31 protein-coding genes and 1 pseudogene are annotated in these 46,529 nt (G+C 67.9%); 16 read left to right on the top strand and 16 right to left on the bottom strand.

Annotation, left to right across the window (positions count from 1 at the left end; all coding sequences use genetic code 11):
* The 4 genes from B1991_RS16055 to B1991_RS16040 form a co-directional block, all read right to left on the bottom strand.
* On the bottom strand, positions 1–443 hold a 443-nt coding region (locus B1991_RS16055), incomplete at its 3' end, for a YebC/PmpR family DNA-binding transcriptional regulator (protein WP_210772157.1).
* Between the two features lie 39 nt (positions 444–482).
* Positions 483–1,145, bottom strand: a complete 663-nt coding sequence (locus B1991_RS16050; protein ID WP_136259684.1) for an alpha/beta hydrolase — start codon at positions 1,143–1,145, stop codon at positions 483–485.
* A 40-nt stretch (positions 1,146–1,185) separates the two neighbouring features.
* Complete coding sequence (gene aspS, locus B1991_RS16045) at positions 1,186–2,955, bottom strand: aspartate--tRNA ligase (protein ID WP_136259683.1); 1,770 nt, start codon at positions 2,953–2,955, stop codon at positions 1,186–1,188.
* A 128-nt stretch (positions 2,956–3,083) separates the two neighbouring features.
* The gene (locus tag B1991_RS16040; protein ID WP_136259682.1) at positions 3,084–3,392 is read right to left on the bottom strand and encodes an FmdB family zinc ribbon protein; all 309 of its coding nucleotides are present in this window, start codon (positions 3,390–3,392) and stop codon (positions 3,084–3,086) included.
* 427 nt (positions 3,393–3,819) lie between these two features.
* Between B1991_RS16040 and B1991_RS16035 the strand changes: the two genes are divergently transcribed.
* Together B1991_RS16035 and B1991_RS16030 are read left to right on the top strand one after the other, a co-directional pair.
* Positions 3,820–4,548 (top strand): CsgG/HfaB family protein, encoded by a 729-nt coding sequence (locus B1991_RS16035; protein WP_136259681.1) that lies wholly within the window; start codon positions 3,820–3,822, stop codon positions 4,546–4,548.
* Positions 4,549–5,115: 567 nt separating this feature from the next.
* Positions 5,116–7,611 carry a TonB-dependent receptor plug domain-containing protein gene (locus tag B1991_RS16030; protein WP_136259680.1) on the top strand — a complete coding sequence of 832 codons (2,496 nt, stop codon included), beginning with the start codon at positions 5,116–5,118 and terminating at the stop codon, positions 7,609–7,611.
* Between the two features lie 119 nt (positions 7,612–7,730).
* Here B1991_RS16030 and clpB read toward each other — a convergent pair whose 3' ends face one another.
* Positions 7,731–10,316 carry an ATP-dependent chaperone ClpB gene (gene clpB, locus B1991_RS16025; RefSeq protein ID WP_136259679.1) on the bottom strand — a complete coding sequence of 862 codons (2,586 nt, stop codon included), beginning with the start codon at positions 10,314–10,316 and terminating at the stop codon, positions 7,731–7,733.
* 146 nt (positions 10,317–10,462) lie between these two features.
* Here clpB and otsB point away from each other — a divergent pair, with 146 nt between their 5' ends.
* Complete coding sequence (gene otsB, locus B1991_RS16020) at positions 10,463–11,302, top strand: trehalose-phosphatase (RefSeq protein ID WP_136259678.1); 840 nt, start codon at positions 10,463–10,465, stop codon at positions 11,300–11,302.
* A gap of 136 nt (positions 11,303–11,438) precedes the next feature.
* On the top strand, positions 11,439–11,585 hold the full coding sequence (locus B1991_RS18895) for a hypothetical protein (RefSeq protein WP_210772156.1): 147 nt from the start codon (positions 11,439–11,441) through the stop codon (positions 11,583–11,585).
* Positions 11,586–11,652: 67 nt separating this feature from the next.
* Here B1991_RS18895 and pgeF read toward each other — a convergent pair whose 3' ends face one another.
* A complete protein-coding gene (gene pgeF / locus B1991_RS16010) occupies positions 11,653–12,402 on the bottom strand; it encodes a peptidoglycan editing factor PgeF (protein WP_136259677.1) in 750 nt (249 codons plus the stop codon).
* Between the two features lie 67 nt (positions 12,403–12,469).
* Positions 12,470–13,444, bottom strand: coding sequence for a 23S rRNA pseudouridine(1911/1915/1917) synthase RluD (gene rluD / locus B1991_RS16005; protein WP_136259676.1), 975 nt, complete (start codon positions 13,442–13,444; stop codon positions 12,470–12,472).
* Positions 13,445–13,514: 70 nt separating this feature from the next.
* On the opposite strand from rluD, the gene B1991_RS16000 reads away from it, so the two are divergent.
* Positions 13,515–14,381, top strand: coding sequence for an outer membrane protein assembly factor BamD (locus tag B1991_RS16000; protein WP_136259675.1), 867 nt, complete (start codon positions 13,515–13,517; stop codon positions 14,379–14,381).
* 57 nt (positions 14,382–14,438) lie between these two features.
* On the opposite strand, the gene B1991_RS15995 is transcribed toward B1991_RS16000, so the two are convergent.
* The 3 genes from B1991_RS15995 to sucC form a co-directional block, all read right to left on the bottom strand.
* Positions 14,439–16,070 (bottom strand): NAD+ synthase, encoded by a 1,632-nt coding sequence (locus B1991_RS15995; protein ID WP_136259674.1) that lies wholly within the window; start codon positions 16,068–16,070, stop codon positions 14,439–14,441.
* Positions 16,071–16,303: 233 nt separating this feature from the next.
* Positions 16,304–17,176 (bottom strand): succinate--CoA ligase subunit alpha, encoded by an 873-nt coding sequence (sucD, locus tag B1991_RS15990; RefSeq protein ID WP_136259673.1) that lies wholly within the window; start codon positions 17,174–17,176, stop codon positions 16,304–16,306.
* A gap of 14 nt (positions 17,177–17,190) precedes the next feature.
* Entirely contained in the window at positions 17,191–18,417 is a 1,227-nt protein-coding gene (gene sucC / locus B1991_RS15985; RefSeq protein WP_281280613.1) for an ADP-forming succinate--CoA ligase subunit beta, read from the bottom strand.
* Positions 18,418–18,690: 273 nt separating this feature from the next.
* Here sucC and B1991_RS15980 point away from each other — a divergent pair, with 273 nt between their 5' ends.
* Entirely contained in the window at positions 18,691–20,307 is a 1,617-nt protein-coding gene (locus B1991_RS15980) for a sensor histidine kinase (protein ID WP_210772158.1), read from the top strand.
* Between the two features lie 18 nt (positions 20,308–20,325).
* Here the strand turns inward: B1991_RS15980 and B1991_RS15975 are convergent, their stop codons facing one another.
* Positions 20,326–21,330: a LacI family DNA-binding transcriptional regulator gene (locus B1991_RS15975; RefSeq protein ID WP_136259670.1), complete on the bottom strand. Its 1,005-nt coding sequence runs from the start codon at positions 21,328–21,330 to the stop codon at positions 20,326–20,328.
* A gap of 258 nt (positions 21,331–21,588) precedes the next feature.
* On the opposite strand from B1991_RS15975, the gene pgmB reads away from it, so the two are divergent.
* The 5 genes from pgmB to B1991_RS15950 all read left to right on the top strand — a co-directional run bounded on the left by pgmB (position 21,589) and on the right by B1991_RS15950 (position 32,439).
* Entirely contained in the window at positions 21,589–24,612 is a 3,024-nt protein-coding gene (gene pgmB / locus B1991_RS15970) for a beta-phosphoglucomutase (RefSeq protein ID WP_246031211.1), read from the top strand.
* A 73-nt stretch (positions 24,613–24,685) separates the two neighbouring features.
* Positions 24,686–27,232, top strand: coding sequence for a TonB-dependent receptor (locus B1991_RS15965; RefSeq protein WP_136259668.1), 2,547 nt, complete (start codon positions 24,686–24,688; stop codon positions 27,230–27,232).
* A 101-nt stretch (positions 27,233–27,333) separates the two neighbouring features.
* A complete protein-coding gene (locus B1991_RS15960) occupies positions 27,334–28,602 on the top strand; it encodes an MFS transporter (RefSeq protein ID WP_246031210.1) in 1,269 nt (422 codons plus the stop codon).
* Positions 28,603–28,621: 19 nt separating this feature from the next.
* On the top strand, positions 28,622–30,874 hold the full coding sequence (locus tag B1991_RS15955; RefSeq protein ID WP_136259667.1) for a glycosyl hydrolase family 95 catalytic domain-containing protein: 2,253 nt from the start codon (positions 28,622–28,624) through the stop codon (positions 30,872–30,874).
* Between the two features lie 164 nt (positions 30,875–31,038).
* Positions 31,039–32,439, top strand: a complete 1,401-nt coding sequence (locus B1991_RS15950; protein WP_136259666.1) for a sigma-54-dependent transcriptional regulator — start codon at positions 31,039–31,041, stop codon at positions 32,437–32,439.
* Positions 32,440–32,564: 125 nt separating this feature from the next.
* Here the strand turns inward: B1991_RS15950 and B1991_RS15945 are convergent, their stop codons facing one another.
* The 4 genes from B1991_RS15945 to B1991_RS15930 all read right to left on the bottom strand — a co-directional run bounded on the left by B1991_RS15945 (position 32,565) and on the right by B1991_RS15930 (position 38,807).
* Positions 32,565–34,127, bottom strand: coding sequence for a response regulator (locus B1991_RS15945; RefSeq protein WP_246031209.1), 1,563 nt, complete (start codon positions 34,125–34,127; stop codon positions 32,565–32,567).
* Between the two features lie 76 nt (positions 34,128–34,203).
* A complete protein-coding gene (locus B1991_RS15940; protein ID WP_136259665.1) occupies positions 34,204–34,650 on the bottom strand; it encodes a response regulator in 447 nt (148 codons plus the stop codon).
* Complete coding sequence (locus B1991_RS15935; protein WP_246031208.1) at positions 34,647–36,443, bottom strand: sensor histidine kinase; 1,797 nt, start codon at positions 36,441–36,443, stop codon at positions 34,647–34,649. Before B1991_RS15935 ends, B1991_RS15940 begins: the two co-directional genes overlap by 4 nt.
* A 66-nt stretch (positions 36,444–36,509) precedes the next feature.
* Positions 36,510–38,807 carry a GH92 family glycosyl hydrolase gene (locus B1991_RS15930; RefSeq protein ID WP_136259664.1) on the bottom strand — a complete coding sequence of 766 codons (2,298 nt, stop codon included), beginning with the start codon at positions 38,805–38,807 and terminating at the stop codon, positions 36,510–36,512.
* A 155-nt stretch (positions 38,808–38,962) separates the two neighbouring features.
* Between B1991_RS15930 and fucP the strand changes: the two genes are divergently transcribed.
* Genes fucP through B1991_RS15910 form a run of 4 tightly spaced genes read left to right on the top strand, consistent with a single transcriptional unit; the run spans position 38,963 to position 44,466 of the window.
* A complete protein-coding gene (fucP, locus tag B1991_RS15925; protein WP_136259663.1) occupies positions 38,963–40,279 on the top strand; it encodes an L-fucose:H+ symporter permease in 1,317 nt (438 codons plus the stop codon).
* A complete protein-coding gene (locus B1991_RS15920; RefSeq protein ID WP_136259662.1) occupies positions 40,269–41,264 on the top strand; it encodes a carbohydrate kinase family protein in 996 nt (331 codons plus the stop codon). Before fucP ends, B1991_RS15920 begins: the two co-directional genes overlap by 11 nt.
* Positions 41,261–42,496, top strand: a complete 1,236-nt coding sequence (locus tag B1991_RS15915) for an AGE family epimerase/isomerase (protein WP_136259661.1) — start codon at positions 41,261–41,263, stop codon at positions 42,494–42,496. Before B1991_RS15920 ends, B1991_RS15915 begins: the two co-directional genes overlap by 4 nt.
* Positions 42,493–44,466, top strand: a complete 1,974-nt coding sequence (locus tag B1991_RS15910; RefSeq protein ID WP_136259660.1) for a M1 family metallopeptidase — start codon at positions 42,493–42,495, stop codon at positions 44,464–44,466. The genes B1991_RS15915 and B1991_RS15910 overlap by 4 nt, the downstream gene beginning before the upstream one ends.
* A 186-nt stretch (positions 44,467–44,652) precedes the next feature.
* Here the strand turns inward: B1991_RS15910 and B1991_RS15905 are convergent, their stop codons facing one another.
* Entirely contained in the window at positions 44,653–45,270 is a 618-nt protein-coding gene (locus B1991_RS15905) for a LysE/ArgO family amino acid transporter (RefSeq protein ID WP_136259659.1), read from the bottom strand.
* A 106-nt stretch (positions 45,271–45,376) separates the two neighbouring features.
* Between B1991_RS15905 and B1991_RS15900 the strand changes: the two are divergent.
* Positions 45,377–46,267 (top strand): annotated as a pseudogene (locus B1991_RS15900) (LysR family transcriptional regulator ArgP).
* Positions 46,268–46,529 lie beyond the last annotated feature (262 nt).

Below are 46,529 nucleotides of genomic sequence, written 5' to 3'. Positions count from 1 at the left end.
TCGGCGCTGGCGTCGTTGTCGGTGGCAAACACCAGTTCGCCGCAACGGGTGAACTGGAACGCGACCGAACCGGAAGTGCCCAGGTTGCCACCGTGCTTGGTCAGCGCATAGCGCACGTCGGCGACGGTGCGGGTGGGGTTGTCGGTGAAGCAGTCGATGATCAGCGCGATGCCGGCCGGGCCGTAGCCCTCGTAGCGCAGCTCCTGCATGTCGGCGCCGCCGTCGGCACCGGAGCCGCGCTTGATCGCGCGCTCGATGGTGTCCTTGGTCATGTTGGCCGACAGCGCCTTGTCCACCGCCGCGCGCAGGCGCGGGTTGCCGCCAGGGTCCGCGACGCCCGCGCGGGTAGCCACGGTGATCTCGCGGATCAGCTTGGTGAACACCTTGGCGCGCTTGGCGTCCTCGGCGTTCTTGCGACCTTCGATGGACGGGCCTCTACCCATGGCGATTCCTGCACGAAACGGTTGGACAAGCGGCCAATTTTACCTGAAATCGGCAGACGTGCCGGCGCCCGGTCCCGCGACAAATCGCCCCTCGCGCAGGAAACACGCTACCCGCCGCGCCACCTCCGGCGAGAACAGCAGGCTGGTGTGGCTGGACTCCACCACGCAGTGATCGGCCAACCCCGGCAGGCGGGTCTCGGCCACCGCCACGGTGCCGTCGTGCTCGCCCTCCAGGTGGCCGAGCACGGCGCCCAGGCCCAACGCCAGCCGGCCTGCGATCACACCCACCTGGCGCGGACCGTCCCAGCGTTCGAAGCCTTGTTCCAGCAATTGGCGGTTGTGTCCCAGCAACAGCTCGCCGCCGCGACCCCAGCGGGCAAAGCCGCGCGCGGCCGCACTGCCGCGCAGTGGCGAGCCCAGGCAGACGATCCGCCCCGGCGGCAGCACCTCGCCGTCGCTGCAGGCCCGCAGCGCGAGCAGCCCACCCAGGCTGTGGCCGACCAGGTGCACCGCGTCGGCCTCGCCGGCCAGCGAGTCGATGCGCTGGTGCAGGCGATCCAGGATGTGCTGCTGGCTGGCGGCCACGCTGAGGTAGTCGAAGCGGTGCACGCGGAAGCCCGCCTCCATCAACCGATGGTGCAGCATGGACAGCGCGAATCCGCGCATCCACAGGCCGTGCAGCAGGATCACGTGCTCGCTCATGGCGTATCGCCGAAAGATCGCACGGGGCTCTGTCGGCGGATCAGCCGACAGCCTCCCCGCCGGCCACGCGCACGTGCAGTTCCTTCAGCTGCGCGTCGCTCACCATCGATGGCGCGTCGGTCATCAGGTCCTGCGCGCTGGTGGTCTTGGGGAAGGCGATCACGTCGCGGATCGACTCGGTGCCGGCCATCAGGGCGGCGATGCGATCGATGCCGAAGGCGATGCCACCGTGCGGCGGCGCGCCGAACTTCAGCGCCTTGAGCAGGAAGCCGAACTTGGCCTCCGCCTCCTCCGCGCCGATGCCCAGCAGGCCGAACACGGCGCTCTGCATCTCCGGGCGATGGATGCGGATCGAGCCGCCGCCGATCTCGTTGCCGTTGAGCACCATGTCGTAGCCGCGGCTGACCGCGGTGGCGGCGTGGCTCTTCAGGTCCGCGATGTCGTCGATCTTCGGCGCGGTGAACGGATGATGCAGGGCCACGTAGCGCTGCTCGTCCTCGTCGTACTCGAACATCGGGAAGTCGGTGACCCACAGCGGCTTCCAGCCCTCCTCGACCAGGCCGCGGTCCTTGCCGACCTTGAGTCGCAGCGCACCCATGAAGTCGGTGACGGTCTTCCACCTGCCCGCGCCGACGAACACGATGTCGCCGGACTGCGCGCCGGTGGCATCGAGCACGGCGGCGAGAGCCGCATCGTCGAGGAACTTGGCCACCGGCGAGCTGACGCCCTCGCGGCCCCTGGCGCGATCCTCGACCTTGATCCAGGCCAGCCCCTTCGCGCCGTAGCGGGCAACGTACTCGGCGAGCCCGTCGATGTCCTTGCGCGACAGCGCCGCGGCACCGGGTACGCGCAGCGCCGCCACGCGACCGGCCGGGTCGTTGGCGGGCTCGGCGAACACCTTGAACTCCACGCCCTTCAGCGCCTCGGCCACGTCGACCAGTTCCAGCGCGATGCGCAGGTCCGGCTTGTCCGAACCGAAGCGGCGCATGGCTTCGGCCCAGGTCATGCGCGGAAAGCTCGCATCGAGCTCCACACCCTGCACCTCGCGGAACACGTGGCGGATCAGCTCCTCCACCATGCCCTGCACGTCCTTTTCCTCGACGAAGGCGAACTCCATGTCGAGCTGGGTGAACTCGGGCTGGCGATCGGCGCGCAGGTCCTCGTCGCGGAAGCAGCGCGCGATCTGGTAGTAGCGGTCGAAGCCGGCCATCATCAGGATCTGCTTGAACAGCTGCGGCGACTGCGGCAGCGCGTAGAACTGGCCCGGATGCACGCGGCTGGGCACCAGGTAGTCGCGCGCGCCCTCGGGCGTGGCCTTGGTCAGGATCGGCGTCTCGATGTCCTGGAAACCGCGCTCGTCAAGGTAGCGACGCAGCGTCTGCACCAGTCGGGTGCGCTTGCGCATCATCGCCTGCATTTCGGGGCGGCGCAGGTCGAGGTAGCGGTAGGTCATCCGCATGTCCTCGTTGGGATTCTCGTGCAGCGCGAACGGCAGATCCTTCGCCGCGTTGAGGATCTCCACGGTGTCGGCAAGCAGTTCGACCGTGCCGGTCTTGAGCTTGTCGTTCGCCGCCAGGCGGCGGCGCAGCGTGCCGGTGACGCGCAAGCAGTATTCGTTGCCGATCTCGCCGGCGATCGCGAACGCCGCGGCGTTGTCGCGCTCGATCACCACCTGCGCCACGCCCTCGTGATCACGCAGGTCGACGAAGGCCACGTGCGCCTGCAGGCGGATCGTGTTGACCCAGCCGCAGAGGGTCACGGTCTGGTCGATCAGGGCCTCGTTGACGAGGCCGCAGTAATGCGTGCGCATGCGCTGGAAACTCCGGGCCGGCTGGCGGCATGAACGGGGGAAAAGACCCGGAATCTTAGCATCGCCCGCACTTTGACGAACGGAAAACCGTCGCGGCCGGAGCCGGCGTGCCCGCCGCGCCCACGGGCTCAATCGGCCGTGGCGGCAGCCTTGGCGGTCGCGGCCGGCGCGGCGGCGGCCACCTCCGGCGACGACGCGGACTTGCTTTCCGAACCTGCCGCGGCGGTGCCGGCGAGGTTGTGTTTCTTCTCGCCGTCCTTCTTGAAATCGGTCTCGTACCAGCCGCTGCCGGCCAGGCGGAACGCCGGCGCACTGACCAGACGATGCAGTTTGGCCGCCGCGCAGGCGGGGCAGACGGTGGGATCGGCATCTGACAGCTTCTGCAGGCGATCGAAACGATGGCCGCAGCCGCTGCATTCAAATTCGTAGATGGGCATGGTGGTTCCTGGACCTCGGACCAGGATGGAGCAGGACTGGTCGCAATATCGGGTGGGCCGACGCCGATTTCAACGCGGGCGGCGCGGCCGGGCCGGAAGGCTGGCACGCACAGGGGCGCCATCGTAGCGATCACGCCGGACGATCGCCAGACGCGGCGGCCTTGCGGTCCCGCCTGGCCGCAAGGCCGGCGACGACCCGGCCGGCGGTAGCGCACGGACGGCCGTTCGAGGCATGCGCCTACATGCCCGCGACCGGTGGCGCTTGAACCGGGGACCGCAATACGGCCACTATGGCTTGTGCGGCGGGTGGCGCGGCCCGACGGGCGATGCCGCCGCGGCACTGGCAAGCCCTGCCGGGGAGGCAGGAAGCCGGCGCAGCCCGGCAATCAGGGGGTTATCAGCGCTCCATCAAGCGGAGGGGACAACCATGAAACGTACACGACGACTGGCCACCGGCGCGATGCTGGCTCTTGCCGTGCTGGCGAGTGGCGCCGCCATGGCCCGAGAGGCACCCACCCTGACCGTCGCGGTGATCGACTTCACCAACAACAGCGACTCCGTCGCCTGGTGGCATGGTGGTGTGGGTTCGCAACTGGCCGACGTGCTCAGCAACGAGCTCAGCGCCACCGGCGACTTCAAGGTGATCGAGCGGCAGAAGATCAACGCCGTGCTGGCCGAACAGGACCTGGCCAGTTCATACCGCATGCGTCCGGGCAGCAGCCCGCACACCGGCAACGTCACCGGCGCGCAGTACCTGATCACCGGCAGCGTCGCCTCGTACACGGAAGACACCTCCAACACCGGCGGCGGCCTCAGCTTCGCCGGCTTCCACGTCGGCGGCGGCCAGGCCAAGGCCTATGTGGCGATCGACCTGCGCGTGATCGACGCGGAAACCTCGGAGGTCGTGTTCTCGCGCACGGTGGAAGGGCGCAGCACGGACAAGGCGATCAACCTGAGCGGCTATACGCGGGGCGTCGGCGGCGACTTCGGCCACAAGCAGAAGACCCCGGCCAGCAAGGCGGTGCGCGCCGCGCTGATCGAAGCCACCGATTACCTCGACTGCGCCATGGTCAAGCGCGATGGCTGCGAGGCCAGCTTCGAGCGGAAGGAACAGAAGCGCCGCCAGGGCGACAAGGACGCACTCGACCTGGACTGACCCGTATCGGCACTTGTCCTCGGCACATGCGCGACGGAAGCGGGCATGTGCCGCGGCGGCGACCGGGTCCACCCACGGCGGTGATTCCGCCGCCCTTGCCCGCCCCACCGTCACGAACTCTTCATCTTTGACAGGCCGTTCCGCGCGGACCAACCTTGCGACCGGGCAAGAACCCGTGGAACCCCATTCCGTCAATGATCCGGCGTGCCAGCCCCGATCGCGGACCCGCGATCTCCGAGCATTCCCGGCCACCGCCCGGGCGCGACACCGCGCGGGCGAGAACGGCGTCCGCGCCACTCATCGACCGTCACCACCGACCCCGCAGCGACGCACAAACCCCCACCCCGACACCACGGTTCCTGATCCGTGGTGCCGAACTCGCCCGGACGCGGACCGCGAAGCACACCGCGGACGGGCGCGAGACGCGGGCGGCGCAGGAATCGCTACCGTCACCAAGAACGGGAAGATATGACTTTTTTGGACGTCTATACGGCTATTGACGTGCAATCGGCACGGTACTAGCCTCGTCTTGTTGCGTCGCAACAAGCCACTCTGCAAAGGACCACCATGAGCAAGCGCCTCCACACCGTTCTTCCGGCCTCCCTGGCAACTGCCATCCTTTTTGCGCTGGGCTGCACGGTCGCCAGCGCGCAGGACAGCACCCCGCCGACGAGTACGCCAGCTCCCGCCAAGGTGCAAAACCTCGGCGCCATCATCGTCACCGGCACGCGCTCGAACAGCCGCACCGAAAGCAGCTCGCTCACGCCCATCGACGTGGTCTCGGCCCAGGTGCTGCAGCAGACCGGCACCACCGACCTGCCCACGGCGCTGGCGCGCATCATCCCCTCGCTGAACTTCCCGCGTCCCGCCGCCGCCGACACTGCGGACACCCAGCGTCCGGCGCAACTGCGTGGTCTCTCGCCGGACCAGGTGCTGGTGCTGGTGAACGGCAAGCGCTGGCACCAGGGCGCGATCCTGCTCAACAACGGCGTGATCGGCCGCGGTTCGCAACCGGTGGATCTCAACACGATCCCGCTGTCGGCCATCGACCACATCGAAGTGCTGCGGGACGGCGCCTCGGCCCAGTACGGTTCCGACGCCATCTCCGGCGTCATCAACATCATCCTGAAAAAGGGAGCCAAGGGTGGCGACGTCGAACTGTCCGGCGGCCAGTACTCCGCGGGCGACGGCCGACAGTGGCAGGGTTCGGCCAACTTCGGCATCCCCCTGACCGACAAGGGCTGGCTGCGCGTCGCCGTGCAGAGCGGCAACCAGGATCACACCAACCGCGCCGGGCCCGACAGCCGCCCGGGCTTCACGCAGCTGGGGGTGAACTTCCGCCAGGGCGACCCGGACGTGCACGACAACAATCTGATGCTCAACGCGGAATACGACTTCACGCCGGACGTGCAATTCTACGCGTTCGGCCACTACGGCCGCCGCCAGAGCACGTCGCCGGCGTTCTTCCGCTACGGCACCAACTCGCCCGCACCGAACAACCCGCTGGTCGGCCAGGTCTATCCCGACGGCTTCCTGCCGCTGGAGCATGCCGATTCCACCGACCAATCGCTGGTGGCTGGCCTGCGCGGCACGATCAGTGGCTGGCGCTGGGATCTGAGCGGCAACTTCGGCCGCAACCGGGTCTCCTACGAAACCATCAACAGCCTCAACTACGCCTACCTGAACGACTTCGGCAGCACGCCGAGCGTGTTCCATGACGGCATCCTCATCGCCAGGCAGGAAAGCGTCGATCTCGACATCGCCAAGGACATCTCCACCGGTTGGTTGCCCAATCCGCTCACGGTGGCGTTCGGCGCACAGTATCTGCGCCAGGGCTACGCCATCGAGGCCGGCTCGTTGCCGTCGTGGTACGTCGGCACGTCGGGGGTCTCTGGCGGTGCGCAGGGCTTTGCCGGCTGGCAGCCCGGCAATGCCGTCGATGCCTCGCGCCAAGACGTGGCCGAGTACATCGACCTGGAAACCAACCTCACCGACAGGTTCGCGCTGGCGGCCGCCGCACGGCACGAGCACTACAGCGACTTCGGCAATACCACCTCGGGTTCGCTGTCCGGCCGATTCGATTTCACCGACACCTTCGCCCTCCGCGGCAGCGTGTCGACAGGCTTCCGCGCCCCTGCGCTGGGTCAGGAGTACTTCTCGCAGACCTCTTCACTGTTCTTCGCCAACGGCAACTCGGCGGGCCTGCCGGCGGGCATCTACAACTCGGGCCTGGTACCGGTGAACAGTCCGATCGCGAGGCTGCTCGGCGCCGAGCCGCTGCGCCCGGAGAAATCGACAAACTTCACCCTGGGCACGGTCTGGAATCCCACCCAGGCGCTGAGCCTGAGCCTGGACGTCTACCAGATCAACATCCGCAACCGCGTCGCGCTGTCCGGGGCGATCGCGACCACCACGCCGCAGTCGGTGGTGGACTACCTGGCCGCCAACGGCATCGGCGACCTCAACTTCCGCAGCATCAACTACTTCACCAACGCAGCGAACACGCGCACGCGCGGCGTCGATTTCGTCGGCACGTATTTCGCCGACTTCGGCAACGGCGGCACCCTCGCCAGCACGCTGAGCGCCAACTACAACCAGAACTCGGTCACCAGCGTCAAACCCAATCCGGCGGTGCTGGACGCCCTGGGCATCAATTTCACGCGCCTGAACCGGCAGGACATCAAGGGCTACCTGGCCAATTCAAGTCCGCGCAGCAAGCTGATCCTCAGCGAGCAATACAACCGGGGGAACTGGGGCGTGACCGGCACGTTCACCCGCTACGGCCGTTACACCAGCTATGTCAGCAGCCTGGCCAGCTACAACCCGAACGCAACGCCTCCGGTGATCGACCAGACCTTCACACCCAAGTGGCTTCTCGACGTGGCGGTGAACTACCACCTCGACAAGTGGATGTTCACGCTGGGCGCCGACAACGTGCTCGATACCTACCCGGACCAGAACATCGCCAACAACACCAACCGCGGCACCCTGAAGTACTCGACCTTCTCGCCGTTCGGCTACAACGGCGCCTACGTGTACGGCAAGGTGCGCTACAGCTGGTAGACCGGGTCAGCTACGACATCCCGCGGCCCTGATCGCGCTCCCGGTCAGGCCTGCCGGGGTGGTCGGTGCGCAGCACCTGACCACCACCGGCATCCGGGCAGGAATCGGCGTGCCCGCCTTCATTCAAAGACCAGCTGGCCACCGGCAGTTTTCACGTGGATGGTGTCGCCGGACTGGAACTGGCCCTGCAGGATCTGCCGCGCCAGCGGATTTTCCAGCTGCTGCTGGATCGCCCGCTTGAGCGGCCGCGCGCCGTAGACCGGATCGAAGCCGACATTGCCGAGCAGGGTCAGCGCGTCGTCGCCGATCTCCAGTTTCAGCTGGCGCTCGGCCAGGCGCTTCTCCAGGTATTCGAGCTGGATCTTCGCGATGGCGCGGATCTGGCTCTTGTCCAGCGGGCGGAACACCACGATCTCGTCGAGCCGGTTGATGAACTCGGGCCGGAAGTGCGCCTGCACCACGCCCATCACCGAGGCCTTCATCTGCGTGTACTGCTCTTCCGCGTCGCCACCGCTTTCCGCCGCGTCCTGGATCATCTGCGAGCCCAGGTTCGAGGTCATCACGATGACGGTGTTGCGGAAGTCCACGGTGCGGCCCTGGCCGTCGGTGAGGCGGCCGTCGTCGAGCACCTGCAGCAGGATGTTGAACACGTCCGGGTGCGCCTTCTCCACCTCGTCGAGCAGGATCACGCTGTACGGCCGGCGGCGCACCGCTTCGGTGAGATAACCGCCTTCCTCGTAGCCGACGTAGCCCGGCGGCGCGCCGACCAGGCGCGAGACCGAGTGCTTCTCCATGAACTCGCTCATGTCGATGCGCACCATGGCGTCGGTGGTGTCGAACATGAATTCGGCCAGCGCCTTGCACAACTCGGTCTTGCCCACGCCGGTAGGACCCAGGAACAGGAACGAGCCGTTCGGCCGGTTCGGATCGGACAGGCCGGCACGTGAGCGGCGGATCGCGTCGGACACCGCGTGCACCGCCTCGTCCTGGCCGACCACGCGCTTGTGCAGCTCGTCCTCCATCTTCAGCAGCTTGTCGCGCTCGCCTTCGAGCATCTTGCTGACCGGGATGCCGGTCCAGCGCGCCACCACCTCGGCGATCTCGTCGGCGGTGACCCTGGTCTGCACCAGCTTGAAGTCCTGCGTCTCGGCAGCCTGCGCCGCGGCGAGCTGCTTTTCCAGTTCGGGCAACTTGCCGTACTGGATCTCGCTCATCCGCGCGTAATCCTGCGCGCGCCGCGCCGCTTCCAGATCCTGGTTGGCCTGTTCGATCTGCTCCTTGACCTTGGTCGTGCCCTGCAGCGCGGCCTTTTCGGATTTCCATACCTCGTTGAGGTCGGAGAACTCGCGTTCGAGCTTCTCGATGTCGGCTTCCAGGTCGGCCAGGCGCTGCTTCGACTCGCTGTCCTTCTCCTTCTTCAGCATCTCGCGCTGGATCTTGAGCTGGATCAGCCGGCGCTCGAGGCGATCGAGTTCCTCCGGCTTGGAGTCGATCTCCATGCGGATGCGGCTGGCGGCCTCGTCCATCAGGTCGATCGCCTTGTCCGGCAGCTGGCGGTCGGCAATGTAGCGGTTGGACAAGGTGGCCGCGGCGACGATCGCCGGATCGGTGATCTCCACGCCGTGATGCACGGCGTAACGCTCCTTCAGGCCGCGCAGGATCGCGATGGTGTCCTCCACCGACGGCTCGCCCACGAACACCTTCTGGAAGCGTCGCTCCAGCGCGGCGTCCTTCTCGATGTACTGGCGGTATTCGTCCAGCGTGGTGGCGCCGATGCAGTGCAGCTCGCCGCGCGCCAGCGCGGGCTTCAGCATGTTGCCGGCGTCCATCGCGCCTTCGGCCTTGCCGGCGCCGACCATGGTGTGCAGCTCGTCGATGAACAGGATGATCTGGCCCTCGTTCTTGGCCAGGTCGTTGAGCACCGCCTTCAGGCGTTCCTCGAACTCGCCGCGGAACTTCGCGCCGGCGATCAGCGCGCCCATGTCCAGCGCCAGCACGCGGCGGTCGCGCAGACCCTCGGGCACCTCGCCCTTGATGATGCGCTGGGCCAGGCCCTCGACGATCGCGGTCTTGCCCACGCCAGGCTCGCCGATCAGCACCGGATTGTTCTTGGTGCGCCGCTGCAGCACCTGGATGGTGCGGCGGATCTCCTCGTCGCGGCCGATCACCGGATCGAGCTTGCCCGACTCGGCGCGCGCGGTGAGGTCGATGCAGTACTTCTCCAGCGCCTGGCGCTGCTCCTCGGCGTTCTCGCTCTGCACCTTTTCGCCGCCGCGCAGTTTCTCGATCGCCGCCTCCAGGTTCGCCTTCGTCGCGCCGGCCGCCTTCAGCGCCGCTCCCAGCTCGCCCTTGTCCTCCAGCGCCGCGAGCACGAACAGCTCGCTGGCGATGAACTGGTCGCCGCGCTGCTGCGCCAGCTTGTCGGTGAGATTGAGCAGGCGGTTGAGGTCGTTGCCCAGGTTGATGTTGCCTTCCTGCCCGCTGACCCGCGGCAGGCGTTCGAGCAACTCGTTCACGCGCTGCGTGAGCATCGGCACGTTGACCTGCGCCTGGGTCAGCAACGGGCCGGTCGAGCCGCCCTGCTGGTTGAGCAGCGCGGCCATCACGTGCGCCGGTTCGAGCATGTTGTTGTCGCGGCCCACGGCCAGCGACTGCGCGTCGGCCAGCGCCTGCTGGAACCGCGAAGTGAGTTTGTCCATTCGCATCTCGGGAATCTCCGCGTCGGTAGGGCGGCAATCGCCACCGCGCAAACGTGTGGCCGGAACGCACCGATTCAAGCTGGCCGGTCCATCGCCGCCCCCGCACGCCACGTGGCCGACTCTTCACATCCGCCCTGTTACGGTGCGGCCCGATGTCCACGCCAGGCCCCTCCAACACCGCGGCAAACGCTTCACTCCCCGCGCCACCGCTGCCCGCTGCCGGCGCCGGCTGGGCGCTGCTGCTGGACGTGGACGGCACCTTGCTCGACTTCGCCGACGATCCGCACGCGGTGCGCGTGGACGCCGCCCTGCCCGCCCTGCTCGACGCGCTGCACGAGGCGACCGGCGGCGCGCTGGCGCTGGTCAGCGGGCGGCGACTGGACGACCTCGACCGCCTGTTCCGGCGCCCGCACCAAGCCGCCATCGGCCTGCACGGATCGGAGCTGCGCACAGCCACCGGCGAGCTGCGCCACCACGCGGTGGCGCCGCTCCATCAGACGCGCATGCAGCATGAAGCGCAGGCGTTGGCCGGGCGTTTTGCCGGCGTGCAGCTGGAAAACAAGCAGCAGGCGGTCGCGCTGCACTGCCGCGGTTCGTCGGGCGAGTGGCAACAGTTGCACGAGGCGGCCATCGCGGTCATCGCCCATCTGCCCGGCTACGAACTGCAGGCCGGTCGCCGCGTGCTGGAGTTCAAGCCCGGGGGCATGGACAAGGGCCGCGCCGTCGCCGAACTGCTGCAACAGGAACCCTTCACCGGCCGGCTGCCGGTCTACGCCGGCGACGACCTCACCGACGAGCATGCCTTCGATGCCGTCAATCGCGCGCACGGGCTCAGCATCCGCGTCGGCAATCGCCACCCCAGCGCCGCCCGCTTCAGCCTGCCCGATCCGCTCGCCACGATCGCCTGGCTGGCCCGCGTCCGGGATGCACTGACGCAAGCAGCCCCCGCCCATGTCCGCCCATCCGAACGGGAAATCCCGCACCAGTCTTGAACCGGGCGTGATCGGCGACGGCCGCGTGGCAGCGCCGTCGACGGTCACGCACGCATCGTCTGATGCTGCCTGCCGCGTTTCCATGCCGACGCCAGTTTCTGCAGCCTGACTCCCGCCCCTCCCCGGTGGCGACCAGATGATCGAGCTGGAGCACTTCGACCACACCGTGCAGTTCCACCTGCGCAACACCGCGGTGCTGGTCACCCGGCTGTTCGACCGTCTCGAGCGTCGGCTGATCCGGTCGGCGATGCACCTGTCCCGTCGCCTGGAGGAATCCATGTGATGGCGCGCAAGGCACTCGGTCGAGTGTGCGCCACAACGACATCACGCGCCGGAAATTCCGCGTGGACTCAGTCCTGGGCGAGCCAGATCAGGCTGGCGAAGCGGCCGCTGGCGGCGCCGTCGCGCCGGTACGAGTAGAAGCGCGCATCGGCGTGGGTGTCGTTGCCGCCACCGTGGACACGCGTCACGCCCGCACGCGCCAGTCGCTGCCGCGCCAAGGCGGCCAGGTCGCAACGCCAGTGGCCGGGGCGCGTGGCCTCGAAGCACATCGCGCCAGCCGCGTCGTGCGCGACGAAGGCGGCGCGCACCTCCTCGCCCACCTCGTACGACGGCGCCCCGATGCACGGACCCAGCCACGCCAGCACGCGCGCGGGCGGGCTGACCATCTGCGCCAGGGTGGCTTCCAGCACGCCCGCGGCGAGGCCGCGCCAACCGGCATGGGCGGCACCGATCTCGCCACCGTCCTCGCTGCACAACAACACCGGCAGGCAGTCGGCAGTCAGGATCGCCAGCACCGTGCCGGGGATGTGCGAGACCGCCGCATCCGCCTGCGGCTCGTGCGTGCTGGGCAGCGGACCCAGTTCGGCCACGCCGCACCCGTGCACCTGGTGCAACCAGCGCGGCGCCGCCGGCAGCCGCAACGCCTGCTGCAACGCGCCGCGGTTCGCCAGCACCGCCTCGGTGGCGTCGCCGCTGCGCAAGCCGAGGTTGAACCGCTCATACGGCGCCGACGACACGCCGGGCCCCAGCCGCGTGGTGATGGCCGCGTGGACCTGCGGCGGAGCGGGCCAGTCGGGAAAGATCCAGCTTTCGGTCATGGGTCCGGGATTCGGGGTGGGGAACCTGCCAAGCATCGCACGGCCGGTGCAGGCGCGTGCCGACGGCTCACCAGGGCTCGGAGCCATGCTCGGCCAGATCCGCGCGCAAGGCCTCGATCAGAGCCTGCTGGTCCGCCGGGCGTTCGGCCGAGAACGACAGCGCCTCGCCGGTCGCCGGATGCACGAACGAGAGCCTCTCCGCGTGCAGCGCCTGCCGGCGGAAACCGCGCAAGGCGGCGATCAGGCCGTCACTGGCACCCTTGGGCAACTTGAGGCCGCCGCCGTACAACGGATCACCGACCAGCGGGTGACCGATGTGCGCCAGGTGCACGCGGATCTGATGGGTGCGGCCGGTTTCCAGCTGGCATTGCAGCAGGCTGTGGGCGCGAAAGCGCTCGCGCACGCGGTAATGCGTTACCGCGCGCTTGCCGTCTTCCTCGTCGCGCACCGCCTGGCGCAGGCGATCGCCCATGCTGCGGCCGATCGGCGCATCCACCGTGCCGCCGGCCACCATCGTGCCCAGCACCACGGCTTCGTACTGGCGCTCCACCTCGTGCCGCGACAGCAGGTCGACCAGGGCGGTGTACGTGGGCAGGTCCCTGGCCACCACCATCAGGCCGGAGGTGTCCTTGTCCAGCCGATGCACGATGCCGGCGCGCGGCAGTTCGGCAAGCTGCGGATCATGGTGCAGCAGTCCGTTGAGCAGGGTCCCGGCCGGATTGCCGGCGCCGGGATGCACCACCAGCCCGGCGGGTTTGTCCAGCACCAGCAGGTGGGCGTCCTCATGCACGATGGCCAGCGCGATCGCCTCGGGTTGGCTGTGCACCTCCGCCTCCAGCTCGACGTCGAGCTCGACCCGTTCGCCGCCGCGCAGCAGCTGCCGCGGCGCGGCGGTGGCGCCGTCGAGGGTCACGGCGCCGGACTTGATCCAGCCGCTGAGCCGCGAGCGCGAATAAGCCGGGAACATCTCGGCCAAAGCCTGGTCGAAGCGACGACCTGCCGCGCTCAGCGGAACCTCTGCCTGCTGCCGTATCGTGGTCATGCCGGCCTCCGCGGGCGGCAGCCGGTTTCAGTTATCATGCCTGTTCGATCCAACATCCGAATTCATTCCTATGCGCCCATCAAGTGGCTCGACCACGCCGTCGTTGTTCCCGTTGCATGCCGCCAGGCTGCTCGCCGTGGTTGTCCTGGTGGCCGTACTCGGCGCCTGCTCGATGTTTGGCCGCAAGGGCAACACCATCGACACGATGCCGCTGGAGCCGCTGTACAACCGCTCCCACAGCTTCCTGGTAGCAGGCAATTACTCCGGCGCCGCCCGGGCATTCCAGCGCCTGATCGCGCGCTTCCCGTCCGGTCCGTACAGCGAGCAGGCCCAGCTTGAACTGGCCTATGCGCAATACAAGGACAACCAGCCCGATGAGGCATTGTCCACGATCAACCGCTTCATCAAGACCTATCCGGCCAACAAGCACGTCGATTATGCCTATTACCTGCGCGGCCTGATCAATTTCGATCGCACCAGCGGCTTCATCGAACGCATCACCAAACGCTCCGGCGGCATGACCCGGCGCGACCAGGGCTACAACCTGCAGGCGTTCGATGACTTCTCGGAGCTGTCGCGGCGCTTCCCTGACAGTGCCTACACCGCCGACGCGCGCCAGCGCATGATCTACCTGCGCAACCTGCTGGCGCAATACGAGATCAACGTGGCCGAGTTCTACCTGCAGAACAAGGCCTTCGTCGCCGCGGCCGACCGCTCGCAGTACGTGATCGAGCACTACCAGCAGGCGCCGCAGGCCGGCGACGCGCTGGCCATCCTCACCCGCAGCTACCTGGCGCTGGACCGCAAGGAGCTGGCCGCGCAGACCCGCGAGGTGCTGGCCCTGAACTATCCGGGCCATCCTTACCTCACCGATCCCAAGTGGCCGCACGGTCCTTCGTTGGTGCGCAAGATGATCCCGTTCTCGGGGCATCATTGAGCCACGCGCTGCGCCGGGATCGGGGAAAGCCGCGTCCCGCCGCGAGGTACCCGCGCCTCACCGCCAGCCGGACGTGATGGGATAGCGTCGTTCGCGGCCGAAGGCGCGAGTGGTCACGCGCGGACCGGGTGCAGACTGCCGGCGCTTGAACTCGTTCAACAGCACCAGGCGCACCACCCGTTGCACCGTCGCGGCGTCGTGGCCGGCTGCCACGAGCTCCGCCTGCGACTGCTCGCCCTCGATGAAACCGGCAAGGATCGCGTCGAGTTCGTCGTACGGTGGCAGCGAGTCCTGGTCGGTCTGGTTCTCGCGCAGCTCGGCCGAGGGCGGGCGGTCGATGACTTCTTCGGGGATGGGCGTCGGGCGCGAAACACCCGCCCCGGCCGCATTGCGCCAGCGCGCCAGCCGGTACACCACCGTCTTGTACACGTCCTTGAGCGGCGCATAGGCGCCGCACATGTCGCCGTACAAGGTGGCGTATCCTACCGCCATCTCACTCTTGTTGCCGGTGGCCAGCAGCAGGCGGCCGTGCTTGTTGGACAGCGCCATCAGCATCACGCCACGCGTGCGTGACTGCAGGTTTTCCTCGGTGGTGTCGGCAGGCTTGCCGGCGAAGGCGGGAGTCAGCGCGTCCACGAACGACTGGTAGGTCGCCTCGATCGGGATCACGTGGTAATCCACGCCCAACCGCTCGGCCTGCATGCGCGCGCCGTCCAGCGAGAGTTCCGAGGTGTAGCGCGTGGGCATCATCACCGCGGTGACCCGCTCGGCACCGAGCGCATCGACCGCCAGTGCCAGCGTCAACGCCGAGTCGATGCCGCCGGAAAGGCCCAGCAGCACGCCCTCGAAGCGGTTCTTGTCGATGTAGTCGCGCACGCCGCGGACCAGGGCCGCGTACAGCGTCGCCTCCATCGAGGAATCGGCCGGTACCGGCCAGTCGATCGGCGTCAGGGCACGCGTGGCCGGATCGAACTCGGCCTGCAACAGCGCATCGACGAAGGCCGGCGCCCGCGCCGCGATCGAACCGTCGCCGTTGACCAGGATCGAGGCGCCGTCGTACACCACCTCGTCCTGGCCGCCGACGAGGTTGAGGTAGGCGATCGCGCAGCCGGTTTCGCGCGCTCGCGCCGTCAGCACCGCCTCGCGCTCGCCCTGCTTGTGGTCGTCCCAGGGCGAAGCGTTGATCACCACGATCAGTTGCGCCCCCGCGGCGGCAGCCCGTGCCGCAGGCTCGGGCTGCCACACGTCTTCGCAGATCAGCAGGCCCACGCTCACGCCAGCGATCGCCGCGACGACCGAGTCATGGCCGGGGCGGAAATAGCGCTTGTCGTCGAACACGCCGTAGTTCGGCAAGGCCTGCTTGTGCGCCGTGCATTCCACCTGCCCCTCGCGCAGCAGGCTGGCGGCGTTGAACACCTCGCCCTCGCTGTGCGGGTGGCCAACCAGGGCCGCGATGCCGTTGGTCGCCGCGGCCAGGGCGGCCAATTCGCTGTCGCAGGCGGCGAGGAAACTCGGCCGCAGCAGCAAATCCTCCGGCGGATAGCCGCTCAGGGTCAGTTCCGGAAACGCCACCAGCTCGGCGCCGCCTTCACGGGCCTGCGCCATGAGCTGCGCGGCCCGGGCGGCATTGGCCGCCACCGCGCCGACGGGAAAATCGTGTTGGGCCAATGCCAGACGCAGCTTTGCCATGGAGGCGGCATTCCTCGGATTGAACCGCGCAATGGTAGTGGAACGATGCTTTCGGGTGGCCCCCACATCGGCGGTGCGTTCAGCTCTGCCGGGCGCGCCGGGAATCGTTGCCGCCCTGGCCGCCGCTGATCCCGTTGCAGCTGCGGGCGTTGCGGGCATGTCGGGTGGTTGCGCGTGCGATCGGCAAAAAAAAAGCCGCGCAATGCGCGGCTTTTTTCACCCTGCAGGAAGGATCACTTCATCAGCTTGGCGAGTGCCTTGCCCAGGTCGGCTGGCGACTTCACCGTGGTGACGCCGGCCTTCTCCAGCGCGGCGAACTTCGCCGCGGCGGTGCCCTTGCCGCCGGAGATGATCGCGCCGGCATGGCCCATGCGCTTGCCGGCCGGGGCCGAGGCGCCGGCGATGAACGAGACCACCGGCTTCTTGACGTATTCGCCGATGAACTCGGCCGCGTCTTCCTCGGCGCTGCCGCCGATCTCGCCGACCATGATGATGCCTTCGGTCTGCGGGTCGTCCTGGAACAGCTTCAGGCAGTCGATGAAGTTGAGACCGTTGATCGGGTCGCCGCCGATGCCGATCACCGTGCTCTGGCCGAGGCCTTCGTTGGTGGTCTGGAACACCGCTTCATAGGTCAGCGTGCCGGAGCGCGAGACCACGCCGACCCTGCCCTTGCTGTGGATGTGACCGGGCATGATGCCGATCTTGCATTCGCCCGGAGTGATGATGCCGGGGCAGTTCGGCCCGATCAGCACGGTTTCCGGATGCTGCTGCAGCACGTTCTTGACGCGCAGCATGTCCAGCACCGGGATGCCTTCGGTGATCGCCACGATGACCTTGATGCCCGCGTCGATCGCTTCGAGGATCGAGTCGGCCGCGAACGGCGGCGGCACGAAGATCACCGATGCGTCGGCGCCGGTTTCCAGCACCGCTTCATCGACCGAGTTGAACACGGGCAGGCCGATGTGCTCGGAACCGCCCTTGCCCGGGGTCACGCCGCCGACGACCTTGGTGCCGTAGTCGATGCACTGCTGCGCGTGGAAGGTGCCCTGCTGGCCGGTGAAGCCCTGCACCAGCACCTTGGTATCTTTGTTTACGAGAACGCTCATGTTTCGATTGCTCCTCAGGCCTTGGCCGCAGCCACGGCTTTCTGCGCCGCGTCGTTGAGATCATCCGCCGGCGTGATCGCCAGGCCGGAGTTGGCCAGCAGTTCGCGGCCCTTCTCCACATTGGTGCCCTGCAGGCGCACCACCACGGGAATCTCCAGCCCCACTTCCTTGACCGCGGCAATGATGCCCTCGGCGATCATGTCGCAGCGGACGATGCCGCCGAAGATGTTGACCAGGATGCAGTTGACCTTGTCCGAGGAGGTGATCAGCTTGAACGCCTCGGTCACGCGCTCCTTGGTGGCGCCACCGCCCACGTCGAGGAAGTTGGCCGGCTCGCCGCCCGCCAGCTTGATCACGTCCATGGTGGCCATCGCCAGGCCGGCGCCGTTGACCATGCAGCCGATGTTGCCGTCCATCGTCACGTAGTTGAGGTTGCTCTGCTGCGCGGCGGCTTCGGCGGCGTCTTCCTGGGTCAGGTCGCGCATCGCGGCCAGATCCGGGTGGCGATACTCGGCGTTGTCGTCGGAGTTGACCTTGCCGTCCAGCGCGGCGAGGTTGCCGTCTTCCAGCACGGCCAGCGGGTTCAGCTCGACCAGCGACAGGTCCTTCTCGTTGAACAGCTTGTACAGGCCCAGCATGATCTTGGTCAGCTGGTTGACCTGCTTGTTGTTGAGGTCCATCGCGAAGCCGAGCTGGCGGCACTGGTACGGCTGCAGGCCTTCGACGAAGTCGACCACGACGGTGTGGATGTCTTCCGGTGTTTCGCGGGCGACCTGCTCGATGTCCACGCCGCCGTGCTTGGAGGCGATGAACGAGACGGCCTTGCTGTCGCGATCGACCAGGATCGACAGGTACAGCTCCTTGGCGATGTCGGTGGCGTCGGTCACCAGCACCAGGTTCACCGGCAGCGCGCGGCCGGCCGACTGGTAGGTTTCCATGTTGGTGCCCAGCATGCCCTTGGCGGCAGCCCGCACGTCGTCGAAGCTCTTGCAGAACTTGACGCCGCCGGACTTGCCGCGGCCGCCGGCGTGGATCTGCGCCTTGACCATCCACTGGGAACCGCCGAGCGCCTTGGCGGCATCGACGGCGGCGTCGGGGGAGTTGGCGACCTTGCCCGGCGGCACGGCGATGCCGTACTGCGCGAACAGTTCTTTGGCCTGGTATTCGTGGAAATTCATTCGATACCTCGAGCGAACGGAAAAACGATGACGGCCGCACGCGGAAAGACGGGCGTGGGTCAGGGATCGGCGGTGGAGTCACACACGGCCTGGTCGCGGCACGGGGCCGGACGCGGGCCGAACCGCAGCAAACGGCCGCCCATTTTCGCGGAAGCGGGCCGCAATGGAAAGGGCGCCGCCGCGCCGGGGCCGCCCGAGGCCCTGTTTTCCGGCGTCCGCGAAGCCTTTGGCGACCTCGCGCGGGGCTGCCCGGGGCGTCATATACTCGACCGCAACCGCACCGGAACCGCAGCCTACGTGTCGACCCTAGCAACGCTCAACGACCCGCGCACAGGGATGGCGACGATCCGCCACGAGCTGTCGTTCCTCAATGCCTTCCGGCTGGTGCAGTCGCTGGTGTACGTCGCGCTGGCGTTCAGCCCTGCCGGCATGGGCTGGCCGCAGCTGGCCGCGCCGGGCTTCGCCCGCACACTGGCCACGGTGTACCTGATCTTCGCGCTGCTGGCGCTGCTGATGAACCGGCGCAGCATGGTCCACGCGAAGGGAGCCGTGGCGAGCACCCTGGTGGTGGACATCGTCGTGGCGGTGCTGGCGATCGTGGCCATGCACGATGCGCGCATCGGCATCGCGATGATGCTGGCGGTGAATCTCTGCGCTGGCGCGCTGATCCTGCCGCTGCGCATGTCCGGCTTCTTCGCCGCGCTGGCCACGCTCGGCATGCTGGGCATTTCGCTGTTCGGCTGGTCGCTCTCGCACCAGGCAGGCGATCGCGACCTGCTGGAGGCGGCGCTGTTCGGCCTGGCCTATTTCGCCACCACCGCGCTGTGCAGTGTGCTGGGCCAGCAATTGCGCGCCACCGAAGCACTGGCCGAGCAGCGCAGCACCGATCTGGCGAACCTGTCGCAGATCAACGAACTGATCATCCGCCGCATGAAGACCGGCGTGCTGCTGGTGGACGACGCCAACCGCATCCACCAGATCAACGAGTCTGCCTGGATGCTGCTGGGCAATCCCGGCGCCGACCAGCGCGACCTGGGCCTGCTGGCACCGGAACTGTCGCGCCGGCTGTACCACTGGATGACCTCGGGCAAGCTGGACGAAACCGCCACCCAGCTCGCCGACGGCGTGCCCGAGGTGGTACCGCGCTTCACCCGCCTGGCGCCGAACGACGACTCGCACGTGCTGATCTTCCTCGACGACACCTCGCTGCTGTCGCGCCGCGCAGAGGAACTCACGCTCAGTTCGCTGGGCCGGCTGTCGGCCTCGATCGCGCACGAGATCCGCAACCCGCTGGCGGCGATCCGCTACTCCGCGCAGTTGCTGGCCGAATCGCGCACGATGGACAGCACCGACCAGCGCATGGTCGAGATCATCAACAACCACTGCGTGCGGCTCAACGAGATCATCGAGAACATCCTGCAGCTGTCGCGCCGCGAGCGCTCGCGCCCGGAGGCACTCGACCTGGGCGACTGGGCGCAGGATTTCGTCGAGGAGTACCGCCAGGGCAACGACCTCGGCGCCGACTCGCTGCGCGCGATCGCCAGCAACGGCGTGCCGGTGGTCGCGCTGGCCGATCCGCAGCAGTTGCAGCAGGTGGTGTGGAACCTGGTGCAGAATGCGCTGCGCTACGGCCGCCTGCCCGGCGAGCCGGCCCGCGTGATGGTGGTCGCACGCCAGGGCGAACATGGCGTGCCGATCCTCGAGGTCATCGACCGCGGCCCCGGCATCGCGCCCAAGGTGGCCGCGCAGATCTTCGAGCCGTTCTACACCACCCACGAATACGGCACCGGCCTGGGCCTGTACCTGGCCAAGCAGATGAGTGAAGCCAACCAGGCCGCGCTGGAATACGTGCGCGTGGCCGGCGGCGGCAGTTGCTTCCGTCTGGTGCTGACGCCACCGGGGCGCAACCCGGCCGAAGCCGCCGAGACGGACGAGGGCAGCGCCGCGCGCTGAGAGGCGCCGCCGGACGAATCAGGTCGCGCGCACGATCAGGCTGACCGGCAGGCTTTCCGACCCGGCCGGCTCGCCATCGATCAACGCCAGCACCTTGCGCGCCAGCAGCATGCCGCCCTCCTGCCAGTCCTGCCGCACCGAACTCAACGGCGGCAGGAAGCTGGCGCTGAGCGGCATGTCGTCGTAACCCACCACCGACACGTCGGCGGGCACCGAGCGCCCCAGATCCAGCGTGGCGCGGATCGCCCCCATCGCCAGCAGGTCGTTGCAGGCGAAGATCGCGTCGAAACCCACCTTGCGCTCATGCAGCGAGTGCACCGCATCCATGCCCGAGTCCACGGTGAACTCGTCGCGCCGCATCAGCAGCGGCTTGATCCCCCGCAGCGCCAGCGCGTCGACGAAGCCATCCAGACGCTCGAAGATCTCCGGGTGGCTGGGGTTGCCGACGAACACCGGCCGGCGCCGACCCAGCGCGATGAACTGCCGCGCCACCAGTGCGCCGCCAAGGCGGTTGTCGCTGCCCACCACCACGTGTGCGTCGCTGATCGACGGCGCGCCCCACACCACCATCGGCAGGCCCAGCTTGTCGAACCGGCGCACCGCATCCTGGTGCGCGCCCTGGCCCAGCAGGATCAGGCCGTCGGCCGCCCGCACCGCCGCCGCGCCGGCGCCTTGGCGGGTGGTCAGCAGCACGCTGTAGCCGGCGGCGGTCAGCTCCTGCGAGATGCCGCCCAGCAACAGCAGAGGATAGGGGTCGAACATGGTGCGATCGACCGACGGCCGCATCTCCACGATCACCGCCACCGTATGACTGCGGCGCAGGCGCAGGTTGCGCGCGCTGATGTTGAGCTTGTAGCCGTGCTCGCGCGCCAGCGTCTGGATCCGTTCGCGGGTCTGCGGGTTGACCAGCGGGCTGTCACCCAGCGCCCGCGAGACGGTGATCTTGGAAACCCCGGCCAGTTGCGCCAGGTCGGCCATGGTCGGGCCACCCGACGCGTGCTTGCGCGTGCCCTTCTTGCTCAACGATCCGATTCCCGGTTGGTCCGGCCATCTAGCTGGCCGATGGGTGCCGCCACATCGCGCGACGCTGTGCAGTGTGTCGACATTGGCCCCGGCGATGCAACCGATGGCGCCAGCCGGCACGGACACCGCCACGCCCGCCACTTTCCGGGGCAGGGAAAAGAAATGTTATCGGTAACTTGATACCGATAACATTTCCTGCCAAGCTCCGCCCGGATCGGGGAAATGACGGGCCTGACACGAGCCGAGGGGAATTTGCCGGTGGATCACCAGAGCGCAGCAGCCGCGACAAGCCACGGCACCAGCACGCCTGCTGGGCCGGTCGGCAGCGATCCCTGGCTGCTGATGCGCCACGGCACCGACCCCGCCGGCTTTGCCCACGACGAGAGCCTGTTCGCCCTGGCCAACGGCACGCTCGGCGTGCGCGGCAACCTGGAGGAGGCCGACAGCGCCAGCCAGGCCACCCTGCTGTCCGGGGTGTGGGAGCGCACGCCGATCGAGTACCACGAGCGATTTCCCGGCTTCGCCAGGCATACCGACACGCGCATCCCGGTCGCCGACGCCACCCGCATCCGCCTGCGCCTGGGTGACACGCCGGTGCGGCTGGGCGAGGGCGAATGGCTGCAGTTCGAACGCGTGCTGGATCTGCGCCACGGCTGCTACCGCCGCCGCCTGCGCTGGCGCTCGCCGCAGGGCGCCACGCTGGAGATCGAGGCCGAGCGCCTGGTCAGCCTGGCCGAACCCGGACTGCTGGCGATCCGCTATCGCGTGCACTCGATCGACTACCGCGGCCCGATCACGCTGGAGTCCTCGATCGCCACCGGGCGCGAGGCGGTCGGCCAGGGCGACGATCCGCGCATCGGCGCACGTCTCGCCGGCGGCCTCACCCGCTGGGCAGCGCAAGCCCACCATGCCTCGGCCTGGGTCGGCCAGCAGACCAGCCACAGCGGCATCCGGCTGATCTGCGCGCAACGTCACCAGCTCACCGGGCTCGACTTTGGCGATGCCGCATGCGGCGCCGACGGCGTGACGCAGGCCTGCACGGGCATGCTCGCGCCGGGCCAGACGGTCGGTCTGGACAAGTTCGTCGCCTATGCCTTCACCGCGCCATTCGCCCAGGACAATGCCGATGCCCTGCTGGCCCGGGCCAATGCCACGCTGGACGCGGCCACCGCGCAAGGCTACCCGGCCCTGCTGGAGCACCAGTCACGGATACTGGCCGGATTCTGGGCGCAGGCCGATCTGGCCATCGCCGGCGATCCCGCCACCGAGCAGGCCTTGCGCCTCAACCTGTTCCACCTGTTCCAGTCCAGCAGCAGCGACGGCCACGCCGGCACCGCGGCGAAGGGACTCACCGGCGAGGGTTACGAGGGCCACTGCTTCTGGGATGCCGAAATCTTCATGCTGCCGGCACTGGTCACCCTCGCGCCGGAGCGGGCGCGCGCCATGCTGGTCTGGCGCCACCGCACGCTGGAGCACGCGCGCCAGCATGCGCGTGAACTCAACCACCCGCACGGGGCGCTGTACGCCTGGCGCACGATCAGCGGCGACGAATGCTCCGCGTACTTTCCCGGTGGCTCGGCGCAGTACCACATCAACGCCGCGGTGGCGTGGGCGATCCGCCTCTATGTCGACGCCAGCGGCGACCGGGCATTCCTGCTCGAAGGCGGCGCCGAGATGATCTTCGAGACGGCGCGGATCTGGCTGCAGATCGGCCATTTCAATCCGCGCCGCGGCGGCGCGTTCTGCATTCACGAGGTCACCGGCCCCGACGAGTACTCCGCCCTGGTCGACAACAACCATTACACCAACTGCATGGCGCAGCGGCACCTGCGCGACGCCGTCGCCACCGCCGAGTGGATGGCGCTGAGCCACCCGACCGAGTACGCCGCGCTGGCCACCCGCATCGGCCTCGATGCCGACGAGCCGGCACAGTGGCGGGCCGCGGCGCGGGCGATGTACCTCCCGGTGGACGCCGCGCTGGGCATCTTCCCGCAAGGCGACGGCTTCCTCGACAAGCCGCGGCTGCCGGCGGAACTGGCCACCACGGCGGACAGGCGCCCGCTGCTGCTGCGCATGCATCCGCTCGGCATCTACCGGCACCAGGTGTGCAAGCAGGCCGACACGCTGCTGGCCCTGATGCTGGCCGGCGAACAGGTCGACACGGCCGCCAAGCGGCGCAACTTCGACTACTACGAAGCCATCACCGTGCACGACTCCACCCTGTCCGCCTCCACCTTCGCGGTGATCGCCGCCGAGGTGGGCCATGCCGGCAAGGCGTACCGCTATTTCCTCGACACCTTGCGCGTGGATCTGGACGACCTGCACGGCAACGCCGCGCACGGCCTGCACATGGCCGCGATGGCCGGCAGCTGGCTGGCGCTGACCTGGGGCTTCGGCGGCCTGCGCGTGCACGACGGCCTGCCGGCACTGTCGCCGCGGTTGCCGGCGACCTGGCAGGGTTACCGTTTCGGCCTGCGCTGGCACGATGCGCACCTGCGCGTGGAAGTCGATGGCGACGGCGCACACTACACACTCACCGCAGGCGAGGCGATCACCTTCCTGCACGACGGCACGCCGCAACGCCTGCGCGCCGGCCAGTCGCTGCAGCTGCCCTGCACGGGATTCGCGGCGATGCCGACGGTGCCGAAGGCCGTGGTGTTCGACCTCGACGGCGTGCTCGCCGACACCGCGGTGCTGCACCGCGCCGCCTGGCAGCAACTGGCCGACGAGATCGGCGTGCCGCTCGACGAGGCCACCGCCGCGCGCATGAAGGGCGTGGACCGACGCGGTTCGCTGGACATCCTGCTGGAACGCGCGCCGCGCGCGTACGGCGAGGCGGAGAAGGAAACGCTGGCCGCGCGCAAGAACGCGCACTACGTCGAACTGATCGGCCGGCTCGGTCCGCAGGATCTGCTTCCCGGCGCGCGCGCCGCGGTGGAGTCCGTGCGCCGCGCCGGGTTGAAGACCGCGCTGGCCTCGGCCAGCCGCAATGCGCCGCAGCTGCTCGACCGGCTCGGCATCGCCACGCTGTTCGACTACGTGGTCGACGCCAACCGCATCGCCCGCTCCAAGCCCGACCCGGAGATCTTCCTGGCGGCGGCGCGCGGGCTAGGCCTGGCGGCGCAGGACTGCCTCGGCGTGGAGGACGCCGCGGCGGGTATTGCCGCCCTGCAGGCGGCGGGCATGGCGGCGGTCGGCATCGGCCACGCCCAGGAGCTGGACAAGGCGGACGTGCTGTTGCCGGACATTGCCGCGTTCGACATCAGCCGATTCATCGCATGAGCGGCCGTTCCGCGCAGCCGGCACGAGCTGTGCGGCCAAAACAATCCAATCCAACTGGTGGGGAGTGACGGAAATGAAGACCAAGCAGCTGTCCAGATTGAGCCTTCCGGTGGCCATCGCCGCCATCCTGTTCTGCGGCGCCACGATGGCCCAGGACACCACGCCGGCGCAGGGTGCGCAGGCACCGACCACGCAACGTTCGGCCCAGCAGAAAAAAGCCGAGCTCGCCCAGGCCAAGACCCTGGAACAGGTCGTGGTGACGGGCAACACCGCGGCCGGCGGCCTGAGGAAGATCGACACCAGCTACTCGGTCACCACCGCCACCGCCGAACAGATCAGGCAGTCCAACCCCAAGAGCACCGCGGACCTGCTGAAGATCGCACCCGGCCTGTGGCCGGAGTCCACCGGCGGCCAGACCGGCGCCAACATCGAGATCGCCGGCTTTCCCGGCGGCGGCGACGCGCCGTTCAACACGGTGCAGCTGATGGGCTCGCCCCTGTACGGCATGCCGACCCTGTCGTTCTTCGAGCAGACCTCGATCTTCCGCCTCGACGACACCATCGACCGCGTCGAGATCCTGCAGGGCGGCCCCTCGGTGGTGTTCGCGGACGGCCAGATCGGCGCCACCGAGAACTTCATCCTCAAACAGGGCACCGAGGTGCCGTCCGGCAGCATCGGCGTCACCTACGGCTCGGAAAACCTGAAGCGCGTCGACGGCTTCCTCGGCTTCCCGATCGCCGAGAACTGGTACGGCAGCATCGGCGGCTTCTATCGCGACTCCGACGGCGTGCGCGATCCGCAGTTTTCGGCAGACAAGGGCGGCCAGCTCACCGCCACGCTGACCCACGACTCCGACAACGGCTCGATGATGTTCTACGCGCGTGCGTTGAACGACAAGAACCAGTTCATCACGCCGATCCCGCTGATCCAGAACGGCACCGACAACTTCAGTGCCTACCCGGGCTTCGACCCGCTCAAGGATACCTACAACAGCAAGTACATCCAGCACGTGTTCCTGGCCGGCTATCCGGGTGGCGGCACCAACGCCGACCTCGCCAACGGCCGCGGCGCGAAGATGAATTTCTTCGGCGGCAATTTCGACTACGACCTCGGCAACGGCTGGTCGATCAGCGACAAGTTCCTGATCGACGCCGGCGACGTCGACACCAACGCGCTGTTCTCCGGCTCCAACCCGGCCTCGCTGACCGACGAGCTGTACAACACGCCGACCAGCCAGGGCGGCCTGGGCCTGCCGGCAGGCACGGCCACGGCGACCTACGCCGGCCCGGGCGGCGGCGGCACGGTCGACCCGAACCAGAGCGTGATCCACCAGGGTTGGTGGTACATCCACAAGCACCTGAAGAACGTCAACAACGACTTCCGCCTGAGCAAGGAGATCTTCGACGGCAACACGCTCACGGCGGGCCTGTACCTGGCGCACTACACCATGAACGACAAGTGGGCGCTGGGCAACCAGATGCTGATGACCAACACGCCGAACGCGCGACCGATCGCGGTGAGCTACACCGATGGCGGCCAGACCTACAACGTCACCGACAGCCAGGGCTTCCTCGACAACGGCGGTTTCAATATCGCCCAGCACGGCACCGCCACCAACAAGGCGTTCTACCTCTCCGACCGGTGGCGCATCGGCAAGTGGCTGCTCGACGCGTCGGCCCGGCTGGAAAACCAGGATGCCACCAACAATGTGTGCAACCTCGGCAACGTCGACCTCGATAGCAACCCGTTGACGCTGTACAACAACGCCGTGCCGGTCTGCGACGGCTCGTTCGCCCGCACCAACTACGACAAGACCCACACCTCGTGGACGGTCGGCGCGAACTACGAGCTGGCCGACAACATGAGCGTCTACGTGCGCGCCAACAAGGGCGTGCACTTCGGTGATTTCGACAACGCGATCCGCGGCTTCACCACCGGCAACACCGCGCCGCTGCAGAAGATCCAGAACTTCGAGGCGGGCTTCAAGTACCAGTCGGATCTGGTGTACGCCGACATCAGCGTCTACCACAAGCAGTTCAACGGCCTCACCTTCCAGCCCACCGACGGTGCCGGCGTACCGGTTGGCGGCCCGCAGCTCTACGGTTCGGATTCCAAGGGCATCAACATCGCCGGCGCGCTCACGCCGGTCGAGAACCTGAAGCTGTCACTGGTGGCGAACTATCTGGACGGCCACTACACGCACAACAACTCGTGTTTCATCTTCACCAACGTGGTCACCGGCGTCACCGGCTGCGCGCCGATCAATGGCAAGCAGTTGCAGCGGCAACCGAAGTTCCGCTACATGTTCACCCCGAGCTACCGGATTCCGTTCGCGTCGGGCGACATCACGGCCTTCGTGACCTATACCCGCGTCGGTCCGCATACCCAGGACCAGTCCGGCCTGCAGCAACTGGGCAGTTACCACACGCTCGACTTCGGCGTGATCGCGAACATCGAGCAGAACTGGCAGTTGCGCCTGCAGGGCACCAACATCACCAACGAGCTGGGCCTGACCGAGAGCAATTCGCGCATCTTCGGCACCGCCGTTTCCGGCGGCGTGATCCTGGCCCGACCGCTGGAAGGCCGCGAGGTGAACATGACGGTGAAGTACCTGTTCTGAGCCTGGGACGGCTGCGGGGCGCGCGATCCGGATCGAACCCTCCCTTGTGATCCGGATCGCGTCTTTTCGCCAGACCTGCACACCACGACACCGGGGGTGACATGAACCGAATCCGCATGATCGTCGCGCTGGCGCTGATCTACATGATCTTCGCGATCCTGCTCAACAGCGTCGGCACGGTGATCCTGCAGTCGATCGCCACCTTCGGCATCGACAAGCCGGCGGCCAGCGCACTGGAACGCTACAAGGATCTGACCATCGCGTTCACCTCCTTCCTGGTCGCCTCGTTCCTGCCGATGTTCGGCTACCGGCGCTCCATGATGCTGGCGCTGGCGATCGTCGGCGCCGCCTGCGTGATGATGCCGCTCTACCCCGGTTTCCCGACCACGCGGCTGCTGTTCGCCTGCGTGGGTTTCTCCTTTGCGCTGACCAAGGTCGCGGTGTACTCCTCGATCGGCCTGCTCACTGCCGACAAGATCGCGCACTCGCGCCTGACCAACACCATCGAGGGCCTGTTCATGGTCGGCGTGCTGGCCGGCAACTGGGTCTTCAGCGCCTTCATCGACCCGGCCAACCCGGGCGACCCGGCGTGGTTCAACGTGTACTGGCTGCTGGCCGGTGTCTGCGTGCTGGTGATCGCGCTGCTGGCCACCAGCCGGATGGACGAAAGCGCCGCGCACGCGCACGGCCACAACAACTCCTTTCTCGACGCGATCATGGAGATGCTGCGCCTGTTCGTGCGCCCGCTGGTCTACGTGTTCCTCGCCTCGGCCTTCCTCTACGTGCTGATCGAGCAGAGCTTCGGCACCTGGCTGCCCACCTTCAACAACGAGATCCTGAAACTGCCGAACGCCATGAGCATCCAGTTCGCTAGCATCCTCGCCGGGATGACCGCGCTGGGGCGCCTCCTGGCCGGCTACGTGCTGAAGCGGGTGCGCTGGTACGCGCTGCTCAACGTGTGCGTGATCGGCATGGGCGTGCTGGTGGTCGTGGTGCTGCCGCTGGCGCGCGGCGTGATGGCGCGGCCGGACGTGGGCTGGTTCGACGCGCCGCTGGCGGCGTACCTGATCCCGCTGCTCGGCCTGCTGATGGCGCCGATCTACCCGGTGATCAACTCGGTGGCGCTGAGCTCGCTGCCCAAGCCGATGCACGCGGCGATGACCGGGCTGATCGTGGTGTTCTCCGCGCTCGGCGGCACGCTCGGCTCGTACATCACCGCGCGGGTGTTTGCCAGCGTCGGCGGCATCAACGCGTTCTATTTCTCGCTGCTGCCGATGAGCCTGATCCTGCTCACCCTGTTCCTGTTCAAGCGCGAGACCGACCGCGCCGGCATCGACGCACCGCCGGCGATCGGACTTGCCGCCAAGTAGCCCGCCACCAGGAGCGACCATGAAGCCACGCCACGCCACCCTCGCCGGCCTGTTCCTGTTCGCCGCCACGCTCGCCGCACCGGCGCCCGCCGCCACCGACCCGAGTTTCCTGCTCACCGGCACCGCGGCGAACTTCGACAGCTACTTCCCCAGCTACCTGGCCAACGGCTATTTCTCCACCATGACCTCGGTGCGCGGTACCGAGCCCAACCGGGCGTACATGGTCGCGTTCATGGATTACAAGCCCGGCGACATCGCGCGCCCGGCCGCGATCCCGGGCTGGAGCGAGATCGACTACAACCCCGGCGGCGGCTGGCTCAACGCGACCCGGCTCGACCGCAAGATCTTCGCCGACTACGCGCAGACGCTGAACATGCACGACGGCACGCTGAGCACGCGCTACCGCTTCGACTACGCCAGCAAGTCCACCGACGTGCAGGTCACCACCTTCGTCAGCCAGGCGGCCAACCACCTGGCCGCGACGCGGCTGACCGTCACGCCGCAGTTCGACGGCAGCGTGCAGCTCACCTTCCCGATCCGCCTGTGGTCGGAGCACCAGCCGCGTTTCCCGATCGCCAGCCTGAGCGGCGAGGAGATGATCGACGCGGTGATCGCCAGCGGCCAGACCCTGCAGAACAAGCCGGTGCCGACCCCCGACCGCGCCGCGGTGTGGTATCCCGGCTACACCCGCGTGCTGGACGCGGACGGCGACACCAGCACGCTGACCGTGTGGCTCGACGGCCGCGCCGAGCATGGCCTTGGCATGGCCGAGGCTGCGGCGATCGAGCTGCCGGCCGGGCTGGACGTGGAAAGCGTGCAGCTGGAGAAAGGCCCGCACAAGTTGTCGCTGAACCTCACCGCACGGGTGCGCAAGGGCCACCGCTACGCCTTCACCAAGTACGTGGCGATCTCCCGCCAGGACTGGGGCGGCGACGCCCGCGCCGACGTGGCGCTGGCCACTGCCGCGCGCAGCAAGGGCTTCGCCGCGCTGCTCGCGGAACACCAGGCCGCCTGGCACACGCTGTGGCAATCGGACATCGTGATCGACGGCGCCCCGCAAGTGCAGCGCGCCGTGCATTCGGATCTGTACTACCTGCTCTCCAACACCACGGTGGGCACGGCGTGGCCGATGGGCGCCTGCGCGCTGACCCCGGGCTACGCCGGCCACGCCTTCTGGGACAGTGACTCCTGGGTGTTCCCCGCCCTGCTCCTGCTGCACCCCGAGCGGGCCAAGCCGATCGTGATGTTCCGCGCGCGCACCATGCAGCCGGCGCGCGAACGGGCGAAGCAGTACGGCGCCAAGGGCACGATGTACCCGTGGGAGGCCGATCCGGAGACCGGTCTCGACCACACCCCGCACTTCGCCTACGGCGTCTGGCGCGAGATCCACGTCAACGCCGACATCGCGATCGCGCAGTGGCAGTACTACCTGGCCAGCGGCGACCAGGCCTGGCTGAAGCGGTACGGCTGGCCGGTGATCCGCGAGATCGCGCAGTTCTGGACCAGCCGGGTCAGCTGGAACCAGGCGCACGACCGCTACGAGATCCACCACGTCACCTCCACCGACGAGGCCTACGACAACGTACCGAACGACACCTTCACCAACGCCGCCGCCACCAAGGCGCTGCGCATCGCGACGGCGGCGGCGAAGCTCGTCGGCGAGGCGCCCGATCCCCAATGGGCCACGATCGCCGCGAAGATGTACCTCCCGTTCGACACGCAACACCAGCGCCACCTCGACTTCGACCCCTCGGTGCCGCACGACAAGATCACCTGGATGGGCTCCTCGCTGATCTGGCTGATGTACCCGAACCTCGACCTGCCGATGTCGCCGCAGGTGCGCCGCAACGATTTCGACTTCCAGCTGGAGGCGTTGCGCACCCACGGCGACGACCCGAACGAGATGATGATGGTGATGCTCGCCGTGGGCGCGGCCGAACTGGGCGACGGCAAGGCCGCCGGCGACTGGATCGACCGCAACCTGGTCGGCTTCCTGAAGCCGCCGTTCAACGTGCGCACCGAGACCGTCGCCAACAACGCCGGCTATCTGCTGTCCAGCTCGGCCGGCTTCGTGCAGAGCTTCGTCTACGGCCTCAGCGGCCTGCGCATCGAGGATACCGGGCTGGTCCAGGCCTATGCGCCGGTGCTGCCGCCGGGCTGGAAATCGCTGACGCTCAAGCAGGTCTCCTTCCGCGGCCAGCGCCAGGACATCCGCATCGACCGCGGCGCCGACGGCAAGGTGCGGCTGACCCGGAACGCGCATCCTGATTAGCGCCCCCGCAGACGCACGAATCGCACCGGCCCCTCGCCTCGACGCTGCGCTTCTTCGACCGCCGGCCGGGGACCGCCGGCCGGGCCGCTGAGGAGGCTGCCGGTCTTTGCCCCGCGGGGCGGGGGCGGGTATTCTGCCGCGTACCCCCTGCCAACCGACACGCCATGAGCCTCCAGACCGTCCTGGTCATCGACGACGAACGCGACATTCGCGAGCTGCTCACCATCACCCTCGGGCGCATGGATCTGCAGGTCGAAGCCGTCGGTACCGTCGCCGACGCGCGCCGTGCGCTGAGCGAGAACAGCTACGACCTCTGCTTCACCGACATGCGTTTGCCCGACGGCAACGGCCAGGAAGTGATCGAGCTGATCGCCGAGACCTGCCCTGACACGCCGGTGGCGATGATCACCGCCTACGGCAACGTCGACGCGGCGGTCAACGCGCTCAAGGCGGGCGCCTTCGACTTCGTCTCCAAGCCGGTCGACATCCAGATGCTGCGCGGCCTGGTACGCACCGCGCTGCGGCTGGCCGAGGAGAAGCGAGAGGGCGGTGCCGCCGCCAAGGCCGGTGGCTCGGGCGACCGTCTGATCGGCAGCTCCCCGGCCATGGAGCAGGTGCGCGCCACGATCACCAAGCTGGCGCGCAACCAGGCGCCGGTCTACATCGCCGGCGAATCCGGCGTGGGCAAGGAGCTGGTGGCGCGGCTGATCCACGAGCAGGGCCCGCGCGCCAGCGGTCCGTTCGTGCCGGTCAACTGCGGCGCGATCCCGTCCGAGCTGATGGAAAGCGAATTCTTCGGCCACCGCAAGGGCAGTTTCACCGGCGCTGGCGCGGACAAGGAAGGCCTGTTCCAGGCCGCCCAGGGCGGCACGCTGTTCCTCGACGAGGTGGCCGAGCTGCCGCTGCACATGCAGGTCAAACTGCTGCGCGCGATCCAGGAAAAGGCGGTGCGCCCGATCGGCGGCCGCGACGAGATTCCGGTCGACGTGCGCATCCTCTCGGCCACCCACAAGAACCTCGGCCAGCTGGTCGAGCAGGGCCAGTTCCGCCAGGACCTGTTCTATCGCATCAACGTGATCGAACTGCGCGTGCCACCGCTGCGCGAGCGCCGCGGCGACGTGCCGCAGCTGGCCGCGTTCATCCTCAAGACACTGGCCGGCAAGAGCGGCCAGGAAGTGGGCCGGCTGTCGCCGGGCGCGCTCGAGTCACTGGAGAGCTACGATTTCCCCGGCAACGTGCGCGAGCTGGAGAACATCCTCGAACGCGCCATGGCGATGAGCGACGGCACCAGCATCGAGGCCTCCGACCTGATGCTGCCCCAGCGCGGCGCGCGTCCGGCGCCGACCGATGTCGCCGCCACCGCCACCGCCGGCGCTCCGGCTGCACCAGTTGTTGCGGCACCCAGCGCCGATGGCGGGCTGGACGACTACATCAGCAACATCGAGCGCACCGCCATCGTCAAGGCACTGGAAGAATCGCGCTACAACAAGACCGCCGCGGCACGCAAACTCGGCATCACCTTCCGTGCCCTGCGCTACAAGCTGAAGAAGCTCGGCATCGACTGAAAGCCCGGTCCAGCGCTTCCCCGTAGGAGCGCACCCAGTGCGCTCCTACGATCGGTGCGTAGGGCGGGCACTGCCCGCCGTTTTTTTCCACGCATGCTGCCGGGATTCGGCGGACGATGCCCGCCCTACCCGCAGTCGGCAGTATCGTCCAGCGCCTTGCGCACGGCACGCAGCAGGGCGGCGGTTTCAACCGGCTTGTCCACCAGCACCAGGTTGTCCAGCGGCGGCAGCTCCTGCAGGTCCGGTGGCGTGTCCGGGCGCGCCAGCAGCACCACGCCGCCCCGGTAACCCTGGTCGACCAGGGCCGCCAGCGTACGCACGCCGGTGAACAGGTTCATGTCCGCGTCCAGCAACACCAGATCGGGCAGGCCGCCGGCCTCGATCCACTGCAACGCGGCGGTGCCACTCTGGCTGGCGTGCGCCTGGTAGCCGTAGGCATCGAGCATGTCGGACAACAGCGACAGCTGGCCGGCCTCCTCCACCACCACCAGCACGCGTTCGGCGGCGCCTTCGAGGCTCTGCATGTCGTCCGGCGCAGCGGCGTCGGCCTCCAGCTCGTCCAGCGGGATGTAGAGGTCGAAGCGGGTGCCGTCGCCGGGTTTGCTGTCCACCCGCATCACGCCGCCGTGGCTGGCCACGATGCGCTTGCACGAGACCAGGCCCAGGCCGGTGCCGGCCTCCTTGGTGGTGAAGAACGGTTCGAACAGGTGCTCCAGCACGGCCTGGTCCATGCCCGGCCCGGAGTCGATCACGCTGATGCGCAGGTAGTGGCCGGCGCACGGCTCCTCCTCGGCCAGGAAGAAGTCCTCGGCCAGCCGCTGCTGGCTGGTCTCGATGCGCAGGTTGCCGCCATCGGGCATCGCCTGGATCGCATTGAGGCAGAGGTTGAGCAGGCACTGCTGCAGTTCGGTGTGGTTGCCCTCGAAAGCCAGCTCGGGGTCGTCGATGGCCAGATCCATCACCACCGAACGCGGCACGCTGCCCTGCATCAGCAGGCCGAACGCGCTCATCAGGGTGCCCACGCGCACGCGCTCGGCGCGGCGGGCACCGCGCGCGAAGGACAGCATCGAATGCACCATTTCCAGCCCGCGCTTGCCGCAATCGCGCACCAGGTTGCCCAGCCGCATCAGGCGCGGGTCGCCCTGATAGTCGCGCAGGCTGTCGCCGGCCAGCAGCAGCGGCTGCAGCAGGTTGCGCAGGTCGTGGCTGAGGCCGCCGGCGAGCATCGCCAGGCTCTCGAAACGCTGCGCGCGGATCAGGTCGGCCTCGGCGCGGCGGTTGGCCTTGCGCGCGTCCGCCTCGACCAGCGCGCGACGCACTGCGCTGGCCAGGCGCACGGGATTCTGCTTCAGGATGTAGTCGGTGGCGCCGTTGCGCAGCGCCTTGATCGCGGCCTCCTCACCCAGGGTCGCGGAGACGAAGATGAAAGGCAGGTCTTCGTCGTTCGCGCGCAGCAATTCGAGCGCGCGCTGCCCGGAGAAGCCGGGCACGCTGAGGTCGGACAGCACGATATGCGGATGGAACTCGTTCAGTGCGGCGAGGTAGCCGGCCTCGTCGTCGACCAGCCGCGCTTCGTGCGGGATACCGTCGGCGTCCAGTTCGGCCAGCACCAGCTCGGCATCGAGCTCGCTGTCCTCCACTTGCAACACCCGTATCGTCGGCATCGACTTGACCTGACGGTTGGGCATGGTGTTCTCCATCACTGGCCGTGCGGCCGCCGTTGTCGACGCCGCGGGCGACCGCCCGGGCGCATCCACTCATCCATCAACCCGCGTCGGGCGCCTCGTTCAGCACCGCCCAGAACCGCCCCAGCGTGCGCACGGCCTCGAAGAACTGGTCCACGTCCACCGGCTTGATCACGTAGGCGTTGGCGCCGAGGTCCCAGCTGCGGGCCAGGTCGCTCTCCTCGTGCGAGGAGGACAGGATCACCACCGGGACCCGCCGCAGTTGCTCATCGTGGCGCATGCGGGTGAGCACTTCCAGGCCATCCATGCGCGGCATCTTGATGTCCAGCAGCACCACCGCCGGATCGCCCGGTTCGCGCCCGGCCCAGGCGCCGGTGCAACGCAGGTAGTCCAGGCATTCCACGCCGTCCTCGACGTGCACCACCGGATTGGCCAGGTGGGCCTCCGCCAGCGCGTCCATCGCCATCTCGGCGTCCGCCAGGCTGTCCTCGACCAGCAGCACGGTGCGCAGTTCTTTCTTGTTCATGCCGCCGACTCTCCGTCTTGCGCCCCGGCCACGTCGGTGGCCGGCAGCGAGAAGTGGAACGTGGCGCCCTGGTCCGGCGCGGCCTGGGCCCAGACCTTGCCGCCATGGCGCGTGATGATGCGCCGCACGTTGGCCAGGCCGATGCCGTTGCCCGGGAAATCCGAGGCGCGATGCAGGCGCTGGAACACGCCGAACAGCTTGTCTGCATACTGCATGTCGAAGCCGGCGCCGTTGTCCGCCACGGCAAACTCGTAATCACCCCGGTTGCTGCGCCCGGCGCTGACCTCGATGCGCGCCACCTCGCAACGCCCGGTGTACTTCACGGCGTTGCCGAGCAGGTTCTGCCACACCGTGCGCAACATGTTGGCGTCGCCGATGACCATCGGCAAGGGCCCGATCGTCCACACGATGCGCCGGCCCTCCGCCGACGATTCGGCCAGCGCCCGCGCCTCCTCCACCAGCGACTGCATGTCCACCGCCTGCAACCGCAACGGGCCGCGGCCCAGGCGCGAGAACACCAGCAGGTCGTCGATCAGCAGCGCCATGCGCTGGGCAGCGCTTTCGATCACGCCGATGTAGTGGCTGGCCTTGTCGTCGAGCTGCCCGGCCAGATGGTGCTCCAGCTTGCGCACGAAGCCCGCCACGTGGCGCAGCGGTGCACGCAGGTCGTGCGAGACGGAGTAGCTGAACGCCTCCAGCTCGCGGTTGATGTCGGAGATCTGGTCGATCTTGCCCTCGAGCTGGCGATTGAGCTCGATCACCTTCTCCTCGGTCAGCGCACGCACGGTGACGTCGCTCACCGTGAGCAACAGCGCCGGCTCGTCGGTGAGATCCTGCTGCAGCCGTCGCGCGTTGACCACGATATGGCGCTGCTCGCCGTCGGCGGTGCGCTGCACCATGTCGTAGTCCCACAGCTCGCGATCGCTCAGCAGCACGTCGCGGAAGCGCTGCAGCAGGGCACTGTCGTTCCACACGCCGCCGCCGATCTCGACGAGCGTGCGCGACGGTTGCTGCGGGTCCTCGCCGTAGAGGTCGCCGAAGGCATTGTTCAGCAGCAGGCTGTTGAGGTTCGCGTCGAACAGCGCGATCGGCTCGCGCACGGATTGCAGGATCAGCCGCGAGCGCAGCACCGCGCGGCCCTCGCGCGTCTCGGCCCGGCGCCGCTGGCGAATCTGCCGTTCCGAGGCGATCACGATGATCGCCAGCAGCACCAGCTGCGCCAGCGCGGTGATGCCCTGCACCAGCTGGCCGTTGAACTCCCGATGCTCGGCGGCCTGCTGGCGCGCTTCCAGCAACTGGTTCTCGTTGGCGACGATGTCGTCGATCTTGGCGGCGAACGGAAACAGCTCGGCGGCCTCGCCCATGGCTTGCCCGGCGCGGCCCACGTCACCGCGCCGCTGCAGTTCGCGCGCACGAGTCATCAGGGTGAGGCGGCCGGTGACGCTGTTTTCCAGCGCGCCGATCAAGGCCTGCTGGGCCGGGTTGTCGCTGGTCATCGCGCGCAGTCGCTGCAGCAGTTGCGGCACCTGCGCCGCGGCGCTCTCGGCCTCGGCGCGCGTTTCGGCGCCGACGTCGCCGACCAGCATGCGGTAGGTCGCCGCCTCGCTGCTGCGGATCAGGTAGGCGACGCGATAGGCGACCGAACGCACCTCGGTGGAGTGGGTGACCCAGCTGTTCGCCAGCAGGGTGTCGCGCGTATTCAGCCGCGTCACCAGGTACGGCAGGCCGACGATGATCAGCATGGCCGACAGCAGTCCGGCGACCCGCCAACTCATGAAGATGCGGAAATTCATTCGATCCAGCCCTCCGCGACCGCCGGCATCAACGACCGCTCCATTCTGGCACGACCCGGCGAATCATCATCCCTGCGGCGGGGCGCCCACGCCCCGGTGGCGGTCGGGCGTGGCCTGCATGCGGAAGTGCAGCTCGCCACCGGCGAGGATCTGCGCGTGATGCAGGAAAGGTGCGGCCAGCGGCTTGCCGTTGAGCGTGACCTCACCGACGTAAGGGTGCGCGTCATCCAGCGGCGCCGCGCTGACGGTGAAGCCCTTGCCGTCGGTCAGGTGCAGCGTGGCGCGCCCGACGAATGGCCGTCCGATCGCGTAGACGTCGCTGGCCGGCGTCACCGGGTAGAAGCCCAGCGCGGTGAACACGTACCAGGCCGACATCTGGCCCAGGTCGTCGTTGCCGGAGAGCCCGTCCGGGCGCGCGGCGTACTGGCTGTCCATGATCTGCTTCAGGCGCTCCTGCGTCTTCCACGGCGCGCCGGCGTAGTCGTAGAGATAGGCGATGTGGTGGCTGGGCTCGTTGCCGTGGGCGTACCAGCCGATCAGGCCGGTGATGTCCTCCACGTGCTTGAAGTGCGCCGGGTCGACCCTGGCGTCGAACAGCGCGTCCAGTTTCGCCACGAACTTCGCGGCGCCGCCCATCGCCTCGATCAGGCCCGGCACGTCCTGCGGCACATACCACGAATACTGCCAGGCGTTGCCTTCGGTGAAGTCGCTGCCGTAGCCGGCGGCCGTGGGATCGAACGGTTCGCGGAACTTGCCGTCGGCGAGCCGCGCGCGCATGAAGCCGGTCTGAGGGTTCCACGCGTTCTTCCAGTTGCCGGCGCGCTTGCCGAAGGTGGCGGCAAGGTCGGTCTTGCCCATCGCCTTCGCCATCTGCGCCAGCGACCAGTCGTCGTAGGCGTATTCGAGCGTCTTGGAAGCGCCCTCGGGCTCCTTGTCGATCGGCACGTAGCCGAGCTTCATGTAGTCGGCGAGATCTCCGTAGGGCGCGTAGGTGGCGCTGGCGACCATGGCCTGCAACGCCTTGTCGGCATCGAAGCCGCGCACGCCCTTGATGTAGGCATCGGCGATCACCGGCACGGCGTGGTAGCCGATCATGCACCAGGTCTCCAGGCCCTGGTAGGCCCACACCGGCAGGATGCCGAACGGGCTGGCCTCGCGCGCGGCGATCAGCGAGCGGATGAAGTCGGTGCTGCGTTCGGGATTGAGCAGCACCATCAGCGGCTGCTGCGCGCGGTAGACGTCCCACAGCGACCAGGTCGAGTAGAACTCGTAGCCGTCCGCCTTGTGCACGGCGTGGTCGGGACCGCGATATTCGCCGTTGACGTCCATGCTCAGCGTGGGCGAAAGCATGGCGTGGTACAGCGCGGTGTAGAACTGCCTGCGCACGGTCGCCGGCGCGTCGACGTCGACCACCGCCAGCGCCCGGTCCCACGCGGCCTTCGCCTGCGCGCGGCGGGCGTCGAAATCCCAGCCCTTGCCGTCGGCATCGAGGTTGGCCACCGCGTTGGCGGCGCTGACCGGCGAGATCGCCACCTTCACCTCCAGCGGCTGCTTCAGCGCACCGAAGTCGAACACGCCGACCAGCGCGCGGCCGTTCTGCGCGTCGTGATCGAGCGGCTGGTTGCCGGGGCCCTTGAAGCCCTTGTAGAGGATGTCGTTCTCGCGGTCATACAGCGTGCGCGAGGTCATCGGCTGGTTGAAGCGCAGGGCGAAGCACAGCTCACGTCCCGGCGCCCAGCCGCGGGTGGTGCGGCAGCCGCTGACGGTGCCGTCGTCGGCCACCTGCAGCTTCGACCACAGCACCTTGCCGGGGTAGTCGTAGATGCTCGGGCGCAGGTCGAGCAGCAGGTGTGCCGGCTTGTCCTTCGGGAAGGTGTAGCGGTGCCAGCCCACGCGGCGCCCGGCGGTGAGTTCGGCGCGGATGCCGTAGTCGCTCAGCGTCACCGCGTAATAGCCGGCCTGCACCACCTCACTGGCGTGCGAGAAGCGCGAGCGGTAGCCGCTGCCCGGTTGGGCGGGATCGCCCGGTTCGAGTTTCACCTCGCCGGCGATCGGCATCACCAGCACGTCGCCCAGGTCCGAATGGCCGGAGCCGGAGAAGTGCGTGTGCGAGAAACCCATGATGCTGCTGTCGTCGTACCGGTAGCCGGCGGCCCACTTGTAGGCGTGCTTGAAGTCCGGCATCGCGGTATCGGGCGAGAGCTGGATCATGCCGAACGGCACGGTCGCGCCGGGGAAGGTGTGGCCGTCGCCGCCGGTGCCGATGCGCGGATCGACATCGCCCGCGTGGCCGCCCGCGGCCATCAGCGGGGAACAGGCGGCACAGGCCAGCAGGGCGAGCATCAGCGTGGTGCGACGGGTCATGGCAATCTCGGGGGAGGCGGGCAAGCGGGCAAAGTAACATCCCGCGAAGACATGTTGCAGCGCGTGACCGGTGCGAGCGTGGAAACGGTTACATTGGCGCGGTTGCCCGCCCGTCAGGCGACACGCACCCGACTGTCTCCTGCACCGGAATCGCCATGGCCCATGCCGCTACGCCCCTTCCCGTCCGCTCCGCGCCGGATCACGGCGCCCCCCGGGAGCCCTACACCAGCAGCTGGCTGGCGCTGGGCGTGCTCACCACGATCTTCTTCATGTGGGGCTTCCTGACCTGCCTCAACGACATCCTGATCCCGCACCTGAAGTCGATCTTCCAGCTCAACTACGCCCAGGCGATCCTGGTGCAGTTCACCTTTTTCGGCGCGTATTTCCTGATGGGCATGCCGGCCGGGCGCATGGTCGCGGCACTCGGCTACAAGAAGGGCATCGTGGCCGGGCTGGCGATCGCCGGCATCGGCGCGCTGGGCTTCTGGCCGGCCGCGGCGCTGCATCTTTACTCCGCCTTTCTCGGCGCGCTGTTCGTGCTGGCCACCGGCATCACCGTGCTGCAGGTGGCCGCCAATCCGTACGTGGCCCTGCTCGGCCCGGAGAAGACCAGCTCCAGCCGCCTGACCCTGGCGCAGGCGCTGAACTCGCTGGGCACCACGCTGGCGCCGCTGTTCGGCGGCCTGCTGATCCTCTCCAACGTGGTCAAGAGCCCGGACGAACTCGCCGCGCTGGAACCGGCGCAACGCCTGCTCTACGACACCCAGCAGGCGCAGGCGGTGCAGTTCCCGTACATCGGGCTGGCGGTGGTGCTGTTCCTGCTGGCGCTGTTCGTGTGGATGTTCCGGCTGCCGGCCCTGACCGAGTCCACCGACAAGGACGACCACGCCCGCCACGGCTTCGCCGACGTGCTGCGCCATCCGCACGTGCTGTTCGGCGTGCTGGGCATCTTCTTCTACGTCGGCGCCGAGGTGTCGATCGGCAGCTTCATGGTCAACTACCTGTCGATGCCCGACATCGGCCACATGAGCGAGCAGGAGGCGGCGAAGTACGTCTCGTGGTACTGGGGCGGCGCCATGCTCGGCCGCTTCGTCGGCTCGGCCTTGATGGCCCGGATCTCGCCGCGCAAGTTGCTGGCCGCGTTCGCCGCGATCAACGCGCTGCTGGTGCTGACCACCATGCTGAGCACCGGCACCACGGCGATGTACAGCATCATCGCGATCGGCCTGTTCAACTCGATCATGTTCCCGACCATCTTCGCGCTCGGCATCGAGCGGCTGGGGCCGATGACCAGCAAGGCGTCGAGCCTGCTGATCATGGCCATCGTCGGCGGCGCGGTCATTCCGCAACTGCAGGGCGTGCTGGCCGATCACATCGGCCTGCAGCACGCGTTCGTGCTGCCGCTGCTGTGCTACCTGTACATCGTGTTCTACGGCGTCAGCGGCTCGAAGATCCGCAGCAGTGTCGACTGAGCTCGCTCCACCCCGCCCGATCCTCTGCTTCGGCGAGGCGCTGATCGACCTGCATGCCAGCGGCCTCGACGCGCACGGTTTCGCCGCGAGCTTCGTTCCGTTCGCCGGTGGCGCGCCGGCGAACGTGGCGGTGGCGGTGGCGCGCCTGGGCGGCAACGCGCGCTTTGCCGGCATGCTGTCCACCGACCGCTTCGGCGATTTCCTGCTGGCCGACCTGCAACGCGCCGGCGTGGGCACCGCGGACGTGCTGCGCACGGCCGACGCGCCCACCGCACTCGCGCTGGTCACGCTGGATGCGGCGGGCGAGCGCAGCTTCATCTTCCACCGCGAGCGCACCGCCGACCTGCAATTCCGTGCCGTCGATTTCCGCGCCGGCGCGTTCGACGACGTGGCCGTGTTCCACGTGTGCTCCAACTGCCTGACCGAGCCGGCCATTGCCGACGCCACCCGTGAAGGCATGCAGCGCGCGCACGGCGCCGGCGCGCTGGTCAGCATGGATCTCAACCTGCGCCCGGCACTGTGGCCGGCCGGCGTCGATCCGCTGCCGCGGGTGTGGCCCGCGCTGCACCTGGCCGACGTGGTGAAACTCTCGGCCGAGGAATTCGCCTGGCTCGCGCAGGATGGCGAGGAGGCAGCGCTGGACCGCCTGTGGCGCGGCCGCGCCCGGCTGCTGGTGGTCACCGACGGCGCGCGGCCCATGCGCTGGTTCCATCCCGATGCCGAAGGGGAATTGCCAGGCTACGCGGTGACGGTGGTCGACAGCACCGCCGCGGGCGACGCCTTCGTCGGCGGCCTGCTGTGCCGCCTGGCCGAACTCGATGCCACGTCCGACCGGCTCGACCACCTGGTGAGCCAGTTGCCGCGCCTGCACGCGATGCTGCGCTTCGCCGCCGCCTGCGGCGCGCTCACGGTCACCCGCCAGGGCTCGTTCGCCGCCATGCCCAGTGACGCCGAGGTGCTCGACTTCATGGAGAAGCAGGCATGACTGCCGCCCCCGATTTCCGCTCGCCCGACTTCCTGCGCAGCCACATCGCGCAGACGATGGCGTTCTACCACCCTCGCGCGATCGATCCGGCCGGCGGCTTCTTCCACTATTTCAAGGACGACGGCACGATCTACGACCGCAGCCATCGCCACCTGGTCAGCAGCACGCGCTTCGTCTTCAACTACGCGATGGCATGGCTGGCCTTCGGCAATCCCGAATACCTGGAGGCCACGCGGCACGGCCTGCGCTACCTGCGCGAGGTCCATCGCAACCGCGCCAACGGCGGCTACCACTGGACCATCCGCGACAGCCGGCCGGAAGACAGTTCCAACCAGGCCTACGGCGTCGCCTTCGTGCTGCTGGCCTACGCCACCGCGCTGAAGGCCGGCATCGACGACGCCCGCGGCTGGATGGACGAAACCTGGGACCTGCTCGAACAGCGCTACTGGGAGGCCGACGCGCGGCTGTACCGCGACGAGGCCGATGCCGACTGGCATTTCAGCGACTACCGCGGCCAGAACGCCAACATGCACATGTGCGAGGCAATGCTCGCCGCGTACCAAGCCACCCACGAACCGCGCTACCTCGACCGCGCGTTCACCCTCGCCGACCGCATGACCCGCGACCAGGCCGCCAAGGCCGGCGGCCTGGTCTGGGAGCACTACGACCGCCACTGGAATATCGACCCGGATTTCAACCGGGACGATCCGAAGAACCTGTTCAAGCCCTGGGGCTTCCAGCCCGGCCACCAGACCGAATGGGCCAAGCTGCTGCTGATCATGGAGCCGCTGCTGGCCGCACGCGGCACGCCGCAGGACTGGCTGCTGCCGCGCGCGAAGGAACTGTTCGACCGCGCCCTGGCCCATGCGTGGGACGATGAACACGGCGGCATCTGCTACGGCTTCGCACCGGATGGCAGCATCTGCGACGGCGAAAAATATTTCTGGGTGCAGGCCGAATCGCTGGCCGCCGCCGCCCTGCTGCACGCGCGCACCGGCGAGGCGGTCCATGACGACTGGTACAGGCGCCTGTGGAGCTACGCGTGGGAGCATTTCGTGGATCACCGGCACGGCGCCTGGTACCGCATCCTCTCCCCGGACAACCGCAAGATCAGCGACGAAAAGAGCCCGGCCGGCAAGACCGACTATCACACCATGGGCGCATGTCACGAACTGCTGGCGCTGCGTCGTCGCAGCGGACCGACCCCATCCCCCTCCCAAGGCCGCGCATGAACAAGTTCACCTGCACCCTCGCCGCCACGCTCGCCGCCCTGCTGGCGCTGCCGGCCCTCGCCGCCGACCACGCGCACGCCACGTACGACCCGCTGCAGACCTTCGCGCCCTATACCTACCCGCAGCCGGCCAACGCCATGCGCGATGCCAGCGGCAGGCCCGGCCCGGCGTTCTGGCAGAACCGCGCCGATTACCGCATCGAGGCGACGCTGGAGCCGTCGACGCGCAAGCTCAGCGGCAGCGAAGTGATCACCTACACCAACCACAGCCCCGACACGCTGGACGTGCTGTGGCTGCAGGTCGAACAGAACCGCTATCGCAAGGACGCCCGCGGCGCGTTCGGCGGCGGCAAGTTCCCCACCGAGTTCACCAGCGGCGAGCACATCCGCTCGGTCGAGGTGGAGGACGCCGGCGGCCACCGGCGGAAGGCGCACTGGGTCGTCAGCGACACCCGCATGCAGGTCACCCTGCCCACCGCGCTCAAGGGCCACGGCGGCCGGCTCAAGCTGCACGTCAGCTGGGATTACACCGTGCCCGGCGAGTTCGGCGGGCGCACCGACGTCAACGCGAACCGGCAGGGCGACATCTTCGAGATGGCGCAGTGGTATCCGCGCATGGCCGTCTATGACGACCTGCGCGGCTGGGACACCCAGCCCTACCTCAACAGCGAGTTCTACCTCGAATACGGCGACTTCGACTATCGCGTCACCGTGCCCTCGGACATGCTCGTGGTCGGCTCCGGCGAACTGCTCAACCCGCAGGACGTGCTGACCGCCACCGAGCGCAAGCGCCTCGACCAGGCCCGCCACAGCGACGCCACCGTGACGATCCGCAGCGCTGCCGAAGTCGGCGACCCGGCCAGCCGCCCGAAACAGGGCGGCACGCTGACCTGGCACTTCGCCATGAAGAACAGCCGCGACGTGGCCTTCGGCGCCTCCACGGCGTACATCTGGGATGCCGCGCGCATCAACCTGCCCGACGGCAAGACCGCGCTGGCGATGTCGGCCTACCCGGTGGAAAGCGCCGGCGACAAGGCCTGGGGCGTGGCCACGCAGGATCTGAAGCAGTCGGTCGAGTTCTTCTCGCGCACCTACTCACCGTACCCGTATCCGGTCGCCATCAACGAAGCCGGCACCGCCGGCGGTATGGAATACCCGGGCATCACCTTCGACCACAAGAAGGCCGCCGGCGCCGTCCTGCGCATGCTGATCGCGCACGAAATCGGCCACACCTGGTTCCCGATGGTGGTGGGCAGCAACGAGCGGCGCGATGCGTGGATGGACGAAGGCTTCAACACCTTCGTCGACGTGTACGAGGCCGAGGCCTTCGACGGCGGCAAGTACGCGCCCAAGCGCGACAGCGAATACGCCCCCGGCAAGGGCGCCCCGGCCGAGCAGATCGCCGCCATCCTGAAGGATGCCGCCGCGCCGCCGCCGATGACCCTGGCCGACGCGATCCCGGAGAAATACCGTCACCCGATCACCTACTTCAAGGCCGCCTTCGGCCTGGTGCTGCTGCGCGAGGAGATCATCGGCCCGGAACGCTTCGACCCCGCCTTCCGTCGCTACATCGCCACCTGGTCCTACAAACACCCCAGCCCGTCCGACTTCTTCCGCTTCATGGAAAGCGACACCGGCGGAGACCTGGGCTGGTTCTGGCGCGGCTGGTACGAGCACAACTGGCAGTTCGACATGGCCGTGCAGAAAGCCGCCTACACCAACGGCGACTACCACAAGGGCGTCGACATCACGGTGGCCAACCTCGACCAGTTGGTGCTGCCCGCCACGCTGCAACTCGTCTACGACGACGGCAGCAAGCAGGACGTGCGCGTACCGTGGGAAACCTGGATGCAGCACCGCAGCTACGCGATCCACGTCGACGGCACGCGCAAGCTGAAATCCGCCACGCTCGACCCGGCGTTGGCGCTGCCCGACAGCGATCGCGGCAACAACAGCTTCGCGATGCCGTGAGCGGAACCATGGTGTCGGGGACAGCTTTCCTGTGGCGGGTGGCCACGAATTGTTCCTGACACCTTTTCTTTGAATTGTCCCTGACACCTTTTTTCTCGTGGATGATCCGCCGGAGCTCTTCGGGCCTGGATTCTGCTAAGAGAGAGGGAAGGTACATGTGGACTCCCGGGCAGACCGTGCGGTCGTTCAGTTGAGCGGATGCGCAAGAAGCAGCAACGCCAGCGAAATCATGAATACAGCGACGAGGGCGTCGAGCGCTCGCCAAGCCATCGGATTGCGAAAGACCGGCAGCAGAAGGCGCGAGCCATAGCCGAGCGTGGAAAACCAGGTCACGCTGGCAATGCATGCACCGACCGCAAACGCCCACTGAGTGCCGCCGGGATACCGGGTGGACAGGCTGCCCAGCAGGATCATGGTATCCAGGTACACATGCGGGTTGAGGAAGGTGAAGGCCAGACAGGCAAGCAGCACCAGCCACCCGCTCTTCTCCCCCTCCACGCCAGGCGCCAAGCCTCCCGAACCTCGCCAGGCGCGCTTGGCCGCCATCACGCCATAAACCGTCAAGAACAGGGCACCGCCGAAACGCAGCGCGCCCAGAAGCGCAGGCCATTCCCGCACGAGCGCACCAACCCCGGCGACGCCGCAGCTGATCAGGGCGATGTCGCCCAGTGCGCAGGTGGCCACCACGAGCCCGACGTTCCTTTGCAACAGCCCCTGCCTGAGCACGAAGGCGTTCTGCGAGCCGATAGCGACGATCAGGCCCGCGCTGGCGATGAAGCCGGCGAGCGCCGGTGCGAAATACATAGATGAGTCCTCAGGCGAGAATGGCGTTAGATTGGGGTCGCGGCCGCCGGAAGCCCAGCTAATAATTCTATAGAATCGTTAGAAAAACTGATTCAAAGGGCTACCGATGGATCTACTGCATCCCCAACTCGCCGCCTTCGCTGCGGTGCTTGAAGAAGGCAGCTTCGACGCGGCTGCCAGGCGCTTGTCCGTCACGCCATCTGCGGTCTCCCAGCGCATCAAGGCGCTAGAAGACCGTCTCGGTCAGGCGTTGGTCGTACGTCAGACCCCTTGCCGGGCGACGCCGGCGGGAGAGCGGCTCTTGCGTCGTCTGCGTCCGATGCAGGCCCTCGAGGCCGAAGCCTTGGCCGACTTTCTGCCGACCAGCGAGGCCGCGCCTCGCGCGGTAGCGATCGCCGTCAATGATGACTCGCTGCAGACCTGGTTCCTCGGTGGGCTGGCCACGCTTCATCGCCGCTACGGCTACCTGTTCGATGTCCGGGTAGACGACCAGGACCACACCCAAGAGATGTTGCGCGACGGATCGGTATTGGGCGCCGTCACCGGTCAGGCGCGGCCCGTTCAGGGGTGCAACGTGTATACCCTTGGGGCGATGCGGTACTACCCGATAGCCTCTCCAGCCTTTGCTGATCGGCATTTCGCTCAGGGCCTTCATGCGGAAGCCTTGAATAGAGCGCCTTTGATCGTGTTCAACCGAAAGGATGAGCTGCAGTGGCGCTTCATTCGTCAGATCACGCGAGCCCGTGTTTCGCCGCCCGTCCATTATCTTCCGACGTCGACCGGTTTCGTCGACGCCGCCGCACTCGAACTGGGGTGGTGCCTGGCGCCAGAAACCTTGATAGCTCCCGCGGTGAAAGCGAAACGTGTCGTGGTTCTAGATGGCAAGCGCTGACTCGACGTACCCCTCTACTGGCAGTTTGCAGCTGTGCACTCGGAAACGCTGGAGAACGTGGGACACGCGCTGCGTGAGGCGGCAGGCGTCGCCCTAAGAACCTAGCGCGATGTCCGCTTGGGGTCGATTCCGGCCCATAGCCTGTCGCCGGTCATGCTCTGGGTGCACCTAGCCAGTGGATCGGTGCCGGCGCGCCAATAAGGGGACGGGGGTAATTAATAAGGGCGGTTTCAAGGTCCACGTGCAACATGATCAGTGAATCGTTCCTGCTTCTGCCTCAGCCAGTCTGAGGTGGTCGTTGTAAACCTCCAGCGGGGTGCGGAATTGATGGTGTCTGGCTTTTATAGACATATGAATCTGCGGACAA

Origin of the sequence: Rhodanobacter lindaniclasticus, assembly GCF_004799035.1 — a bacterium.
Classification (GTDB): Bacteria; Pseudomonadota; Gammaproteobacteria; order Xanthomonadales; family Rhodanobacteraceae; genus Rhodanobacter; species Rhodanobacter lindaniclasticus.
The sequence above is the reverse complement of the archived record's forward strand: the minus strand, read 5'-3'. Positions and strand labels throughout refer to the sequence as shown.

What these genes read in the sequence shown, in the direction of transcription:
- B1991_RS15980 (WP_210772158.1), top strand. Translation starts at nt 18,691, where the DNA reads ATGGCGACGATCCGCCACGAGCTGTCGTTCCTCAATGCCTTCCGGCTG.
- otsB (WP_136259678.1), top strand. Translation starts at nt 10,463, where the DNA reads ATGTCCACGCCAGGCCCCTCCAACACCGCGGCAAACGCTTCACTCCCC.
- B1991_RS15995 (WP_136259674.1), bottom strand. Translation starts at nt 16,070, where the DNA reads ATGGCAAAGCTGCGTCTGGCATTGGCCCAACACGATTTTCCCGTCGGC.
- B1991_RS15930 (WP_136259664.1), bottom strand. Translation starts at nt 38,807, where the DNA reads ATGACCCGTCGCACCACGCTGATGCTCGCCCTGCTGGCCTGTGCCGCC.
- B1991_RS15905 (WP_136259659.1), bottom strand. Translation starts at nt 45,270, where the DNA reads ATGTATTTCGCACCGGCGCTCGCCGGCTTCATCGCCAGCGCGGGCCTG.
- fucP (WP_136259663.1), top strand. Translation starts at nt 38,963, where the DNA reads ATGGCCCATGCCGCTACGCCCCTTCCCGTCCGCTCCGCGCCGGATCAC.
- sucD (WP_136259673.1), bottom strand. Translation starts at nt 17,176, where the DNA reads ATGAGCGTTCTCGTAAACAAAGATACCAAGGTGCTGGTGCAGGGCTTC.
- B1991_RS15935 (WP_246031208.1), bottom strand. Translation starts at nt 36,443, where the DNA reads ATGAATTTCCGCATCTTCATGAGTTGGCGGGTCGCCGGACTGCTGTCG.
- B1991_RS15915 (WP_136259661.1), top strand. Translation starts at nt 41,261, where the DNA reads ATGACTGCCGCCCCCGATTTCCGCTCGCCCGACTTCCTGCGCAGCCAC.
- aspS (WP_136259683.1), bottom strand. Translation starts at nt 2,955, where the DNA reads ATGCGCACGCATTACTGCGGCCTCGTCAACGAGGCCCTGATCGACCAG.
- rluD (WP_136259676.1), bottom strand. Translation starts at nt 13,444, where the DNA reads ATGACCACGATACGGCAGCAGGCAGAGGTTCCGCTGAGCGCGGCAGGT.
- pgeF (WP_136259677.1), bottom strand. Translation starts at nt 12,402, where the DNA reads ATGACCGAAAGCTGGATCTTTCCCGACTGGCCCGCTCCGCCGCAGGTC.
- B1991_RS16000 (WP_136259675.1), top strand. Translation starts at nt 13,515, where the DNA reads ATGCGCCCATCAAGTGGCTCGACCACGCCGTCGTTGTTCCCGTTGCAT.
- B1991_RS16050 (WP_136259684.1), bottom strand. Translation starts at nt 1,145, where the DNA reads ATGAGCGAGCACGTGATCCTGCTGCACGGCCTGTGGATGCGCGGATTC.
- B1991_RS15965 (WP_136259668.1), top strand. Translation starts at nt 24,686, where the DNA reads ATGAAGACCAAGCAGCTGTCCAGATTGAGCCTTCCGGTGGCCATCGCC.
- B1991_RS18895 (WP_210772156.1), top strand. Translation starts at nt 11,439, where the DNA reads ATGATCGAGCTGGAGCACTTCGACCACACCGTGCAGTTCCACCTGCGC.
- B1991_RS15955 (WP_136259667.1), top strand. Translation starts at nt 28,622, where the DNA reads ATGAAGCCACGCCACGCCACCCTCGCCGGCCTGTTCCTGTTCGCCGCC.
- B1991_RS16040 (WP_136259682.1), bottom strand. Translation starts at nt 3,392, where the DNA reads ATGCCCATCTACGAATTTGAATGCAGCGGCTGCGGCCATCGTTTCGAT.
- B1991_RS16030 (WP_136259680.1), top strand. Translation starts at nt 5,116, where the DNA reads ATGAGCAAGCGCCTCCACACCGTTCTTCCGGCCTCCCTGGCAACTGCC.
- B1991_RS15940 (WP_136259665.1), bottom strand. Translation starts at nt 34,650, where the DNA reads ATGAACAAGAAAGAACTGCGCACCGTGCTGCTGGTCGAGGACAGCCTG.
- B1991_RS15950 (WP_136259666.1), top strand. Translation starts at nt 31,039, where the DNA reads ATGAGCCTCCAGACCGTCCTGGTCATCGACGACGAACGCGACATTCGC.
- B1991_RS15910 (WP_136259660.1), top strand. Translation starts at nt 42,493, where the DNA reads ATGAACAAGTTCACCTGCACCCTCGCCGCCACGCTCGCCGCCCTGCTG.
- B1991_RS16035 (WP_136259681.1), top strand. Translation starts at nt 3,820, where the DNA reads ATGAAACGTACACGACGACTGGCCACCGGCGCGATGCTGGCTCTTGCC.
- B1991_RS15960 (WP_246031210.1), top strand. Translation starts at nt 27,334, where the DNA reads ATGAACCGAATCCGCATGATCGTCGCGCTGGCGCTGATCTACATGATC.
- B1991_RS15945 (WP_246031209.1), bottom strand. Translation starts at nt 34,127, where the DNA reads ATGCCCAACCGTCAGGTCAAGTCGATGCCGACGATACGGGTGTTGCAA.
- clpB (WP_136259679.1), bottom strand. Translation starts at nt 10,316, where the DNA reads ATGCGAATGGACAAACTCACTTCGCGGTTCCAGCAGGCGCTGGCCGAC.